The sequence below is a fragment of the Streptomyces sp. NPDC007808 genome (assembly GCF_042868655.1).
GTDB lineage: Bacteria > Actinomycetota > Actinomycetes > Streptomycetales > Streptomycetaceae > Streptomyces.
On record NZ_JBIAEQ010000005.1, the window covers coordinates 57,672 to 115,342 of the forward strand.

The following is a 57,671-nucleotide window of genomic DNA, read 5'->3' on the forward strand; positions in this document are numbered from 1 at the left end:
GGCAGCACACATGCCCGGCGGTCCCGGCCGCGGCGGGCGCCGTCCACGCGGCGTGGGGCGGTCATCGCACGGCCTCCGCGCGACGGGCGACGAAGGTGTGGGTGATACCGGTCTGCCAGCCCGGCAGCGGCAGGGCCCGGACACGCTCGAAGCCGGCCGCTCGCACCCGCCGGGCGAAGCGGTCAGCGGTGTCGAACCCGACCACGCTCCGCCACAGGTGGCGGTACAGCTCGCCGTCGCCGAGCACGGCCGCCGCCGGCTGGACGATCCCGCGGCAGACAGCCGTCCACACCACCCGGTCGACGCGGCGGCCACTGAGGGTGTACTCGTGCACGCCGAGCCGTCCGCCGGGCTTGAGCAGGTCGCGCGCGAGGGCGAGTACGGCGTCGGGGTCGGACACGTTGCGGAAGAGGTACGCGGCGAAGACCGCGTCGAACGGTCCGCCGACGCCTGCCGGGGTGAGGCGTTCGACCGGGCTGTGGACGAAGGTCACCCCGCCCGCCCAGGGCTTGAGCGCGGCCCGTCGCAGCATGCCCGCGGAGGCGTCCACGGCCGTGATGGCCGCGCCCGGCAGGACCGAGCGGAGCGCGGCGGTGGACGCGCCCGTGCCGCACCCGAGGTCCAGCAGGCGCAGCCCTTCGCCCCGGCCGGGCAGGCCGAGCCGGCGCGCCGAGCGCCGCAGGTGCGCGTGGTAGCCGGGGTTGGCGGCCACCAGGGTGTCGTAGCCGCGGGCGGCGTGGTCGAACGCGGCGGCGAGGTCCTCGTCGCGCAGCAGGGTCATGCGGTCTCCAGGTGTCAGAGCCGGGCGGCTCACTCGAAGGGGCGGCGGGGCAGGCGGGGCAGTTCCACGGCGGAGCGGAGCATCGGCGCGATGGGGGTGCGCAGGCCGATCCGGAGGTCCTCGGGCAGGCTGGTGCGTCCGTCGAGGAAGCGCAGGATCCGTTCCATGGGGACCTGGCCGAACAGCCCGCAGAACAGCGCGGGTCCGTCGGCCCGGCCACTGTCGAGGGCGCGCAGCAGGACGGCGTCCATGGCACGGGAGCGCGCCGAGTGGGCGGGCGGCGGCACCGGGCGCCGTCCCTGGCGCAGCGCCGCGGCGACGGCCCGGGTCTGCCGCTGGATGCCGGCGAAGGTGTAGCCGGTGGCGGGCCTGGTGGCGCCGCCCGCGGCTCCGATACGGAAGACCGATGACCCGACTCGTCGCGGGATCGGGGCGTCCGTCATCGGGATGACTCCGGTCTCGGTCGCGGTGATGTGCCGCTCGCCGACCCGCAGGACGTCGTCGGCGTAGTGCCGTACGGCCTCCTCGTAGCCGTCGGCCGTGCGCAGCCTCGTGGAGAACTCGGTGTACTCCACGAGGGCCTCGTGCGTCCCGACGGGCAGGACGTACCCGAAGGACAGGCCGTCGGCGGGCTGCGCGGTACGGAAGTCCATGAGGTCCGCGGTGCCGGGTTCGAAGGCCGGCCGGGCCGTGCGGACGAACCAGCCGTGGAAGTGCTGGAGCAGGGTCGTGCGGGCGGCCGGCAGGCTGCCGAGGGGCCGGGAGTCGAAGACCCAGCGCGCGGCCAGGATCCGGTGTCCGCCGCCGGGGTCGTGCAGATGGACGTGCGCTCCCTGGCGGACCTCCTCCACGGCCTCGACGGTGGCCTGCACGCGCCGCACGTTCGGACTGCTGCGCAGCTGCCGCGCCACGAGCTGCTCGAAGTCGTCCGAGCGGATCATCTTGTACCGCAGGGGCGCGATGTCCCCTTCGATGGGGGCGCCCGTTCGAGGGCGCACCCGCAGCCGGCCCCAGTCGGCCGTCACCGCCGCGTCGAAGCGGCCACGGCCCGGCTCCCAGAAGCACCATGTGCGGCGCGGCGGCCGGAGCGGCCCCGGTGGCGCCTCGACCAGCACCACCGACGGCGTGCGCATCCCGGACACGTGTCCGGACAGGCGGTGGGCGAGGGACAGCCCGGCGGCGCCCGCCCCCACGACGGCCACGTCCGCCTCCAGCACGGCTGCTCCCTTCGTTCTGCGTCCGGGTGTTCGTCTCCGGTCTTCCCGTGTGCGGGCCCCGGCGGATGCAGTCACCCGTACGCGCCGAGACGGTGCCGCCGTCCGGCGGATCCCGCGCAGGCACCAGCCGTTTTCCGGGAAATCGGATCGGGCCGCATCCGTCTGCCGCACACGGGCCGAAGGACGTCGGTGAGGGAGCGATCCGCTGCACGACGACAGGTACGAGAGGAACGGGATGGGCCCCACACCGGCGAAGGATCACCACGCGGCCGTACCGCCGCCCGCCCCGCGTCTGGTCTCCGTGGCGGGAGGCGGCCGGGCGGGTGCCGCCGGGGCGTCGCACGACACGCCGGACGCGACGGCCCTCCTCGTGCCGGTCGGCGCGGGCGACGCACGGGCGGTCGACGCGGACGTGCCGGCCGCCGTCGCCGCGGTCCTCCAGCAGGTCCTGGCCGATCGCGTCGCCCGCGCCGCTGCCCTGGATCCGCTGTTCGCCGAGGATCTGGCCGGCCGGGTCGCACGCTTCACCCAGGCGGGCGGCAAACGCGTCCGTCCGCAACTGCTGTGGTGGTCCCTGCGAGCCTGCGGCGGCGGCAACGGGTCGGCCGCCGCCGCGCTGCGGATCGGCGCGGCCCTGGAACTGCTGCAGACCTGCGCCCTGGCGCACGACGACGTCATGGACGGATCGGCCGTACGCCGGGGCAGGCCCGCCCTGCACACCCAGGTGCGATCGCGGTACGAGGGCCGCGCCCCCGCCGAGCGCGCCGCGCGCTTCGGGGAGGCGGCCGGGATCCTGGCCGGTGACCTGGCGCTCGCGTGGGCGGACGACCTGGTGGCCGAGACGCCGCTCGGGCTCCGGATGGCGACGGTGGTGCGGCGGCTGTGGAGCGACATGCGCACGGAGATGGTGGCCGGTCAGTACCTCGACGTGCAGGCCCAGCTCACCGGGTCGCCCTCGCTGCCGCGGGCGCTGCGCACCGCCTGCCTGAAGAGCGCCCTGTACTCGGTCGCCCGGCCCCTGGCGTTCGGCGCCGCCCTGGCCGGGACGGACGACGCCACGACGCGAGCCCTGTGCTCGGCGGGCCGCTGCGTCGGCATGGCGTTCCAGTTGCGCGACGACCTCAACGACGTCTACGGCGACCCGGGGCAGACCGGCAAGGTGTGCGGCGGGGACGTCCGCGAGGGCAAGCCGACGTATCTGATCGCGTTGGCCCGGGCGCGGGCCGAGGCCGCCGGCGACCGCGGTGCGCTCGCGGTGCTCGAACGGTCGCTCGGGAACCCGGAGTTGACCGAGGCGGATCTCGGTGACGTGCGTGCCGTGCTGGAGCGCACGGGTGCCAGGGCGACGGTCGAGACCAGGATCGACCGTCTGGTGGCGCAAGGGCTGCGGCATCTCGACGGTGCTCTCCTCGACCGGGAGGGCGGAGCGCGTCTGCGCCTGCTGCTGGGCGCGGCGGCCGGCGGGACCGCTGCCGAGGGCAGGGGGGCCGGGAGCCTGTCCACCACCATCGGCGCTGCCAGCGCCGGTGCATCTTCCGAGGGCGCGGAGGCCGGGAGCCGGGCCACCACCGTCGGCGCTGCCGCCGCCACAGCCGAGGAGCGTGTGCGATGAGCGCCGCGGTGCCCGGACGGACCGACCATGTGGTGGTCGTGGGGGCCGGACTCGCCGGTCTTTCGGCCGCTCTGCATCTGCTGGGGGCGGGTCGCCGCGTCACCGTCGTCGAGCGTGATCCGCTCCCCGGCGGCCGCGCCGGACGTCTGGACCTCGGCGGCTACCGGATCGACACCGGCCCGACGGTGCTGACCATGCCCGAACTCGCCGACGAGGCCTTCGCCGCGGTGGGCGACAGTCTCGCCGGACGGGTGGAGCTGATCGCCCTGCATCCGGCCTACCGGGCCTGCTTCGCGGACGGCAGCACACTCGACGTGCACACCGACGCGGAGGCCATGGCCGCGGAGGTCGAGCGCTTCGCCGGACCCGACGAGGCGGCGGGCTACCTGCGGCTGCGCCACTGGCTGCGCCGGCTCTACCAGGTGCAGATGCGCAGCTTCATCGACGCCGACTTCGACTCCCCGCTGAGCCTGCTCCACGGGGACCTCGCCCGTCTGGCCGCACTCGGTGGCTTCGGCCGGCTGGACGCCCGTATCGGCCGCTTCCTGCGCGACGAGCGGCTGCGTCGGGTCTTCTCCTTCCAGGCCCTGTACGCCGGGGTGCCGCCGGCCCGGGCCCTGGCCGCGTACGCCGTCATCGCCTACATGGACACCGTCGCCGGCGTGTACTTCCCGAAGGGCGGCATGCACGCGCTGCCGCGGGCCATGGCGGACGCCGCCGCGGACGCGGGTGCCGAACTGCGGTTCGCGGAGCGTGTGACCCGCCTGGAACGTTCCGGGCAGCGGGTCACCGCCGTGGTCACCGAGCAGGGCCGCATCCCCTGCGACGCGGTGGTCCTCACGCCCGACCTGCCCGTCGCCTACCGGCTCCTGGGCCGGCGCCCGCGCCGACCGCTGCGGCTGCGGCACTCGCCGTCCGCCGTGGTGCTGCACGCGGGGACGGACCGGACCTGGCCTCAACTGGCCCACCACACCCTCTCGTTCGGCGCGGCCTGGGAAGGCACCTTCGACGAGCTCACCCGGCAGGGGCGGCTGATGAGCGATCCCTCGCTGCTCATCACCCGGCCCACCGCCACCGACCCCGCCCTCGCTCCCCCGGGCCACCATCTGCACTACGTCCTGGCGCCCTGCCCCAACACCGACATCGGACCTGCCGCCGCCACCTGGGGTGACCTCGGCCCGCGCTACCGGGCCACGCTCCTGCGGGAGTTGGAGCGGCGCGGTCTCGACGGCTTCGAGGCCGCCATCAACGAGGAGTCCCTCGTCACGCCCGCTTCCTGGCAGGCCGAGGGGCACGCCGCGGGCACCCCGTTCTCCGCGGCCCACACGCTCTCGCAGACCGGGCCGTTCCGCCCCCGCAACGTCGTGCGGGGCACCGACAACGCCGTGCTCGCCGGCTGCGGCACGACACCGGGCGTGGGCGTGCCGACCGTCCTGCTGTCGGGGAAGCTGGCCGCCGCCCGGGTCACCGGCCGCCCCCGACGCCGCTCGGGCCGCGCGGGGCACGCCTCGCCGTACCGGGCGCCCGTGTCCACCTCCCCCTTCCCCGTCAAGGAGACCTCGGCATGACCGACCGCGAACTCGACGCGGCGGGCATCGGTGACCCGGCGCTGCGCCAGGCGTACCACCACTGCCGCACGCTCAACGCACGGCACGGCAAGACGTACTTCCTCGCCACCCGGCTGCTGCCGATCGAGCGCAGGCCGGCCGTGCACGCCCTGTACGGCTTCGCTCGCTGGGCCGACGACATCGTCGACACACTCGACCCCACCTCCTCGGCCGCCCACCGTGTCGCGGCTCTCGCGAAGCTCGAACGCGGCCTGGAGCAGGGGCTGCGGGACGGACACAGCGACGAGCCGGTGGTACGGGCCCTCGCCGACACCGCGCGCCGCTACGCCATCGCCCCCGCGCACTTCCGCGACTTCATGGCGGCGATGCGTTCCGACCTGGTGGTGAGCGACTATCCCACCTATGCCGACCTGCGCCGCTACATGCACGGTTCGGCCGCGGTCATCGGTCTGCAGATGCTGCCGGTGCTCGGCACGGTGGTCCCCCGTGAGGAGGCCGCACCGCACGCCGCCGCGCTGGGCGTGGCCTTCCAGTTGAGCAACTTCCTGCGGGACGTCGGCGAGGACCTCGACCGCGGGCGCGTCTACCTGCCCGGCGATCTGCTCGCCGGCCACGGCGTCGACCGGGGTCTGCTGCGCTGGAGCCGGGACACGGGCCGCGGCGACCGCCGGATCACCGCCGCGCTGCGGGAGTTCGAGACGCTGACGCGCGGTGTGTACCGCGAGGCGGCGCCGGGCATCGGGATGCTCGACCCGGTGGCTCGGCCGTGCATCCGCACCGCCTTCGTGCTCTACGGCGGGATCCTGGACGCGGTCGCCCGCGATGGATACGCGGTCCTGCACCGTCGGGCCGTGGTGCCGCGCCGACGGCGCGCCGTGGTGGCCGCCGACGGGCTCGCCCGGGTGGTCTTCGCGCGGCTGCGCGCGGGCGCGCGGAGCCGCCGCCTTGCGGAAACGGGGCCGGGCCACCCGCGGTTCGCCCCGCCCGGTGTTCCGCACAGGCCCGTCCCCGAGGAGGCCGCGTGACCGCCGCCCCGGGCCGACGCCGTCGGCTCCCGCTCTCCGTACGCCGCCGTCCCGTGCCGTGGGACCGGCAGCGGCCCACGTGGCGTGCCGCCAAGCCGGCCGTGATCGCCGGGGCGCTCAAACGCGCCCAGGCCCGTCCGTCCGGGAACTGGTACGTGGTCGGCGCCTCCCGCGATCTGCGCGCCGACCGTCCGCTGGCCCGCACCGTGGCAGGGCGCGAGGTGGTCGTCTGGCGCGGCGCCGACGGCCGGGCGGTGGGCGGTCCGGGTGTCTGCCCGCATCTGGGAGCCCCTCTGCGGGACAGCCCCGTGCGCTGCGGCACGCTGGTGTGCCACTGGCACGGGCTCGCCCTCGAAGGCACTCCGTACGCGGGCTGGGCCCCCTTCCCGGTGCACGACGACGGCGTCCTCACCTGGGTGCGGCTGGACGAGGCCGGTGGGGAACCGCCGCTGCGGGCGCCGGTGGTGCCGCCGCGACCCGAGGGCACCCGTGCGCTGACGGCCGTCCACGTGGGTACGGGGACGTGCGAGCCCGAGGACGTCGTGGCCAACCGTCTCGATCCCTGGCACGGGTCGTGGTACCACCCGTACTCGTTCGTCGACCTCGACGTGACCGGTGTGCCGGACGGATCCGCGAGCGGGGCCGACGACTGCTTCACCGTCGACGTCTCCTTCAAGCTGGCAGGGCGGCTGGTCGTACCGGTCCGGGCCGTCTTCACCGCTCCCGAGCCGCGTACGGTCGTCATGCGCATCACCGAGGGAGAGGGCGAGGGCTCGGTCGTCGAGACCCATGCGACTCCGCTCGGACCGGACCGGTACGGCCGTCCGCGCACCGCGGTGATCGAAGCCGTGGTGGCGACCTCCGACCGGCGCGGGTTCGCCGTGGCCCGCTCGGCGGCACCGCTCCTGCGCCCGCTGGTGGCGCGGGCGGCGGGCCGCCTGTGGCGCGACGACCTCGCCTACGCCGAACGCCGCTGGCAGCTGCGCTCGACGGGCCGCTTTCCCGGCTGAGGCAGGTGCTCACACGCCGGGCCCGGCCGCCGGGTGGCGTCACTCGGCGGCACGGCCTGCCCGATCTTTGGCTCTTGGGCCGCAGGCGCCCGCGACACGCAGGGCAGTGGGATCACTGCATCGTGCGGATCTGGGAAGGATGACGTCCCGACGCTACTCGGAGGAGCCCAGGGATGCCGTACGTCGTGGCACAGGACGGGACGAAGATCGCGTATCGCTCGCTCGGGCAGGGGCCGCCGCTGGTGTGCCTCGCCGGTGGGCCGGGGACGGACGTGCGGAGCCTGGGGAACCTGGGCGGGCTCGACCGGCACAGGACGCTCGTTCTGGTGGACTCACGCGCGGCGGGTGCCTCGGATGTGCCGGCCGACCGGTCCGGCTGCGCCTACACCGAACAGGTCCACGATCTTCAGGCGCTGCGTCGTCACCTGGGAGCCGGGCCCGTGGACGTACTGGCGCACTCGGCGGGTGCCCTGACCGCCCAGCACTACGCTGCCTCCTTCCCGGACGGGGTGCGCCGTCTGGTGCTGGTCGCGCCCGCCGGCCGCATCGGGCGGGAGGTCGACTCGACCGAGGTCGCCGCCCTTCGGGCACGGCGCGCCGACGAGCCGTGGTATCGCGCCGCCGCCGAGGCCGCGGAGCTGTTGGCCACCGGTGTCTCGGACGTCTCGGCCGAAGAGGCGCAACGGCGATCGGCTCCCTTTCTGTACGGCAGGTGGACGACGAAGACCCGTGCTCACCATGAAGCCGACCGTGTCCAACCGCCCTCCTGGCTCTACGAAGCCTTCTACCGAGGGAACCCCGCCGAGCACGCGGCCGAGGAGCGGTTGAGGTTCCTGCGGTCGGTGGCGGTCCCGGTGCTGGTGCTGGCGGGAGCCGAGGACTGCGTCGCCGGTACCCGGCCGGCCGCGCTGACAGCGGAGCTGTACCGGTACGGCAGGCTCGAGACCGTTTCCGGCGCCGGCCACCATCCGTGGCTCGATGAACCGGACTGCTTCCGCGACTTGATCGAAGGCTTTCTCAGCGACTGACCGCGGGCCCGGGGAGGTCGGCCCGCTCCGCCTGCGGGGCACCGCCCGTGGACCGGGCCGCGTGCTGCACCACCTTCAACGCCCCGTAGGACAGCAGCCCTTGCACGCCGCCTTCATAGCCGTACCCGCTCGCGCCGCGTCCGCCCAGGGGCGCGTCGGGCGCGGCCCCAGGAGAGCAGTTGACTCCCACGCTCCCGGCGTCGAGTCGCCGGGCCAGCTCACGCGCGTGGGCGGTCTCGCCGTAGACGTACGCGGACAGCGCGTACGCGGTGCCGTCGGCCAGCGCGACGGCTTCTGCGTCGTCGCGGTAGGGCAGCACCGGCGCGACCGGCCCGAACGGCTCCTCGTGCAGGATCCTCGCCTGCGGCGGCACGTCACCGAGCACCGTGGCCGGGTAGTGGAAGCCGGCTGTCCCGGGGACGCGCCCTCCGAGCACCAGGCGCGCGCCGCAGCGTACGGCGTCCTCGACCAGGGCGTGCACGGCGGCGCGGCGGCGCGCGCTGTTCAACGGCCCCATCGTGCCGCCCGGCTCGCTGTCCGGTGCGGGTGCGCTGAGCACCAGGCGGCGTACGAAGGCGTCGACGACCCGTTCGTGCACGATGAAGCGGCTCGGGGCGCCGCAACTCTGTCCGGCCGAGCCGAACTTGGCGACCGTGAGGGCGTCCACCGCGGAGTCGACGTCCGCGTCCTCGGTCACGATCACCGGTGCGTGCCCGCCCAGTTCGAGAACACAGGGGGTGAGCTGCTCCGCCGCGGCGGCGGCCACCAGGCGGCCGACGCCGGTGGAGCCGGTGAAGGAGACGCGCCGGAACTCCGGGCGGCGCACCAGCGCCTCGGCCTCGGCCGGAGCCGCGTGCACCACCTGGACCAGACCGTCGGGCAGCCCGGCCTCGGCGGCCGCCCGGGCCACCGCGGCGGGGACGCAAGGGGTCTCCTCGGGACCCTTGACGACGACGGAGCAGCCCATGGCGAGGGCCGGACCGAGCTTGCGGGCGAGTACCACGGCAGGGAAGTTCCACGGCACGATCGCCAGTACCGGGCCGGCCGGGTCCACCATGACCTCACGTACGATCCCGGCGCGTTCGGGCAGCGCGGTGGGCCTGGTGACCTCGACAGCCGCGTCGGCGCTCCACCGCAGGGTCTCCACGGCACGCCGGAGCTCCGTCAGGGCCTCGGCCGGCGTCTTGCCGTGCTCCTGGCTGAACCGGGGCGCGAGTTCGGGCAGTCGGCGGTCCAGGGCGTCGGCGAGGTCCCGGATCTTTTGGGCCCGGTGCTCCACCGCTCGGCCCGCCCAGTCCGGCGACGCCTCCGCGGCCGTGCGCGCGATCCTGGGCACGTCCGCCGCGGACAGCAGCGGGACCTCACCGATGTGGCGTCCCGTGCGGGGGTCGACCACGGCAGCGACCGCGCGGCGTCCCGTCTCGGTGGCCATCAGATCGCCGGCCGGTAGAAGTAGGTACGACGGCCGACGATCAGGCCGTCGCGGACGGTGTAGGTGTCCGCGAACTGCTCGTCCAGGGCCGCACCGGACCGGCTCGTACCGGTGAACCTGCCCCAGCAGGCGGCGGCTTCCAGATCACTGACGATGTGCAGCACATGATGGCGCCCGGAGGCGATGACGCGTTCGAGGCGATAGAAGCGCTCGATCCGCGCCAGGCCCCGCAGCGGCTCGTAGCCGGGGCGGTCGTACACGCAGTCCTCGGCGAAGACACGGCCGAGGTCGTCCCAGCGTGCCGCGTCGATGATGGAGAAGAGCTCGGTCACCAGGCTCTCTGCCGACCGGGTGACCGTCGTCGGTGCAGCCATGTCGTCCTTCCTGCGCAGGGGTTCGTGAACCGGGTCAGGTCAGCAGGGACGCGGCGGGTACCCGGCGGATGCCGTCCGCGTCCTCGAATTCGTAGGTGAGAACCGCCAGGGCCTTCGCGATCACGGCGGTCATCGCGTCGTGGTCGTCGCAGGCGCCCCACAGGATGTCCATCTCGTGGGTCATCACCCCGCCGGGCAGTTCGTCGCCGGGCCGCACGAAGGTGCGGTACCCGCGGATCCCGTCCAACTGCCGCACCTCCCGCCGGCCGTGGACGGCGACGAACCGGCAGGGGTCGATCGGCGCGAGCCCGTGATGCTGGAAGTGCACGCGCTCCGGCCGCAGTTCGCCGGCCTCGACGTCCTCGCCGAGCGCCTGCCGGCCCGCGAGCCGCACCAGGTCGACTCCGCAGGCGCGCCGGGACAGCTCGTTGATGTGCCCGCCGACGCGCCCGTTGACCTCGATGATCCTCGGGCCCGCCGGGGTCAGCTTGATCTCGGTGTGGGTCAGGCCGGTGCGCACGCCCAGGGCGATGAGCGCGCGCGTGGTCAGATCGAGGATCTCCCGCCGTTCCGCGTCGGACACCTGCGCCGGCCAGTACTGGCCCGGTTCCCGGAAGGGGTGTACCAGCGGGAACTTACCCGTCAGCGCCAAGTGGACGACCCCGTCGGGGCCGCACATGCTCTCGACGGACACGTAGTCGCCGGACGGCAGACCGGGCCTGCCCACGAGCAGTTCCTCGACGACCAGCGGCGCTTCGCGGCCGTCGGACGTGCGCATCACGTCGAACAGTTCGGCGAGCAGGGCCGGGGCCGCGGCCGCGTCGTGCACCGCGTGGGTGTTGCGGCTGCCTTCGCCTCTGACGGGCTTCACGATCGCGGGGAGACCGACCGCCGCGACCGCCGAGGCCCAGTCCGCCGGAGTGCGCAGCGGATGGCTGCGCACCTCGTCGACCCCAGCCTCCCTGAGCCGTCGCCGCTGGCGCACCTTGTCGGTGAGCAGGCGGGCGGTGTCCTCGTCGTGGAAGGGCAGCCCGAGATCGGCGGCGAGTCGGGCAGCAGTCCGCAGCATCGGTTCGCTGAAGGTGACCAGCGCCGACGGCCCGTACCCGCGCAGCGCCGCGGCGTCGGCCGCCGGGTCGCCCGTGAGCGGGAGTACGGCGCCCAGGGTGCCCAGTACCTCGGCGAGCCGCGCCACATGATCGGTGGGGGCCACCACGAACACGATGTCCGCGAGGTCACGCAGACCCACGGCGATGTCCCCAGCGGCCACGGCCCCCTTGTCGTAGACGACGGCGATGACCGGCCGACCGCCCGTCATACCCGCACCGCCCGCGAGACGGACGGCCGTCCGGCCGGCGCCGAGGGATCCTCGGCCGCGACGGCCAGCGCCTGCCGGTACAACTCGGTGTAACGCCCCGCGTGCTCCGGATCCACCAGGCCGGGATCGAAGTCCACGACGACGCGGCTGCCGCCCTCCAGTCCCTCGACCTCGAAGTCGACGCGGAACGGGAAACTGGGCTTGCCCGCCACCCACCAGCCGTCGGCCCGCAGGGCGGTCAGGCTCTCCAGGCCGTCGTAGACGTGGAAGTCGGTGTAGTTGAACGTGACGTCGAAGGCCGGACGACCGAGCCGGTTCTCGATCTCGGCGAGGGGAAACGCCCGGTGGGGAAGGGACCGCCGCTCGGCCGTCATGGCGTCCCCGGCGAGGTCCGCCCACGATCGGGCGGTCCGCGTGAACCGCATGGGCAGCGTGTTCAGGTGCAGGCCGACCACCAGGTCGCAGTCCGCGGTCTCCGGGCGGGTGCTGACCACCACGCCGGTGACGATGTCCTGGTCGCGGCCGAGCCAGGCGCTGAGCGTCCATGCGTGCACACCGAGCACGAAGGCCTTCAACGACGCCCCCGACCGCCGTGCCGCGGACCGCAACGCCGCGAGCAGCTCCGGCTCCACGTCGAAGGCGTGCTGGCCGACCGGGTTCGCCGCGGCCGGGCGGGCGCCCGGGTCGATCAGCAGCACCGGCGCGTCCGCCTCGGCCCGCCAGAACTCCGCTGCATCGGGGGAGGCGAGCGCCGCGGCCTCGGCGGCGGCGAAGTCCCGGTGGGCGGTGGCGGGCAGCTCCGGCAGGTCGGGGGTGACGCCGCGCAGCAACGCGTCGTACACCGTGAGCATGTCCATGATCAGCCGTCCCAGGCCCCAGCCGTCGGCGATGGCGTGATGGCAGGAGAGCGCCACCTGGAAGGAGTCCCGATCGGTGACGACATGGCAGCGCAGCAGCGGCGCCGCGCTCCAGTCGAAGGGCCGGTTCACCTGCTCCGCACTCCACTTCCGGGCGAGCTCGGCCGCCGTGTGCGGACCGTCCTCGCCGGCCGGCTCGACGGTGAACCGTGGCTCGGCCTCGGCCCACACCAGTTGGACGGGCACCGAGAACGTGCCGAGTTCGAAGGAGGTGCGCAGCGCCGGGTGGCGGCGGCTCACCTCGGTCAGCGCCGCACCGAACAGCTTCTCGTCGAAGGCCGCCCGGGTCCGCCAGCCCGTCCTGGAGTGGTACAGCTCGCGATCCCCGCTCGCCTCGCACAGGTAGATCATCCCGACCTGCAGTGCCGAGGCCGGGATCGCCTCGGTCACTCCGTCGGGCACCAGGGCCCGGTCGGCAGGGTCGAGCAGACCGGCGGGAGCCGGTCCGGCAGCACCGGACACGGACGCCTCCGCGTCCTTCTGCGCGGTGGCCTGTTCGAGGTGGGCCGCCAGTTCGCGGGCCGTCGGGTAGTACAGAAGGTCCCGCAGGGAGACGGCAAGACCCCGGCTCTGCGCGTCGGTGACGACGCGCAGCGCGGTGAGCGAGTCCCCGCCCATCGCGTAGAAGTCGTCGTCGGGGCCGATGTCCGCATCGCCCAGGTGCGTGCGCACGAGATCCAGCAGCAGGTCGGTGACAGAGGCAGTCATGGGCTCCCCTCAGAGCGGACGGGCCTGGCTCGGGACGCGACGGCGTGCGTCCGCGCTCAGCCGGGTGCGGACGGGCAGTCGGGTGAATCCCGCCACGAAGTTGGACGCGAGCCGACGCGGCGGTCCGGCCGGCTCGAACTCCTCGACCAGGGCGACGATCCGCTCGAAGAGGACGCGCAGGGTCAGTCGGCCCACGGCCGCGCCCAGGCAGTAGTGGGGGCCGTAGCCGAACGCGATGTGCCGGTTGTCGGGCCGGGGCACGAGGAACCGCTCGGGGTCGGCGAAGACCGTCTCGTCGCGGTTGGCCGAGCCCACCCACACCGCCACCGCGTCCCCCGCCGGCACCACGCCGCCGCTGAGTTCGACGTCCTTGACCGCGTACCGCAGGAAGGAGCGGGCGGCGGACGTCCAGCGCAGTCCCTCTTCCACGAGCGCCGGGACGAGTTCCGGGTTCTCCCGCACCGCCCGGTACACCTGCGGGTTCCGGGCGAGGGCGAGCACGGTGCCCGCCGCGGTGTGCGGGGTGGTGGCGTTCGCGCCGAGCAGCACGCTGTAGCAGTTGACGACGACCTCGTCCCGGGTGAGCGCGGTCCCCTCCACGGAGGCGGCCGTCAGGTGGCGGATGAGGTCCTTGCCCTCGGTGCCCGCCCTCGCCCGGGCTTCTCGCGCGAAGTACTCGAACAGCTCGTGGTGCGCGATGGCGAGCGTCGCGGCGCTGCTGCCGGTGCGGTGGACCGGATCCTCGGGCGCCGCCGCCATGCCGGTCCATCGCACGAGGTCCGGCCAGTCCTCCTCGGGCAGGTCCATCAGCGCCGCGGCCGCCGCCATCGGCAGCAGCGCGGCATGCTCGCTCACGTCCCACACCTGGTCGTCGGCGACCGATCGCAGGGCCGCGTCCACGGCCGTGCGGATCCGCTGCTCCGCCGCCGCCAGCGAGGCACCGCTGAACAGGGCCCGCAGCGGTCGGCGCAGTTCGCCGTGGCGGGGCGGGTCCGTGGCGACGAGCATCTTGCCCGCCGCGGCGTCACCGCGCCCGAGCTGCTGGAGGAGGCTGCCCCGCTCGGACGTGAACTCACGGTGCTGACCGAGCACCCGGCAGGCGTCCTGGTAGCGGGTGACCGACCAGAAGGCGCGTCCGTCCGGCAGCTCCTGGCGGTGCAGCGGCGCCCGGCGCCGCATCGCCGCCCACACCAGGTGGGGGTCGCCCTCTGCGTGGAAGCCCGCGTCGAACAGGTCGACGCCGTCCAGGTCGACCGCGTCGAGGTCGGTCACGGACCAGCCGCCCGCCAGGTCCTGCGTCACGACTGCGACCTCGCTTCCGCCACGGCTCGGGCAAGTCCGGCAGGGCTCGGGTCCCGATACAGAGAGCGCGGCGAGATGTCGACGCCGTACGACCGCCGCAGTTCGCCCAGGATCGTGACGGCCAGCAGCGAGTGCCCGCCGATCTCGAAGAAGTCGTCATCCGCGCCGATACCGACGACGCCGATGTGGTCCGTCCACATCTGGACGATCGCCTGTTCCAGCGGCGACTCGGGTGCCCGGTGGGGCGCGCTCAGCTCGGGCCTGTCCTGCACCGACGTGGCGGCCAGGGCCGCGCGGTCCACCTTGCCGTTCGGGGTGAGCGGCAGTGTGTCGACGTTCCGCACGAGGGCGGGCACGCAGTAGTCCGGCAGCACCCGAACGAGGCGCTCCCGCACCTCCAGTGCCGAGAGGGGTCCTGCGTCGTCGGCGACCACGTGGCCGATCAGCCGGCGTTCCCCGGACGGTGCCCGTTGGACGACGACCGCGGCCCGGGCCACGCCGGGCAGCGCGGCCAGCGCCGACTCCACCTCGCCGGTCTCGACCCGGAAGCCCCGGATCTTCACCTGGTCGTCGTCGCGCCCGAGGAACTCCAGCGTGCCGTCGGACAGCCGCCGCACCCGGTCTCCGGTGCGGTACATGCGGGCGCCGGGCACGGGTGCGTACGGGTCGGCCACGAACCGCTCGGCGGTCCGTCCCGGGTCTCCGAGATAGCCGTGGGCCAGGCCGTCACCGGTGACGTACAGTTCGCCTTCCTCGCCGTCCGGCACGGGGCGCAGCCGCTCGTCCAGGACCCGCGCCCCGGTGCCCCTGATGGGCCGGCCGATCGGGACCGTCGCGGTGGCGGGCGCCTCCCGCATGGGGTGGCAGCAGCTGAACGTGGTGTTCTCCGTGGGGCCGTAGCCGTTGACGACGGTGGTGTCGGGCAGGGCGGCGACGGCGCGGGCGACATGCGGCCCGGACAGCACGTCGCCTCCCGCCAGCAGGCAGCGCAGCCCGCGCAGGTCGTCCAGAGCGGTGTCGACGACCTGGTGGAACAGGCCGGCGGTCAGCCACATCACCGTAACGCCCGCGCGGCCCGCGTACGCGGTCAGTTCGGCGGCGGACGGCTGCCCGGGCGGGGCGACGGCGAGCCGTGCCCCGGACAGCAGCGCCCCCCAGACCTCCCAGGTCGACGCGTCGAAGGCGAGGGGCGCGAACTGGAGGAACACGTCGTCCGCGCGGATGTCGGTGATGTCCGTCCCGACCACCAGGCGCAGCACCGCCCGGTGCGGGACGCACACCCCCTTGGGACGGCCGGTGGACCCCGAGGTGTAGGCGACGTAGGCGATGTCCTCCGGTCCGGTCCCGGCGGCCGGCCCCGCGGCGGGCAGACCGTCGTCCGCCTGCTCGCCGTCGTCCGGGGTGAGCACCGTACGGCCGTGGGTCGACATCTCGGCCGCCAGATGGGGTGACGACAGCACCACCTTCACCGAGGCGTCGTCGAGGATCGTCTGCCGCCGTTCGAAGGGCTGTCGGGCGTCCAGCGCCAGGTAGGCGGAACCGGCCTTGAGCACGGCGAGGAGCATCACCACCGCGGCGGCGGAGCGCTCGGCGTGGACGGCGACGACGTCTCCGGGCCGCACTCCGTGCCGCCGCAGCCGCCCTGCCGTCCGGTCGGCTCTGGCGTCGAGCGCGGCGTAGGTCAGCTCGCCGTCGTGGGCGCTGACCGCGACCGCGTCGGGCGTCTGGCGGACCCGCTCGGCGAACACCCCGTGAATGGTCTGCATGATCAGCCGTGACCTCCTGAGTGACCGGTCCCCGCACCACTCGGCTCGGGGCTTTTCGGGTCGGCGAGCAGCGAGGCGAGGAGGTCCGTCAGCTGCTCGGGTGCGGAGAGGAAGGCGTAGTGCCCGCCGTCGAGCACGGAGAACCGGACGTCCGCCGAGTACTCCCGCCACGGCCGGATCTGCTCCGCGGTGATCTCCTCGTCGTCGGCCCAGTGCAGCGCGGTGATGCCGACGGGCAGGGTCAGTGGGCGCTGGCGACGGTAGACACGGTTGGCGTCGAGGTCCTGGTGCAGCACCTCCAGGGTCAGCTCGATCAGGGCGGGATGCGGTTCACCGCCCCGCTCGACGATGATCCGGCCCAGCTCCCGGCCGAGTTGCTCGTCGTCCATGTCCAGGAAGCGGTCCTGCGGGCAGTGGTGCGGGGGCACCTGGGCCGAGACGACCAGCCGGTGCGGCAGGGGCAGGCCCCGCTCGGCCAGCAGGGCCGCCGTCTCGAACGCGGGCAGCGCGCCCGCGCAGTGTCCGAACAGCACGAACGGCCGGTCCAGATAGGGAAGCAGCTGCTCGACCAGGTCGGCGGCCAGTTCCTCGTAGGTGCCGTAGTGCGGCTCCCGCACCCGGTTCTCCCTGGCCGGGAGCTGGATCGGGCACACCTCGGCGGTGCCGATCACACGGGGCCACTGGCTGAACATCGAGCCGCCCACACCGGAGTACGGGAAGCAGAAGACCCGGGCTTCGGCGTCGTCGGACGGCCTGCGCAGCAGCCGGGTGGGGAAAGGGTGCCTGTCGCTCATGTCCACGACACCACGGTGCTGTCGTCGACGAAGCCGAGGATGCCCGCGAGCGTGGTGCGGCGCAGCTGCGGATCGGTGTTGGGCTCGACCGCGTGGACATGGGCGCCGTTGAAGACGTAGACGTCACCGGCGTGCACGTCGACCCACTTCAGCTCGATTCCGTCCAGGGTGTCCAGCGGGTAGGGCGAACCCGTGTAGTGCAGGCCCAGTGCCCGCTTGGACGTCTCGTCGGGCCGGATGTTCCAGTACGCGAGTCGGCCGCCGTCGCCGTTCTCCAGGCAGATGTTCAGTGCCGCGGGCTGGTGGCCGGCCACCTTCTGTATCTCGAAGTCGGCCTGCTGCGGTTCCGTGCACTGGGACAGGTCGTCGTGCGGAGCCAGCGCGTACTCGCCCTGGCCGTGCCAGGAGCGCAGCAGTCCGCGGCAGGCCTCCCGGCCCTCGTGCCGGGCCGGCCGCACCGTGGCGCCGTCCTCGGCCAGCACCCTGTCCAGCCCTTCGTAGAAGATCTTCAGGGGGTCTTCCGGGACGGCCAGCACGTCATCGAGGGCGGCGGCCACCTCCGCGGTCTCGTCCAGGTACGCCGCGGTGGTCTTGTGGTAGTGGAAGGCGCCCAGGAAGTAGCCGGGGGCCTCCGCGCCGCGGGTCCTCCTGGCGGGGCTGGCCCAGAACCGCTCGGCCAGTTCGGCGCAGGTGTCCGGCTTCACCATGCCGCGGAACATGACTCCGGCGATCCGGCCGTGCAGGACGTCGAGGAGCGACCTCGGCTCGAAGGTGTCGTACTCGCGGAAGACGAAGTAGTCGGCGTCGCCGCTCCAGCCGGTCAGCCGGCGGTGGGACGCGGTGCTGTCGGTCGTGGCGAACGTGGTCATGATTCCTCCAAACGGTGATCGCCGCGGGCCGGTTCGCCGCCCGCTTCCGGGCGGTTGCCGGGCGGGCCGGAAGCCGGGACGGAGACCTCGGACGTCGCGCTCGCCGGGGGCTGCCCGTCGTCGACCGCGCGCACCGAGGGCAGCAGCAGGACGAGGGGTCCCGCCAGCACGATCAGCACACCGGCCCCCACCAGTGCGGGACCGACGCCGAGCGCTGCCGACGCGGGACCGGCGAGGGCGAGGCCGAGGGGGACGAACGCGAAGGAGCCCACGGCCTCGTACGACATGACCCGGGCGAGTTTCTCCTCGGGCACGTTCTTCTGCAGGGCGGTGTCCAGCAGCACTTCGTAGACGTCGATGCAGACGCCCGCCGCGAAGGCGAGCACGGCGACGGCGGCGACCGGCGCCTCGGCGGCGAGCAGGAACAGAGGCAGCGGGAAGCCCATGGTGAGCAGGGCGGCCAGCCGGATCGGGTGGCGGGTGCGCAGCCGTACGGCCGTGGTACTGCCGACCACATAGCCGATGGCCTGCGCGGTGAGGATCAGACTCCAGGCGGGCGCCCCGCCCAGGTGGTCCTTGGCGACCACCGGGCCGAGCACGTAGAAGCCGCCGGCCAGCAGCACGTTCACGAAGCACAGCTGGGCCACCATCAGCCACACCCACTGGCGTGCCGTGAACTCCTTCCAGCCGTCCCGCAGTTCCCGGAAAAGGGAAGCGGACCTCTCGGCGGGCGGGGTCGACTTCAGCCGGATCCCCAGCAGGAGCGCGGCGGAGATGAGGAAGGAGGCCGCGTCGATGGCCAGCGTCGGGCCGGCGCCGACCAGGGCGACCAGGATCCCGGCGACGGCCGCACCGATGATGTTGCCGCCGCGCATGGCCAGTTGCAGCAGGCCGTTGGCGGACTGCAGGACGTCCCCGGAGACGAGCTGCGGCATCACGGACCGGGAGGCCGGTTCGAAGAGTGCGGCGGCGGCGCCGTTGACGCAGGCCAGGAGGGCGAGGGAGAGCGTCGATGCGTGCTCGGTGATCACCAGCGCGGCCGCGGCGCCCTGCGCGAGGCCGGCCACCACATCCGCTCCGACCATCACCCGGTACTTGGGCCACCGGTCGGCGACGACGCCGCCCAGCAGGACGAACACCACCTGGCTCGCCAGCCGGGCGGTGAGCACCAGGCCGAGCCCGGTGGCCGACCCGTCGGGCAGTTCGAGAACGGTGAAGGCCAGGGCGACCGGAGCGATCGCGTTGCCGAGCAGGGAGACGGACCGGGCCGACAGCAGGCACAGCACCGAACGGTCCCGCAGGACCCACAGGTTGGACGACAACGGTCACCCACCCGTGCCCGGGTCGGGGCGTCCGGAGACCACGAGGCCGGCCGGGCGCAGGTCGGTCCAGTGCTCCTCCACGTACGCCACGCATTCCGGGCGGGGCCGGTCCGCGAGGACCATGTCCCAGCCCGGCGGGACATCGGCGAAGGACGGCCACAGGGAGTACTGGCCTTCCGCGTTGCGCAGGACCCGGTACAGCGCGTCCGGATCGTCGAAGGGGTTCGTCATCAGTCGTCTCCGTTCGCGGGGGCCGTACCGGCTCCCTGGGGGGACACCGGCCGCTCGAGGGCGGCGCAGAGATGACGGCCGATCTCCGCGAGCGGGGCGGGGTGGTTCATGTTCGTGTGGGTGGTCTCGATCGGGTGCCACATCACCTCGCCGTCCACGAACTCCTTCCAGACGTCGGGCATGGGGGCTCCCTCGGTGCGGCCCTGTGTCGCCATGAAGAACAGCACGTCGCCGGTGATCCGCTTCGGCTCGTACCGGCCCACGATGTGCCGGTTGTGCGCCATCGCCGTCAGCAGGGCGACCAACTGCGCTTCCTGGAGGCTGGCGAGGGCTCCGGTGTCGTTCCGCAGGATCTCCACCGCCTTGGCGATCTCGGGCGAGCCCTCCTGCGGGACGGCCTGCGGCCGGGACGGGTCCAGCAGCGCCGCCAGCATCTCCCGGTCGTCCAGGCGGTAGTGATCGGGCACACCCGGATAGCAGTCGAGCATGGTCAGCAGCGCCACCTCATGCCCCTGCCGCTGGAGTTGTGCGGTCATCTCGAAGGCGACGATGCCGCCGAACGACCAGCCCAGCAGGTGATAGGGGCCGGTGGGCTGGATGGCCCGGATCCGCTCGACATAGTCGGCGGCCATCTCCTCCACGGTGGCGGGCATGGCGTCCGGGTGGAGCAGGCCCCGTGCCTGGATGCCGTAAACCGGGACGTCGCCGGGGATGTGCTTCAGGAAGCCCGCGTAGCTCCAGCTGAGACCGCCGCCGGGGTGGATGCAGAACAGTGGGGGCCGCGTGCCGACCGTACGCAGCGGCAGTTCGACCTCCAGAGCGCTGTCCCCGTTGCCGATGCCGGCGTGTTCGGCCAGCCCGGCCACGGTGGGCGCCTCGAACAGGGTGCGCATGCCGATCCGCAGACCGAGGGTGTCACGCACCCGGCTGATCAGCCGGGCCGCCAGCAGTGAGTGCCCGCCGAGCTGGAAGAAGTCGTCGTCGATGCCGACCGAGGGCAGTCCGAGCACCTCGGCGAACAGTTCGCACAGCACTTCCTCACGCGGTGATCTGGGGCGCCGGGTGCTGACGTGGTCGGTGAGATCGGGCGCCGGCAGCAGGTCCCGGTTGAGCTTGCCGTTGCCCCGCAGCGGAAGGGTCTCCAGGCTCACGAACGCGGCCGGCACCATGTGTTCGGGTACCCGCGCGCCGAGGTGGTCGCGCAGCTCGGCGGGACCGGGGCCGTCCGGCGATCCGGGTACCACGTAGGCGACGAGCCGCTTGTCGCCGGGCCGGTCCTCGCGTACGACGACCGCCGCGCGCGCGATCCCGGGATGTTCGGTCAGGACCGTCTCGATCTCGCCGGGTTCGATGCGGAAACCGCGCACCTTGACCTGGTCGTCGGCCCGGCCCGCGAACTCCAGGGTGCCGTCCCGCCGCCAGCGCGCCAGGTCCCCGCTTCGGTACATCCGCTCGCCGGGCGCCCCGAACGGGTCGGCGACGAACCGCGCGGCGGTCAGCCCGGGCCGGCCCAGATATCCGCGCCCGACGCCGGCGCCGGCCAGGTACAGCTCGCCCGTGACGCCCACGGGTACCGGGTTGAGCCACTGGTCGAGGACGTGGACGCGGGTGTTGGCCAGCGGTCGTCCCACGGGGATGACGCCGTCCAGGTCCTGAGGGCGCACCCGGTGGACGACGCTCATCATCGTGGTCTCGGTGGGGCCGAGCTGGTTGACCACCTCGCAGCCCCAGCGGTCCAGCAGCTCACGCGCCTCGCCCGGGCGCAGCGTCTCCCCCGCGGTGCCGACCAGCCGCAGCGAGGAGAAGTCGGCCGGGTCGGCCCCGTACACGATGACCGACTCCAGCAGCGAGGGCACGACGCAGAGGATGACGGTGGGACGGTTGTCGCGGATCGCGCCGATGACGACGCCGGGGTCCCGGCTGCCCTCCTCCGGCAGCAGGGCGACGGACGCGCCCACCGCCAGCGGCCCGAAGATCTCGCGCACCGGAGGTTCGAAGGCCAGGGAGGTGATCTGCAGACTGATGTCCTGGGCGGTCAGACGGAACCGCCGTGCCATGTCGAGCAGCCGGTTGACCACACCGCCGTGCTCGATCAACACGCATTTGGGCTTGCCGGTGGAACCGGAGGTGTAGATGGCGTACGCCAGATCCCTTCCGCCGGTGTCGCGCTCGGGCCGCAGGACCGGGGCGGCGTCGAGCCGTGCGTCGGAGTCGACCAGGACCACCTCGGTGCCGTCCGGGGCGATGCCGTCGGCGAGGTCGCCCCGGCCGATCAGGAGAGCGGCCCCGCTGTCCGCGGCCATGTACCGCAGCCGTTCCGCGGGCAGCTCCGGGTCCAGGGGCACGTACGCGCCGCCCGCCTTCCACACGCCGAGCATGGCGGCCACGGCCTCCGGGCCGCGCGGCAGGCAGATCCCGGCGATCGTGCCCGGGCCCACGCCCAGGGCCCGCAGCAGGTGGGCGTACTGGTTGGCGCGTTCGTCGAGCCGCCGGTACGTCCACCGGACGTCCTGCTGGATCAGGGCCGTCGCGTCGGGGGTGCGGTCCGTCTGCTCCTCGACGAGGTCCGCGACGGTCTTCCGGTGTGGGTAGGGCGCGTCCGTGTCGTTGCGGTCCACCACCAGCAGCCGGTGTTCGGCCGGATCCAGGACGGCGAGGCGGCCGAGCCGTACGTCGGGCCGGGCCACCGCGTCCCGCAGCAGCCGGACCAGGCAGGCGGCGATGTGCTCGGCGGTCTCCCGGTCGAAGAGGTCGCGGCTGTACTCCAGGTCGCCCAGGATGCGCTGCGGCGCGTGGGGCGCCCCGCCTTCGGCGTCGAACTTGAAGGACAGGTCGAACTTGGCGGTGCCGGTGGTCACCGGCTGGGAGGAGACCTCGAGTCCGGGCAGGGCGAAGTCGTCCGGGATGCCGCTCTGGGCTGCGAACATGACCTGGAAGAGAGGGTGACGAGCGGCTGAGCGGGGCGGGTTCAGCACCTCGACCAGCCGCTCGAAGGGCAGGTCCTGGTGGTCGTAGGCGGCGAGACTGCCCGTCCGTACCCGGCGCAGCAGCTCCGCGAAGCTCGGGTTGCCGGAGGTGTCGGTGCGTGTCACCACCGTGTTGACGAAGAACCCCACGAGAGGGTGCAGCGCCTGATCGCCGCGGCCCGCGACGGCGTTGCCGATCGGGAGGTCGGTGCCCGCTCCCAGTCGGGTCAGCAGTGCGGCCACCGCCGCTTGGAGGACCATGTGGACCGTGCAACCGCTGCGCCGGGCCAGGGCGAACAGGTCGGCGCTCAGCGTCGCGTCGAGGTCGACGGGAACCATGTCGCCGAGGAAGCCGGGATCGGCCGGGCGGGGACGGTCGGCGGGCAGCGCCAGCTCCTCCGGTGCGTCCTCCAGCGCCGCCCGCCAGTAAGCGAGTTGGTCGGCCGCCAGGGTCCCGGGCCGGTCGTCGCCCTCCAGCAGACGCCGCTGCCACAGGGCGTAGTCGGCGTACTGGACGGGCAGGGGCGGCCACGCGGGCGCCGTGCCGGACAGCCGGGCCGTGTACGCCTCGGTCAGGTCCCGCATGAGCGGTTCGAGCGACCAGCCGTCACCGGCGATGTGGTGCAGCACCAGGAGCAGCACGCTGCGTTCGGCGCCGGTCTCGAAGAGCGTGGCACGCAGGGGCAGGTCGGCCGCCAGGTCGAAGCTCCGTCGCGCTTCCTCGGTGAGGAGGGGGTCCACCTGGCCGGGGGTGGCACGGCGGACGACCAGTCGCACAGCGGCGTCCGCCGGGGCGAGGATCCTCTGGTACGGGGTGCCCTCCCGGTCGACGTACAGCGTCCGCAGGATCTCGTGCCGCCGCACCACGTCCCGCAGGGCCGCTTCGAGAGCCGCCACGTCGACGCGGCCGTTCAGGCGCAGGGCGTAGGGGATGTGGTAGGCCGGGTTCTCGCCGTGCACCTGCTGCAGGATCCACAGCCGCTGCTGGGCGAAGGACAGCGGGACGTCACCGGACCGGTCGGTCGGGGTGAGGGCGGGCCGTGCGCGGTCCGGTCCCGTCTGCAGTTGGCGGGCGAGGGCCGCCGGGGTACGGGTGTCGAACAGGTCCTTGAGGGCGACCTCCACGCCCAGCAGTGCCCGGATCCGGTTGACCACGCGGATGGCTGTCAGCGAGTGACCGCCGAGCGCGAAGAAGTCGTCGTCGGGGTCGAGCCTGTCGCGGTCCAGCACCTGGGCGAACAGCTCGCGGATCAGCTCCTCGCGCAGGGAACCGGAGAACGCGCCGCCCGGTGCGGGGGGAGCGTCGGCGGGGCCGCCGGACAGGGGCAGCCCTTGTGCGCCGAGCGCGTCCCGGTCCAGCTTCCCGTTGGCGGTGAGGGGCAGGGCCTCCAGGGTCCGCAGGGCGGCGGGCACCATGTAGTCCGGTAACCGCTGCAGCAGGTGGGCTCGCAGGCCGGGTTCGTCCAGGGGGACCGACGGATCGGGTACGACGTAGGCGACGAGGGTGGGCGTGCCGTCGGCGTCCTCCCGGGCGGCAGCGGCCTGCCGGACGGCGGGATGGGCGGTCAACGCCGCCTCGACCTCGCCCAGTTCGACTCGGAAGCCCCGGATCTTGACCTGTTCGTCGGCCCGGCCCAGATACTCGATGTCGCCGTCGGGCAGGCGGCGTCCCAGGTCTCCGGAGCGGTAGCCGCGCACCGGGCGGCCGTCGGCGCCGGTGACCGTGACGAAGCGCTGGGCCGTCAGTTCCGGACGGCCGAGATAGCCCCTGGCGACGCCTGGTCCGGTCACCACGATCTCGCCCGGCTGCCCATCGGGGACGGGTGTCAGGTCGTCGTCGGTGATGAGCACCCCGAGATCGGGCAACGGGCGGCCGATCAGGCTGCCGCCGCGGTCGAGGTCCTCGCGCAGCACGCGCCGGTATGTGGCGTGCACGGTGATCTCGGTGATGCCGTACATGTTGACGAGCGCAGGAGTGCGGTCCCCGTACTTGTCCGTCCACGGCGCGAGGTCGGTGAAACGCAGCGCCTCTCCGCCGAACACCACCCACTTCAGGGGCAGCCGCTCGTCGTGGCGGGCCTCCTCGGCGACCAACTGGGCGAACGCGGTGGGGGTCTGGCTCAGGACGGTCACCCTCTGCTCGGCCAGCAGCCGGCGGAACGCGGCCGGGTCCCGGGCGGTGTCGCCGGGAACGACCACGATCCGGCCGCCGTGCAGGAGGGCTCCCCACATCTCCCATACGGAGAAGTCGAAGGCGAACGAGTGGAAGAGGGACCACACGTCCTCGTGGTCGAATCCGAACAGGGCCTGGCTGCTGCGGAAGAGCCGCAGAACGTTGTGGTGGGTGACCTCGACGCCCTTGGGACGGCCTGTGGTTCCGGACGTGAAGATGACGTAGGCACGGCTGGAGGGCGCGATGCCCGGCGCGGTGTACGTCCGGTCATCGGGATCGTCGGGCACGTCGTCCACGTAGGCCACGGGCACGCCTGCGGGAACCCGGCCGGACAGCGAGCGTGAGGCCAGGACGAGGGGCGGAGCCGCCTCTTCGAGGATCGCCTGTGTTCTGGCGCGGGGGGAGGCGGGATCGAGGGGGACGTAGAAATTGCCGGTCTTCAGGACGGCGAGTGCGGCGGCCACCATATCGGTGGAACGATTCACCATGAGGGCAATACCCTGATCGCCCGCCGACACGGTCAGCAGAATTCTCTGGGCCAGCGAGTTCGCCCGCGCGTCCAATCGACGATAGCTGAGGCTTTCTTCGCCGCAGCGTACTGCTTCCCTTTCGGGATACTTCTCCACCGTTGCCGAAAATGCCTCAAGGAGGTTTTCCGAGAAGGATGAAGACCGTCCGGAAAGGGCGTCTGGTATCGGCATCTATCCCCCGTACCCTCGCTCCACGCTTGAAAGGGCGGCGCGATTCCGCATATGCGGACCGTGCACACACGAGGACGCTAGCCACCGTCGAGGGAATGATCAACCACCCCTGTCTGTATGACTGAAACAGAACGTCGCCAGAGATACGAGGTGGCGCGTTCCCGCAGATGGAAGAGGTTCCGAGCCACCCTTCGGCGCCCCTGGAAACGTGGCTTGAACCGAGGCGTTTCTCCTCTGAAACGCCGGGTACGCGTAAAAGTATTTTCGACCCCGACCGGACCGCGGTGACGGGGCATTCCGGCGAGGAGTGCGAAGTCCATGGCCGTACGAGGCGGCTTTCACCGGGACGGTGAGCTGGTTGAGGCCGCGTTCGGCGGGTGAGCCATGAGAAGACGTGGTCTCGTTCGCCGAGTCCCCGGTGACAGAGGAGACCGCGGTCGTGCGGATTCGCACCGGAGATCCCGATCGCAAGGGGTGAATCCGTCCGCCCGGTGATCGAGCCCTCGTCGCCGCGCGTCCACCCGTCCCGTGCCCGTACCGGCCGGCCCACGGCGGGTCCGGTGGGCCTTGCACACCTCTGGCCAAGCCGCCCCGGGTGCGGGCAGGGTGCGTCGTGGCGCATTCTTGCTGTGTCGCACGCGTGACGGCGTACGGACGAAGGTAGACCGATGACTGGGAGCGCCGAGGGCGCAGAGCGGACGCCCGGCAGGCTGGCGGCGCTGCTGATCGATGCCTCGGCGGAGGCGATCAGCGCGGCCGGGGGCCACGCCGGAGGGGTCTATCTGCGCTCGCGCACGCCCGGGCTGCTGCGTCTGGCGGTGCTGGAAGGCTTGCCCGGGCCACTGTTCCGGCCGTGGTGGCGGCTGCACGTGGACCGGCCGTTCCCCGTCGCGGACGCCTATCGGCTCGGCGTGGAGGTCGCGCTGCCGAACGCGACGGAGACGATGCGCCGCTATCCGCAGTTCGCGGCCGGTCTGCCGTTCCAGTTCGGGTCGCTGCACATTCCCGTCACGGCCGGTTCGTCCGTCTTCGGTGTCCTGACCGTGCTGCTGCCCCCGGCGGGGGACGCCACGGAGCTGCTGCCGGTGCGCGAGCGCCTCACTCGGCTGGCGGAGGACCTGGGAGGGGCGCTGGAGAAGCTGCGGGACGGGGAGGGTGCGTCCGCGGTCACGTGGGAGGGCGGGCCCCTGTGTGTCCGGCCCCCGGCCAGCCGCCGGCCTTCGGGTCGTCTCGGCCAGTTCGTCTGGGACCCGGTGACGGGCACGGTGACGACGGACGAACGGCTCAACCTCGTCCTGGGACCGGGCGCGGTGCAGGCCGACGGGACCGTCGAGGGGTTCGCTCGGGCGGTCGCTCCGGATGACGCGGAGGGGATCCTGGCGGCGCTGCGGGAGGCGGCGGGAGGCCGTCCTCCCTCCCTGCCGCTGTGCGTGCACGCCCCGGACGGTGCGCTGCGGCTGGTCGAGGTCTGGGGGCCGTACGAGGACGCGGCGCGCCCCGGTGAGCCGGCGCCGGCCGGCACGACGACCGTTCGGGGTGCCGTACTGGAGCCGGGGCCGGGCACGGTGGCGGACTCGGCGGCCGACCTGCTGCCGGAAGGGGTGTTCTGCCTGGACCGGCTGGGTGCGGTCGTCTACGCCAACCCGCGTGCGGCGGCACTGCTGCGCCGCCCCCGCAGCGAGCTGCTGGGCCGCACGCTGTGGGAGGGCGTGCCGTGGCTGAACCAGCCGGCCTTCGAGGATCATCTGCGCGGGGCGCTGCTGTCACCGGAACCGGTGCACTTCCATGTCCGCAGACCGTCCGCGCACAGCGGTGACTCCGCCGCCGACCCGCTCGGCGGGGACCTGCTCTCCATGTCGGTGTATCCCGGCCCGGACCTGCTGACCTGCACGCTCCGCCCCGGGCACCACATGGCGGACAGCCCGTCCGGGCCTGCGGAGGCGCAGGGTACGCCGGAGCCGGTCGGCACGCCCTCGCTGTCTCCCCTGTACCGCCCCATCGTCCTGGCCATCGCGTTGACGGAGGCGGTGACCGCCCGTCAGGTCTCCGCGGTGGTGATGCGGGAGCTGCTGCCCGCGTTCGGCGGCCGCCGGCTGGCCATCTACCTGCTCCAGGAACGGCATCTGTTCCTGGCCTGGGAGACGGGCTTCCCGCAGGGGTTCCTCGCCCCGTTCGAGGGGGTGGGCCTGGACGAGCGGCTGCCCGGTGTGGAGACGCTCACCACCGGTCGACCGCTGTTCTTCGACTCGATGCAGCAGCTCGCCGACGCGTATCCGGGCATCGCCCTGGACGCGACGGAGGGGGCCCGTGCCTTCCTGCCGCTGATCGCCTCCGGGCGGCCCGTCGGCTCCTGCATCCTCGGTTTCGACCGGCCGCGCAGCTTCAGCACCGAGGAACGCACCGTGCTGACGGCCATGGCCGGGCTGATCGCGCATGCCATGGAGAAGGCGCGGCGCTACGAGAGCGAGGCCGCGCTGGCCCGGGGGCTGCAACAGGTGCTGCTCCCCCGGCGGCTGCCGCAGCACCCGCTGATGGAGACCGCGGGCCGGTATCTGCCGGGCACGCAGGGCATGGAGGTGGGCGGGGACTGGTACGACGTCGTCGCCGCCGGGGACGGTCTGGCGCTGGTCATCGGCGACGTGCAGGGGCACGGGGTGCAGGCGGCGGCCACCATGGGGCAGCTGCGCAGCGCCGTCAGGGCGTTCGCCCTCGGGGACCGGCCGCCGGACGAGGTCATGAGCGGTACCAACCGCCTGCTCATCGACCTCGACAGCGGCCTGTTCGCGAGCTGCTGCTACATCCGGCTGGACCCGGCGACCGGGGTGGGCCAGGCCGCCGTGGCCGGGCATCCGCGCCCGCTGCTGCGCCGCCCGGACGGCCGTACGCAGGTGCTCGACCTGCCCGGCGGTGTCGTGCTCGGTGTGGACCCGCAGGCCCAGTACCCCGTGACCGAGCTGCGGATGGAGACCGGGGCCGTGCTCGCGCTGTACACGGACGGGCTGGTGGAGCGGCCCGGTGTCGACATCGACGTCGGCATCAGCGCGCTGCGGGTGGCGCTCGCCCGAGCCGGTGCGCCCGCCGCCGGGGCGGGGGGCCGCTCGCTGGCGGGCGTGGCCGACCGGCTCACCGCGAAGGCCCGGCACACCGTGGACCGGCCCGACGACATCGCGCTGTTGCTCGCGACCCGGCGCTCCTCACCACTGCGCCGGAAGTGAGACCGCACTGCGCCGGAAGTGAGACCGCAGACGAGACCCGGAGTGCGAGACCGGACGCGAACACCCGCAGTGCGACCGGACGCGAACACCCGGAGTGTGACGGGACGCGAACACCCTGAACGCGAGCGGACGCGAAGACCCGAGATGTGACGGGAAGGCGGAACCACGCCGACCGGCCGTGGCAGGTCGCCCGGCACGCGTGCGCCCGGACGTGCGGCGGCTGTCGTAACCCTGGTGCGAGGACGGGAGTTGCTCGGGCGGGGTGTCCCGGACATGTGATCGTGCTGTGGGAGAAGGAGCAGGTCCTGTCACGGTCTGTGGCGTCTCTCGCCTCCTGCGGCCCGGCAGTGTAGACATGGGCACATGGTCCGACTGTGGGGTCGATCCGGGGCCCGGTCGGCCCGTCGTCCCGGCGGTTCGCGCGCCCGGAGTGCGCCCGGCCGCGCGCCAGGTGTGCCCGAGCGGGCGATCCCGTCCGGAGTGCTCGCCGCGGAGCGTCGTACCGGCCGGCTCTCCGGGGTGCGCGCGACGCTGGGCGGGCGCAGCGTCGCGGGGCAGGTGTTCCTGCTCCAGGTGGTGATCGTGCTGCTGCTGGTCGTGGCCGCGGTGGTGGCGCTGGTGCTCCAGGTGCGGTACGACACCACGCGGGAGGCCCGTAACCGCTCGGTGGCGGTCGCCGAGGCGTTCGCGAACGCGCCCGGCACCAGGGAGGCACTGGACAGCCCGGACCCGAGCGCCGTGCTGCAGCCACGGGCCGAGGCGGCGCGCGAGGCGACCGGCGTGGACTTCATCGTGGTCATGAACACCGAGGGCGTCCGGTACTCCCATCCCAAGCCGGACCGCATCGGGAAGAAGTTCGTCGGGACCATCGCACCGGCGCTGAACGGGAAGGTCGTCACCGAGGAGATCACCGGCACGATCGGACCGCTGGTGCAGGCGGTGGTGCCCATCGAGGATCCCGACGGGAAGGTCGTCGGACTGGTGTCCGCCGGGGTCACCAAGGCCACCGTGGGCGGCACCGCGAACCGGCAGATGCCGCTCCTGCTGTCCGCCGCGGCGGCGGCGCTGGCCCTGGCCCTGGGCGGCACGGCCCTGGTCAGCAGGCGTCTGCTGCGGCAGACGCACGGTCTCGGCCCGGACGAGATGACCCGGATGTACGAGCACCACGACGCCGTTCTGCACTCCGTCCGGGAGGGCGTGATCATCGTCGGCGACGAGCGGCGGCTGCTGCTCGCCAACGACGAGGCGCACCGCCTGCTCGACCTGCCCCCGGACGCGGAGGGGCGCCGGGTGCTCGACCTCGGTCTCGCTCCCGACACCGCCGAGCTGCTGGACTCCGGCCGCACGGCCACCGACGAGGTGCACCTGGTCAAGGACCGGCTGCTGGCGGTGAACCAGCGTCCGACCCATCTGCGGGGCCGGCCGTCCGGCAGCGTCGCCACCCTGCGTGACTCCACGGAGCTGCGGGCCCTGTCCGGCCGCGCCGAGGAGGCGCGCGAGCGGCTGAACATGCTGTACGACGCGGGTGTGGGCATCGGCACCAGCCTGGACGTGACCCGTACCGCGGAGGAACTGGCGGAGCTGGCGGTGCCCCGGTTCGCGGACTACGCCACCGTCGACCTCTTCGACGCGGTGCTGGCGGGCGGGCATCCGGAGTCGGTGACCCGGCTGCGGCGCACCGCGTGCAGCGGGATCCGCAAGGACGCGCCGCTGTACCCGGTGGGTGAGCAGATCCGGCTGGTCGACTCCTCCCCGCAGGCCCGCGCGCTGCACGGCGGGCAGGCGGTCATCGAGCCGCGGCTCGCGCAGGCGCCGGGCTGGCAGGCCCAGGATCTGGAGCGTTCCGCGCAGGTCGTGCAGTTCGGCATCCACTCGCTGATCGCCGTGCCGTTGCGGGCGGGGTCCCTGGTGCTGGGCGTGGTCAGTTTCTGGCGGTCGCAGAAGGCCGAGCCGTTCGAGTCCGACGAGGTCGCGCTCGCCGAGGAGCTGGTGGCTCGGGCCGCGGTGTCCATCGACAACGCCCGCAGGTACACCCGCGAGCACAGCATGGCGGTGACCCTGCAGCGCAGCCTGCTGCCCCGCAGCCTGCCCGAGCAGAACGCGCTGGACATCGCGTACCGGTATCTGCCGGCGCAGGCCGGGGTGGGCGGCGACTGGTTCGACGTGCTGCCGCTGTCCGGGGCCCGGGTCGCGCTGGTGGTGGGGGACGTGGTGGGGCACGGGCTGCACGCGGCGGCCACGATGGGCCGGCTGCGCACGGCCGTGCACAACTTCTCCGCCCTGGACCTGCCGCCCGACGAGTTGCTGGGGCTGCTGGACGAGTTGGTGGCCCGGATCGACCAGGACGAGGCCGAGGCGGACGACAGCGCTCCGGTGACCGGCGCGACCTGTCTGTACGCGGTCTACGACCCGGTCGCCCAGCGGTGCACGATCGCCCGCGCCGGCCATCCGCCGCCTGCCCTGATCGAGCCGGACGGGTCGGTGACCTTCCCGGACGTGCCCGCCGGCCCCCCGCTGGGCCTGGGCGGACTGCCGTTCGAGACGGCCGAGTTGGAGCTGACGGAGGACAGCCGGCTCGTGCTCTACACGGACGGGCTCGTGGAGGACCGGGGCCGGGACATCGACGAGGGACTCGAACTGCTGCGCACGGCACTGACCGGGGCCGACCGGTCGCCCGAGGAGACGTGCCAGGCCGTGCTGGACGCCCGGCCGCCGACCCGGTCGAGCGACGACATCGCGCTGATCGTGGCGCGTACCCGGGCGCTCGGGCCCGACCTCGTCGCCGAGTGGGAGGTGCCGTCCGACCCGGCGGCCGTCGCCCGGGTGCGCTCCTGCGTGACGCAGACGCTTCAGAGGTGGGATCTGGAGGACCTGTCGTTCACGACGGAGCTGATCCTGAGCGAGCTGGTCACCAACGCGATCCGCTACGGCGGTGACGCCATCCGCGTGCGCATGCTGCGCGACCGCAGCCTGATCTGCGAGGTCTTCGACAGCAGCAGCACCTCCCCGCATCTGCGCTACGCGACCATGACGGACGAGGGCGGACGCGGCTTGTTCCTGGTCGCGCAGCTGGCCGAGCGCTGGGGCACGCGGTATCTGCCCGCCGGCAAGGTGATCTGGGCGGAGCAGCCCCTGCCGTAACAGGCACCTGTTGTGCATTGGTACGAACCTTCCACGCGACCGGTGTCCTGCACGCCCCGCGTCTGATAGGAAACCTTCCTATCAGTGTCACGTACGGCCAACTCTCCTCCCCCCGCCTCCCTTTGGAGCCGCCGTGAAGCACCCCACGCACGCCTCGCGCCGCACTCTGCTCGCCCTGTTCGGCGCGTCCCTGGCATCGGTCCCCCTCCTCGACGCCCCGCCCGCCGCCGCCCGCTCCGCGGTGGGGCTCGACGACCCGGCGAAGAAGGAGATCGCCATGAAGCTGGTGTCGAGCGCGGAGAACTCCTCGCTCGACTGGAAGGCGCAGTACAAGTACATCGAGGACATCGGGGACGGCCGGGGCTACACCGCCGGGATCATCGGCTTCTGCTCGGGCACGGGCGACATGCTCGACCTCGTCCAGCTGTACGCCGACCGTCGCCCCGGCAACGTCCTCGCCCGGTACCTGCCGGCACTGCGCCGGGTGAACGGCACGGACTCGCACGACGGTCTCGACCCGCACTACCCACGCGACTGGGTCCGGGCGGCACAGGACCAGGCGTTCAGGCGCGCGCAGGACGACGAGCGCGACCGCGTGTACTTCGACCCGGCCGTACGGCAGGGCAAGGCCGACGGCCTGCGCGTACTCGGCCAGTTCGCCTACTACGACGCCATCGTCATGCACGGTGACGGCACCGACCCCACCAGCTTCCGCAACATCCGACGGCGCGCCCTGAACCGGGCCCGGCCGCCGGCGCAGGGCGGCGACGAAGTCACCTACCTGCACGCCTTCCTGGACGCGCGGGTGTGGGCCATGAAGCAGGAGGCGGCCCACGAGGACACCAGCCGGGTCGACACGGCACAGCGGGTCTTCCTGCGCAACGGCAACCTCGACCTCGCCACACCGCTCGACTGGTGGGTGTACGGCGACAGTTACCACCTCGACTGAGCGGCACCCGGCGCCCCGCACGAACCGGGGCGCCGGACCCGCCCGCCCCCCTCCCGGCCCCTCGTGAGACAGTGACCGCACGAGCCGTCGCCTCATAAAGTCGCTTTATGAGCCCATAGACCGGACCCGTGTACCGACTTAGGCTTGCCTTAGTTTAGGATTCCCGTCGAGTCGATCCATCGCCGCTCGAAGGGAACCTGATCATGCCCCGCCCCCTGCGGGTAGCCATCGTCGGAGCCGGCCCGGCCGGAATCTACGCCGCCGACGCCCTGCTCAAGTCCGACGTGGCCGCCGAACCCGGCGTGTCCATCGACCTCTTCGAGCGCATGCCGGCGCCGTTCGGCCTGATCCGCTACGGCGTCGCGCCCGACCACCCCCGCATCAAGGGCATCATCACGGCCCTCCACCAGGTGCTCGACAAGCCGCAGATCCGCCTCTTCGGCAACGTCGACTACCCGAACGACATCAGCCTCGACGACCTGCGCGCCTTCTACGACGCCGTGATCTTCTCCACCGGCGCGACGGCCGACCGGGCGCTGCCGATACCGGGCATCGAGCTCGACGGCTCCTACGGCGCCGCGGACTTCGTCTCCTGGTACGACGGCCACCCGGACGTACCGCGCACCTGGCCGCTTCAGGCGGAGAAGGTCGCGGTGCTCGGCGTCGGCAACGTCGCGCTGGACGTGGCCCGCATCCTCGCCAAGACGGCGGACGAGCTGCTCCCGACGGAGATCCCGCCGAACGTCTACGACGGTCTCAAGGCCAACAAGGCCCTGGAGATCCACGTGTTCGGCCGCCGCGGCCCGGCGCAGGCGAAGTTCAGCCCCATGGAACTGCGCGAGCTGGACCACTCCCCCAACATCGAGGTCATCGTCGACCCCGAGGACATCGACTACGACGAGGGCTCGATCGCCACCCGGCGGGGCAACAAGCAGGCCGACATGGTCGCCAAGACCCTGGAGAACTGGGCGATACGCGACGTCGGCGACCGCCCGCACAAGCTGTTCCTGCACTTCTTCGAGTCGCCGGTCGAGATCCTCGGCGAGGACGGCAAGGTCGTCGGCCTGCGCACCGAGCGCACCGCCCTGGACGGCACCGGCAACGTCAAGGGCACCGGCGAGTTCAAGGACTGGGACGTCACCGCGATCTACCGCGCGGTGGGTTACCTCTCCGACAAACTCCCCAAGCTGCCCTGGGACATCGAGTCGGGCACCGTCCCGGACGAGGGCGGCCGGGTGATCCAGGAGTCCGGAGAGCACCTGCAGTCGACGTACGTCACAGGCTGGATCCGGCGCGGCCCGGTGGGCCTGATCGGCCACACCAAGGGTGACGCCAACGAGACGGTCGCCAACCTGCTGGCCGACTTCGCGGCCGGCCGTCTGCAGACGCCGGGCTCGCCCGAGCCGGAGGCCGTGGACGCGTTCCTCGCCGAGCGCGAGGTCCGGTTCACCACCTGGGAGGGCTGGTACAAGCTGGACGCCGCCGAGAAGGCGCTGGGCGAGCCGCAGGGCCGTGAGCGCGTGAAGATCGTCGAGCGCGAGGACATGCTCCGCGAGAGCGGCGCCTGATTCCCCGACGCAGCGGGGCGGGCCGGGGTCGACCCCGGCCCGCCCCGTTCTCGCACCCCGGCAGGCGCCCGTAGCGAAGAAGCGCCCCTGCCGGCTCCTGTTAACGTCCCCCGGTGTTCACACTTCTGGAGCCCCCCTTCTTCACCCGGCTGCGCCATGCGCGGCGGGTGCTCGTCGCCGGTGCGGGCGGCGGTTTCGACGTGTACGCCGGGTTGCCGACGGCCCTCGCGCTGCGCGCGGCCGGCAAGGAGGTCCACCTGGCCAACCTGTCCTTCTCGGATCTGTACGGGCTGGACTCCGGCGTGTGGGTGGACCGCGACATCGCGGCGATACGTCCGGACACCGCGGCGCGCGGCGGCTACTTCCCCGAGCGGACCCTCGCCCGGTGGCTCGCCCTGCAGGATCTGCCCGACACCGTGTACGCCTTTCCCCTCACGGGCGTACAGCCGCTGAGGACCGCCTACCGCACGCTCCTGGAGCGTCTGGGCGGCGTGGACGCCGTCGTCCTGGTGGACGGCGGCACCGACATCCTGATGCGCGGCGACGAACACGGGCTGGGCACACCGGAGGAGGACATGGCCAGCCTGGCCGCCGTCGCCGGGCTCGACGAGGTTCCCGAACGACTGGTGACGTGCCTCGGCTTCGGAGTGGACGCCCACCACGGGGTCAACCACTCGCTCGTGCTGGAGAACCTGGCCGCCCTGGACCGCGAGGGCGGCTACCTCGGCGCCTTTCCGCTGCCGCGCGAGAGCCGTGAGGGGCGGCTCTACCTCGACGCGGTGGAGCACGCCCAGCGGTGCACGCCGGACCACCCCAGCATCGTCCAGGGCTGCGTCGCCGCCGCCGTGCGCGGCGACTTCGGCGACGTCCGGTTCACCGAGCGGACGGCGAACTCCGAGCTCTTCGTCAATCCGCTCATGGCGCTGCACTTCTGCGTCGACGCGCCCGCCCTCGCCCGGCGCAACCTCTACCTCGACCGCCTGGAGCACACCGTACTCATGCGCCAGATCAGCTCGGCCATCTCGGAGTTCAGGGACGAACTCACCCGTCAGCGTCCGCCCCGCACATACCCGCACTGACGCCCGCCCGTCTCACGATTCGGTGAAGTCGCCCCCCTGACCATGCGATCCGCCTACACTCCTGATCTTCACACAAGCTCCACACTGGGGGGTATTTCTCCATGCGTATACGCATCGTCGCCACAACCGCCGTCGCGGCCGGCACGCTGGCCGCACTGTCCGCCGTGCCGGCCCAGGCCACCGAGTACTCGTCCGCGCTGAAGATCCGCGGCATCCAGTACGACGCTCCGGGCCGCGACTCCAACAGCTGCTCGACCGGCAACACCGACGAGGAATACCTGACGATCAAGAACTACTCGTCCGGCACCACGGTCAACCTCAAGGGCTATGTCGTGAAGGACAAGGCCGGCAATCGCTTCGCCTTCACCGCCAACCACTACCTGCAGCCCGGCGACTACGTGAAGCTCCGGGGCGGCAACGGCTCCGACTCCGACTCCGGGAACGTCGTCTACCGCGACAACTGCAACTTCATGTGGAACAACGACAAGGACTCGATCTACCTCTACAAGCCCTCGGGCGCCGGGGCCGACTCGCACTCCTACACCCAGAGCGGATCCGACCCCGACCGCAACGGCTACATCAGCTACCACGGCTGAACCGGACATCGCCGCATGAGCGGGACCCGCCCCAATGCGGATGGCGGGCGGGTCCCGCTCACCGAGTCATTGTCATGACGGGAGGCGGAGCCGACCACGAGTGAGCGGCAGTCGGACTGTGCGAACCGCGCACACCCCGTGTGCGGATCTGTGCGGACCCCGCTTGATCGGGACCCACCTGGGGCATCGATACTGGTACGCACGTGCCCCCCGCCCACAGATGGACTCATGCCCAGCTCCTCCAGCGCCCGCCCCCCAGCCCCTCCCTCGGTGTGGTCGGCCCGTGGCCGCCACCTCGGACCCGCCGCGCAGGACACCCTCCGGTCCAGCCTGCGGCAGCTCAAGGACGGCGGGACCATAGACGACTTCCTGGAAGTACCCGAGACCGAGGACGCCCAGGAGTGGATCTTCGAGGCCCGCTGGCGGGTCGCCGGGAGCGTGACCGTGCGCGCCCGGATGACGGTCGAGCGCGGCCCCGTCAACGGGCAGATGTGGCAGCTGACCGCGGAGGCGGAGGCGCCGTGGGACCCGCGGTGGCCGTCACCGGCGACCATGTTCTGGCCCCGGGAGCCGGACACGGGCTGGGACAACGACGCCGTCACCGGCCTGCGTCTGACGAACATCAACCCCCTGCCCGAGGACGACAAGGACGTACGGCGCATCCTGCGGGACGCGGCGCGGGACGGCTGGAGCATCCATGTGGTCGTCCATGAGGCCATGACCACGGACGAGCGCGGCCAGGTGCCGCTGGCCGGGATGCTCCCGCCGAGTCTGCGGCACCGGGTGGTCGAGCACCGGGCCGCGCCCAGCCAGCTGCGCGTCGTGAACTGGGCCCTGCGCGACGTCGGCGTCGAAGTCCCGCGCGGCGGCGCCGTCGTCCTGCCGGGGACCGCGTCGGCGTCCTCGTACGACGCCGAGGAGTTCGCCGTACGCAGCGTCTTCCTCGACGGCTCGGAGCCGGCCGAGCTCATGCACGCAGTGACGCGGTTCGCCGCACTGCCCCGCCCGTTGCCGGACGGCGGCGAGGAGGCCGTCGCCGCACTGCGCGAGGACTGGCGGCTGCTGACGCTTGAGGAGGAACTCGCCCGCGAACGCGCCCTGGTGGCGATGTACGCCGAGGCGCTGGAGGCCATGACGAAATCCCGCGACCTGTACCGGGAGGCCGCCGAGCAGGCGCACGCCGCGCTGGCCGCCTACCGCGAGTCCGCGGACGCGGCACCGGTGGCACGGCCCGAGCAGGCCGCCTCCGCACCGTCCCCGCTCCAGCACCTGACCCGGACCTTCGAGCGCCTGAAGGGCTCGGCATGGACCCGCAGGAGCACCTCGGACGGGAACGGGACGCACGAGGAGCCCGCACGGCTCGACGAGGCCGTCGCACAACGGCCGGAGGCGGTCGAGGAGCAGCCGCAGACCTCGGACCGTTAGCGACCGGCGGCCGAAGCGGGAAAGTCACCGCAACCACCCGTCGCCGCGTTCAGCCGGGATGCGTAGGACGGCTGCGCCGGACCCGTCGGCGGGGTGTACCGCGTCGGGCGGGTTCCCTCCGGCGCGCGGCTGGACGGTTCACGCGCCCGCCCAGGCAGGTGGCCGGGCCTCCCGTGCGTCTGTCCTCCTGACGGGTGATGGGGTGCGCCAGGTGACCGCCGTCATGCAATGCGCACGCCCAAGGAGGGAATCCGACCAGCAGTGCGCGCGGTGCGCACCCCGGCAGGAGGAGGCTCCGTGGAGTCGACCACCACTGTGATCTTCGTCGCCGTCGCCCTCGCGGCCGGTGTGCTCGCCGTGGCCCTGTACGTGCTGGTGCGGCTCGTGCGCACGCGGCGTCAGCTGCGCCGGGCGGGGCTGCCCACCGGGCCGCGCTGGGTGTTCTGGGGCGCTCTGCTGTACTTCGTCCTGCCGACCGATCTGGTCCCCGATCCGGTGTATCTGGACGACATCGGAGTGCTCCTGTTGGCACTGCGTACCCTGCACCGCTCCCCCCGAGCCGAACGACCGGCCCCGTTGGTTACAGAAAGTAAGGAAACCAACCACTCGTTCGATTCGTATAAGTAAGTGGAAACCACAAGGCGTCGGCGAACCGTGGGCGCCGCTGGGTGACCAGGCTCGATCGGAGCACCACCTGTGAGGGAGAGACGATGCAACCGTTCGCGCTCAACTATGCACGGCCGGCAGCGGAGTTGGAGGTCACCGCTCCGTACGCGTACGACTCCGGTCTGCAGTTGAACGTGCTCCGGGACGGGCGGATAGCCGCCAGTGACCTCGCCCTGATGCGCGAGTTGGGGACCACGACGTCCACGGCGGGCTCGAAGACACACTTCGACGACTGAACACAGGCCGACGACGATGACGGTCTTGATTCTGACCAACGAAGAGGACGTGACGGCCGACATGGTGGTCGTGCACCTGAACGCCTCCGGCGTCCCGGTGGTTCGGCTCGACCCGGCCGACCTGACCGGTGGGGTCGCCCTGTCGGGCGAGTACGTGCACGGCGCCTTCCGCGGCCATCTGTCGGCCGCGGGACGCCTGGTGGGCATCGGCGGGCTGCGCTCGGTCTGGATGCGCAGGCCCGGCACGGCGGCGACCCGGGGGGCCACACCCTCCGCATGGCTGACGGAGGAGGCGGGCCAGGCGCTCTACGGCATGCTCCGGGGCTGTGACGCCCGCTGGATGAACCACCCCGACGCGGCCCGCCGGGCCCGGTACAAGCCCTGGCAGTTGCGACTGGCCCAGCGCTGCGGCCTGCCCGTGCCGGCCACGCTGATCACGACGTTCCCGCAGGCCGCCCGGGAGTTCGCCGCGCGGTATCCGGATCTGGTGGTCAAGCCGGTGTCCGGGGCGCACCCGCAGGATCCGCCGCGGGCGGTGCCCACCAGCAGGGTGGACCCGGACACCGACTTCTCCGCCGTCGCGTTCGGCCCCACCCTGCTGCAGCGGCGCGTCGCCAAGCGGGCCGACATCCGGCTGACCGTGGTGGGCGAGCGACTGCTGGCGGCGCGCAAACCGGCCGGCGCGGACGGCGAGGTGGACGTCCGCTTCGCCGAGTCCGAGGCGCCCTGGGTCCCCGTCGAGGTGGCACCGCGTGTCGCCGAGGCCGTGCTGGCGTATCTCAGGGACGCCGAACTCGCCTACGGCGCCTTCGACTTCGTGGAGGACGCCGACGGGACGTGGTGGTTTCTGGAGTGCAACCAGTCGGGGCAGTTCGGGTTCGTCGAGGTGGACACGGGCCAGCCCATCGCCCGGACCATAGCCGAGTGGCTCGCCCGCCCCGTCCTCGGGGAGCATCCGCAGATCGACGGGGCGAGCGCGCGGGTGTGCTGACGGGCCGCTCAGATCCCCTGCGGGCCGGGCGGCAGGGCGCTGCGCTGCCAGGTCGGGGCGGGGGGCGCCGGGCGGCCGGGAGGAACCGGCGCCGGGCCGACGGAGGACTGCAGCAGGGGCTGCATGGCGAACTCCACCTCCCTGTTGACGCGTTCGGCCTCCCTGCGCACCTGGGTGGGGATGTCGCCGCGCTCCGCGATGAGCCGGTCGTAAATGGGGGAATCCTGGAACACCCGTCAACGCGCCTTTCAGTCGTGGCCCCGTGTGCATATGGGCACGGCAGTCGAGTCTAGGCGCCGACGCACACTGAAGTACGAATTCTGCCAGAGCGCTTGACGGCCGGGGAACGCGGCACTAATGCTCCGCCGCCCCAGCGCCCTCGCCTCGGGTCGACCTGGTCAGGCGCCCGTCGTCGAGCCGGGCCGGACGATCATCAGGATGGTCACGGTGGCCCACAGCAGGTTGAAGATGCCCGTGAACATGGCGAGCCGCACCGTGGCGGAGCGTTCGACGGACCGCTCGGCGTCCAGGTGCTCCAGGAGTTCCTCCTGCCGGGGCAGGACGAAGGCGATCAGGATGCCGGCGGCGGCTCCGGTCAGGGCGATCGACACGATCAGCCAGGCGCTGCCGAGCACGCCCATGGCCAGGGCGGTGGCCAGGCCGAGGACCGGGACCGAGACCCCGATGCCGGCGTAGACACGGCAGATGCGGTGCAGGAGCCGGACGGTGGCCACCGCCGCCGCCCCGTCCGCGGCCACCGCCCCGTCCACGGTCGGGACGCCGCGCGCCGCCGGCGGGAACATGCTGGCCGCCACGGTGACGGGACCGACGGCCACGATGGCGGCCAGGACGTGAAGGATGAGAAGGATCTTGGTCATCGGGTGGTGTCGGTCTCCGTGTCGGCGCGGGCATGAACGCCCCGGGCCTGCTGGGCCTTCGGGGCGCGACCCACGTTAGGGATCTTCGCGGCGAGCGCACAGAGGCTGGAACGACAGCTGTCAACGGATTCCCGCCAACAGGCTTTTCCTGAGGCGCAGCCGTGTGTGCCCACTCCACCTGGCCTTCTGTCGATGGCGGGAATCCGCCTAAGGTGGCACTCATGCACACCGTGGCGATCCTGGTCCTCGACAACGTGGTGCCGTTCGACATGGCCGCGCCCTTCCAGATGTTCAGCTGGACGCGCCTGCCGGACGGGCGCCGCCCCTACCGGGTCCGGCTGTGCGCCGAGTCGCCCGAGGTGCCCACCGACGGCTTCGCCCTGCGGATCGAGCGCGGGCTCGACGGACTGGCGGACGCGGACACCATCGTCGTGCCCGGTTGCGACGGGACCGGGCCGCCCTCTCCTCGCGTGGTGGCGGCCCTGCGGGACGCGGCGCGGTCCGGCACGCGGATCGCGTCGGTGTGCGTGGGCGCCTTCGTGCTGGCCGAGGCGGGACTGCTGGACGGACTGCGCGCCACCACCCACTGGATGGCCACCGACGAACTGGCCCGCCGCTTCCCGCGGGTCGACGTCCAGCCGGACGTGCTGTACGTCGACAACGGGCGGATCCTCACCTCCGCCGGGGCCGCCGCGGGGCTGGACATGTGCCTGCACATGATCCGGCGGGACCTCGGGTCGGCCGTCGCCGCGCACACCGCGCGCATGTCCGTCGTACCTCTGGAACGGGAGGGCGGGCAGGCACAGTTCATCGTGCACGAGCACCCGCCCGTACCGCGTGGCTCGGCGCTCGAACCGCTGCTGGCGTGGATCGAGGACAATCTGGCCCGGGAGATCACGCTCGGGGAGATGGCGGAGCGCGCGGGTATGAGCGAGCGCACCCTCAGCCGCCGGTTCCGTGCGCAGACCGGCACCACTCCCCTGCAGTGGCTGCTGCGCACGCGGGTGCGGCGGGCCCAGTACCTGCTGGAGAACAGCGACCACCCGATCGAACGGGTCGCGCGGCAGGCGGGGTTCGGCTCTCCGACGGCGTTCCGCGACCGCTTCCGCAGGGTGGTCGGCACCACGCCGCACGCCTACCGGTCCGCGTTCCAGGAGAAGACGACGGTGGGCGCGCGGTCAGGGCCAAAGGGCGATGCCCGTCAGGTCACGGTGGGATAAATCACCCGAGTCCCCGCGGGCCGTTAGCAGTTGGACAAGGTGTGTCGATCCGCCCCAAGGACGGTGTACGCCCATGAACTGCTCCAGCCGCCTTCTGTGTGCCCTTTACATCGCGACGAGCGCGGGGCTCGCCTGGACCACGGTCCTCGAAGTCCGGTACGGCCCCGTGTGGGCCGCCTGTCTGTTCGCCGCCGCCAGTCTCGTGCCGGTCATCGCGGTCGTACGGGAGACCGTGATCGGCGAACAGAGGCGGTGGCTGCTGGAGTTGGTCGCGCGGGCCGGGCGGGGCGACGACGCCGCGGACGCGATCGTCCGGGCCGAGCTGGACTCCGCGTGCTGTGAGCGCTGGTGGACGAGCCTCGGCAGCGAGCACGATGTGACGTGCCGGTACAGGATGCCGCGGAGCAGCAGCGCCGCGTGAGCTCCGCCCCGCCGCCCCGCGGGGTGCGGGGCGGCGGGGCGGAGCACCTGGGGGTCAGCGCCCGAGGGCCCGTTCGACCTCCTCGCGCAGGAGGGCGACGTAGTCGCGGGTCCAGCCCTCGATCGTCGCGCGGTCCCACAGGTCGGCCGAGTACTCCACGAAGCCCTTCAGTTCGTCGCCGGCCGGGACGAGCCCGAACGTGAGCTCCGTGCGGGCCGCGGCGGGGGCGAGGTCCTCGACAGCCGTGGTCAGCCCGGGCAGTTCGACCTCCGCGTCCAGGGAGCTCTGATAGGCGAAGCCGACGTCCAGCCGGTCCGGCACCTCGACGCCCTTGTGCCGCAGGAACGCGGGGGCGATCCGGCGCACCGGCATGGCCAGGTCCATGCACTCCACCGCCGTACGGGCGACCCGGTCCGTCAGCGCCGCGAAGGAACCGTCCGCGCCGTCCCGGACGGGCAGCGCGAAGCCACCGACGGTGCAGGCCAGCAGGGACTCGAACGCACGCCGCTCACGGTTGGCGTAGGAGACGTTGAAGACCACGTCGCCCTGGCCGGACTTCTGCGCGAGCATCCGGCCCAGCGCCGCCGCCGTGACCACGAAGGGCGTCGTGCCCCGCTGCCGGGCCAGTCGTTCGACGTCCGCCCGCGTCTCGGCCGGCACCGTGAACATCACCGCTCCGCCCCGCCCGCTGGCGCTCTTCGGGCGGGGCCGGTCCAGGGGAAGATCGACGGTGAAGGGCACGCCGTCGAGTTCGCGCAGCCAGAACCTCAGCTTGCGTTCGTCGGCGGCCTCGTCGGCCTGCTCCAGCTGCCATCGGGCGTACGCCTCGGGCTGGCACCGCACGGGCGGCAGGGAGTGCGGTTCACCCGTCAGGGCGGAGCCGTAGAGCGCGGCCAGTTCCTTCAGCAGCAGGCTGACGGACCAGCCGTCGCAGGCCGAGTGGTGCAGGACGAGGAGCAGTGCCCAGGTGCGCTCGCCGGTGCGTACCAGGCTCACCGCCATCGGCGTCCGCTCGGTGGGGTCGAGCGGTGTCTCGGCGGCCTCGGCGCTGAGGCGTTCGAGCGCGGCCTGCCGCTCCGGCGCGGGCCGTGCGGTGAGGTCCTGGACCGGCAGTTCGACCGGGCCGGGCCGCAGGACCTGCTGCTCCCAGCCGTCGTCCCCGCTGCGGGCCAGGCGGGTCCGCAGTCCCTCGTGCCGCTCGACCAGGCGGGTCAGCGCGGTGCGCAGGGACGTCACGTCCAGGTCACCGGTGAGGGTGACGCGCAGGGCGACGTTGAAGACCTGCGGGAGGCGATGGTCGGCGTGTACGGAGGCGAAGCGGGCCTGCTGCAGGGTCGCGGGGGCCCGGCGCTCCACGGTGCCGGGCCGGTCGTCGGCCCCGGACGGCATGCTCGCCGCCATGCCGCCCGTCGCCCGCGCCAGTTGGGCGGTCATGGCGCCGAGCGTCGGCTCCTCGTAGAAGCTCAGCATCGGGTACTCGGCGCCGAACTCCTCCCGGACCCGGTTGACCAGCCGCATCGCGGTGATCGAGTGGCCGCCGAGGTCGAAGAACGACGCATCGGCCGCGATGCCGTCGGCGTCGAGGCCGAACTCGTCCGCCCACAGCTGCCGGACGCGCGTTTCGACGTCCGTGCGGTGACCGGTCGCCGGCTGTGCGCCGGTGCCGCTCGGACCGCGGCCCGGTGCCGTGGTGACGAGGTCGGGCGCGGGCAGCGCCGATCGGTCCAGCTTGCCGTTGCCGGTCACGGGCAGGCCGGGCAGGACCCGCCAGGCCCGCGGCACGAGGTACTCCGGGAGCCGGGCCGCGAGTTCCTCGGCCAAGAGGTCGGCGAGGGCCTGCCGGTCGTCGGCCGCGGGACCGACCGGGTCGGCGGGCACGGCGTAGGCCGCGAGGTACGCCTCCCCTCGGGCGTTGCGGCGGGCCAGCACGGCCGCCTCGCGCACGCCGTCCAGGGCGTTGAGGACGTGGGAGACCTCCTCCGGCTCGACCCGGAAGCCCCGGATCTTCACCTGGTCGTCGACACGCCCGCAGAACTCCAGCGTCCCGTCCTCGCGCAGGCGCACCAGATCACCCGTGCGGTACCTGCCGGCGTCGGGCCCGCCCTCCGGGTCCGGCAGGAAGCGCTCGGCGGTGAGTTCGGGGCGGTGCAGATAGCCGACGGCCACGCCCGGGCCGCCGACGTACAGCTCGCCCATGGCACCGACGGGCACCGGGTCGCCGGAGGCGTCGAGGACGTCCAGCCGTACGTTGTCGACCGGGCGTCCGATCGCGAGGGGACGGGCGGGGTCCTCCTCGTGCGGGGACACGGTGTGCGTGGTGCACAGCACGGTGACCTCGGTGGGTCCGTACACGTTCACGGTCTCGTACGGTGCCTCGGGCCGTGGCCGGGTGCGCAGTACGTCACCGCCCAGCAGCAGATGACGCAGCGGTGGCTGGTCGGCGGCGGGCAGCCGGAGCAGTTCCTCGCCCAGAGCCGTGGGGAGGATGGAGAAGGTCACGCCCTGCTCGGCGTACCACCGGGCCAGCGCGAGCGGATCCCTGCGCGGTTCCTCTCCGGCGATCGTCACCGACGCACCCGCGGTCAGCGCGGGCCAGATCTCCAGCAGGGAGGCGTCGAAGCTCTGGCTGCACACGGCGGCGCTGCGGTCTGCCGGGGTGAACGCGAAGCGCCGGTGCTGCCACTCGCACAGGTCGACGACGCCGCGGTGCGCCACCACGACACCCTTGGGCGTGCCGGTGCTGCCGGAGGTGTACAGGACGCAGCACGGGCTCTGGGGGCCGGTGGCGCGGGACGCGGCGGGCGCGGGGTGCGGTGCGGTCGCGTCGGGCCGTACGACGGTCACGGTCGGGGGCAGTCTCAGGGCGGCCGCCGCGTCGGGCGTCGTCACCACGATCCGGGCGCCGCACTCGGCGACGACCTGCTCGGCGCGGGCCCGGCCGAGGGAGGGATCGAGCGGGACGTAGGCGCGGCCCGCCTTGAGCACGGCGAGCATGGCGACGACGAGGTCGGTGGAGCGCGGCAGCCACAGGGCCACCACCCCGCCGTCGGTGTCACCGGTCGCCTGCCGTCGGTTCAGGGCGGCGGCCAACCGCTCGGCACGGGCGTCCAGTTCGCCGTACGTCAGTCGGTCCTGGCCGCTGATCACGGCCGTGCCGTCCGGGTGCGCCGCCGACTGCCGGGCGACGAGTTCGTGGACGGTGGTCGCCGTGAGCGGACGGGCGGGCCCGCGGCGCCACGACAGCGGTACGGGCTCGCCCTCGGCCGCGGTGTCGCCGGTGTCCGGGGCGAGCCGGGACAGGGGCGTCCCGGGGGCTTCGACCGCTGCCGCGAGCAGGTCCCGGAACGTGGCGAAGAACCGGTCGACGGTGTGCGGGTCGAACAGGTCGGTGTTGTACTCCAGGTGGCAGCGGATGCCGTGCGGCTGGTCGGTGAAGTACACGGTGAGGTCCGTCAGGGACTTGTCCGGCCCGGCGTCCAGCGGGGTGGCCTCGATACCGGGCAGGTCGAAGCGGAACGGTTCGGCGCGCTGGAACTCGGCGAACGTCTGGAACACCGGTGTCCGGTCGACCGCTCTGGGCGGGGCGAGGTCTCGCACCACCCTCTCGAAGGGCACCCGGGCGTGGTCGTAGGCGTCGAGGGCGACGGTGCGCACCCGGTCCAGGAGCGTTCCGAACGTGGGGTCGCCGGACAGGTCGACGCGCAGGGCGAGGGTGTTCACGAAGAAGCCGAGCAGGTGCTCGGCCCGCTCGGGGCGGTCCGAGATGGGGGTGCCGACGACGAGGTCGGTCTGCCCGGTGACCCGGTGCAGCATCGCCGCGTACCCGGTGAGCAGGGTCATGAACAGGGTGCTGCGCCGGGCACGGCTCAACTCCCTGAGGCGGCGGGACAGTTCCGCGTCCAGGGTGCGGAAGACCGCGCGGCCGCCGGATGTCATCGTCGCGGGGCGCGGCCGGTCGGTGGGCAGGTTCAGGACGGGCAGGTCCCCGGCGAGGGCGCGGCGCCAGTAGGACAGGTCCTCCTCGGCCTCGGGGCTGTTCGCGGACGCCGCCTGTTCCCTGGCGTGGTCGGCGTAGCTCCAGGTGAGAGCCGGGAGCGCGGGGGTGGTGCCGTCGAGTTCGGCCCGGTAGAGGGCGGACAGGTCACGGGCGAGGACGGTGGCGGAGGCCGCGTCGACCACGATGTGGTGCAGCGACAGCACGAGGACGTGCTCCGCCTCGGCGAGCCTGACCAGCCGGGTGACGAACAGGGGGCCGTCGGCCAGGTCGAAGCGGCGTGCGCTCTCGGCCGACAGGACGTCCCGCAGGGTGCCGTCGGGGCTGCCGGTGCCGTCCACGACCTCGAAGGCGGGCTCGGCCGGTGCCCGTACCACCTGCCGGGGCTCGCCTCCGATCTCCTGGAAGACGGTCCGCAGGCCCTCGTGCCGGGCGACGAGCGCGTGCAGCGCCGCGTGCAGCGCCGGGACGTCGAGAGGACCGGCGAGGCGGATCGCCTTGATCTCGTTGTAGGCGGTACGTCCCGGCAGGAGGCGCTCCAGGAACCAGATGCGTTCCTGCCCCGGCGACAGGGGCGCGTGGGTGGGCGCGGGTTCGGCGGGTGGCGGGGCCGGGACGGCGGGTGGGAGGGACACGGAAGCGGCCGACGGCGTCGCAGAACCGTCGGCGTGGGGCCGACGGTGGTGGCGGCGCAGGGCGTCCAGGCGCGGCAGGCCCGCACGCAGCTCGTCCGGTGCGACGCCGAAGTCGACCAGCGCCACGATCTCGTCGGCGCCCGCCGCGCTGACCGCGTCCACGACCGGGCGGACGCCGTCCACCGTGCCGATCAGGGCGCGCTGGTCGCAGTAGCGGCCGTAGGCGCGGCGGAACACGGTGTCCAGGTCGTCCTCGCTGAGCGCGGCCAGGTCGACGCTGTGCCCGAGGCTGTTGGTGACGCCGCTGAACAGGGACAGGGAGGCACGCATGTACCGGGACAGCGGTTCGTACGCTTCGGCGCGCGCGGTGTCGTGGTCGTCGGCGAGGTAGGTGTGCAGCAGGACGGCCACCCGTCCGGCGTCCGGGTCCAGGCCGTGCCGGGCCCTGGTGCTGCGGTAGCGGGCGATGTTCTCCCGCAGCTGTTCGACGGTCTGGGTCATCAGGTTGGTGACGATGCCCAGGTCGTGCCGGGCGGCGAGTTCGTACGAGGCGGGGTTGCCGACGACGGCCGTGTACAGGGGCGGGCTGCCTTGCACCGGCCGGGGGAAGAGCCGTACCTCGGTCTCACCGTCGCCGCCGGTGCGGCGCACGGCGTCTCCGCGCCAGAGCGTCCGCACCTCCTCCAGCTGTTCGTACATCAGCTCCTTGTGCCGTCCGAACCGGTCGGGGAAGAAGACGAAGTCCTTGGAACTCCAGCCGCTGGCGATGCCGATGCCGACTCGCCCGCCGGAGAGGTTGTCGACCATGGACCACTCCTCGGCGACCCGGATCGGGTCGTGGAGCGGCAGGACGACGGAGCCGGCGTTCAGGCGGATCCGCTCGGTCTCCCGGGACAGCGCGGCCGCCAGCACCGCCGGGTTGGGGAAGAGGCCGCCGAAGGAGTGGAAGTGCCGCTCGGGCATCCAGAGCGCGTGGAAACCGTGCCGGTCGGCGAACCGGGCGACGTCCATGAGGAGTTCGTACTGGCCGGCCCCAGGCGCGGAGGTGTCCTGGGGGTAGTCGCCGAAGAAGTAGACGCTGAAGTCGGTGGTGCGTGGCGCGGGTTCGGGTGCGGGAGCCGTACGCGAGCCGGTGACCGCCGCGGAGTTCCAGGCCATGGCCGCCACCGGGTCGGCCGCGGGTGCGGGCTGCGGGCCGGGAGCCGTCTGCCGCGGTTGCGGCGGTGTGACAGGGGCCGGCTTCCTGGGCGCGGCCTTCGGCGCAACGGGACGCCCGCCGGGGAAGAATCCCGCCGACCGCAGCTCCCGCAGCGAGTCCCGTACGGCGTCCGCGACGAACTCGATGTCACCGTCGGAGTGGGCCGTGGACAGGAAGAAGTTGCGCCATTCCCACACGTGTACGCCACGCAGCATCAGGTGGTGGTAGAGCAGCTCCATGTCGGCGCGGTGCTCGAAGCGGAACTGGGAGCCGAAGTGGCTCATCCGCAGCGGGTAGTCCTCGGCCTCGAAGAAGCCGTTGAGGTACGCGGCCAGTTCGGCGGTGCGCGCGTTCAGCCGTTCCTGCAGGCGCGGGCTGTGTTCCTTGAGGTGGGTGAGGACGGCGCGGGCGGCGACCATCGACACCGGGTGCTGGATGTACGTACCGCCGAAGAAGGTGGTGTCGGCGGGCGGGTAGCTGTCGTCGCCGTAGGACCAGTGGCCGCCGTCGACGCCGTCCATGATGTCGGCGCGGCCGGCGATGGCGCCGATGGGGAAGCCTCCGCCGAGGAGCTTGCCGTAGGTGGCGAGGTCGGGTGTGACGCCGTACAGCTCCTGCGCGCCGCGCGGGGCGGGGCGGAATCCGGTCAGCATCTCGTCGAAGAGCAGCACGATGCCGTGCCGGCGGGTCAGCTCGCGCAACCTGCGGACGAATGCGACGGGTTGGAGCGCGGGGTGCCTGCTCTGCACCGGTTCCACGACGACGGCGGCGATGTCGCCGGCGTGGTTCGCGATCGTCTCCAGGGCAGCGTCGCTGCCGTATTCGAGGACCAGCAGATCGGCGACGGCGGACTGCGGGATGCCCCGGGACACGGGCACGGTGGGCCGCTCGGCGCCGCTGCCTGAGGCGCGGCCGAGGACGTTGTCGGCGTGGCCGTGGTACGCGCCCCGGAAGGTGACGACGCGGTCCCGGCCCGTGGCGGCCCGGGCGAGGCGGATGGCCGCCGAGTTCGCCTCGGTTCCGGAGTTGGCGAAGGCCACCCGTTCCAGGCCGGTCAGTTCGGCGAGGAGTTCCGCCGCCTCGCCGGTCTCGATGTTGCGCGGGCCGAGCTGGATGCCACGGGAGAGGTGCTCGCGGACGGCCTCGGTGACGAAGTCCGGCTCGTGTCCGAAGAGGAGGACGCCGAAGCCCATGGTGATGTCGACGTACTCGTTGCCGTCGACGTCCTGGAGCCGTGCGCCGCTCGCTCTTCGGCCCGCGATCGGGTACAGCATCTCCTTCGTGCCGCTGCGGAAGCCGACCACGGCACGGCTGTCGGCCAGGACCCGGCGGTAGCGCTGGGCGATCCGCTTGGACGTCGGGGTTCTGGCGGTGTAGCGGCGCACGAGGTCGTCCAGGTGCTCCTGCTGGGAACGCGGCGAGGCCTCCCGCACCATGCCGGAGGTCCGTGCGACCGACACCCGGGGGCCGTGGACGCGCGGCGCCTCCTGGGCCGGAGCGGCGGCAGCGCCCATCTGCTCGGCGATGCGCTGCGAGAGCTCGGCCATGGCCGCGAGGTCCTGGTCGAGTGCGGCGGACCTGCCGCCCAGTGTCGTCACTTGGCCACCGTGCCGTTCAGTCGCTCCGTGACGGAGGCGGTCTGCAGGGCGAGCAGCTGGGAGAGCTGGGACATCATCTGGAGCTGTATCCGGGACATCTGCTGGATCTTGTCGGCCAGGTCCTCCAGCTCCTCCGGGTCGCGTACTCGGGGCCCGGTGCGGGATCGGGCGCGGGCGGGACGGGAGCGGGCTGGACGGCAGCGGGCCGAGGCTCGGCCGTGGGCTGCGGTGCGTGGGGCTGCGGTGCGTGGGGCTTCGCGGCGGGAGCGGGCGGCTCGGACCGCTCCCGCGGTGCCTGTTCCGGCGCCGCCGCGGCGTCCGGCATCCGGGCGGCGATGAACTCCGCGAGCCGCAGCGGCGTGCCCGTCTCCTCGAACAGCTCCCGCATCGTCACCTTGACCTCGTGCTGCTGCTCCAGTTCGCGCAACACACTGATCATCTGCAGTGAGTCGGCGCCGAGGTCGAAGAAGGACGCGTCGCCGTCGATCACGGACGGGTCCTCGCCGAGGTGTCGGGCGGTCGCCTCGACGATGCTGTGCAGTACCCGTGCGACCGCTGCCTCTTGCTGAACCACTTCGGCTCCCTTTCTCGCTGATGTTCCCGTGCTGCGGACCGTCGGCTGCGGCCCGGTCCAGTGGTCCTTGTGCTGGAACCGGTAGCCCGGCAGCGGAATGCGCCTGCCGTCGCAGCCGGCCAGGAGCACCTGCCAGCCGACGTCCGCTCCGGCGCAGTGCAGCCCCGCGGCCGCCCCCCAGAAGGTGCCGAGCCCGGTGCCGCGCCGCAGGGACGGCAGGACCCGTACCTCGGGCAGTGCCCGGCGGGCCGGCGCGCTGAGGGTGGTGTGCGGCCCGATTTCGAGCAGTACGTCGGGCCGCTGTGCGCCGATGCCGCGCAACGCCGCGTCGAAGCGGACGGGCTCCCGGGTGTGCCGTACGAGGTGCTCGGCGTCCGGTGTCCATCCGGGCGGGCGGGTCGCCCCGTCCAGCGCGCTGACGAACGGCACCCGCACGGGCCGGAAGTCGATGTCGTCGAGGGCTTTGCGGAACTCCTCCAGCATCGGTTCCATCAGGGCGGTGTGGAAGGCGCGGGTCACCGGCAGCCGCCGCCCCGGTGTGCCGCGCTCGTCCAGCAGGGCGCACGCCCGCTCCACGGCCGGGCCGGGCCCCGCGAGCACATGGGCGCGGTTCCCGTTGGTCACGGCGAGTTCCAGGCCTGGCACCTCGGCGGCCAGGGCGAGGGCGGCCTCCCGGTCGAGCGGTGCCGCGACCATCGCGCCGGGCGCGCAGCGCTGCCGCATCAGCGTGCCGCGCACGGTGGTGAGACGCAGACCGTCGTCGAGGGACAGGGCTCCGGCGGCGTACAGCGCGGCGTACTCGCCGACACTGTGCGCGGTGACGGCGTACGGCTCGACTCCGAGGTCGTGCCACAGGCGGACGAGGGCGCACTGCAGGGCGAACAGCGCGGGCTGCGCGATGTCCGTGTCCGCGAGACGTCCTTCCCCCGGCGCCCCCTCCCTCACCGTGTCCCGGGAGTCGGGGGCGTGGCCCCCGAGCAGCACGGCGAGCAGTGAGTCGCCGGTGAGTTCGCGGTGGTGCTCCTCGCACGCGCCGAGCACCTCGCGTACGGCGGGGAAACGCGCGTAGAGGTCGTCGGCCGCGCCCGGGTGGAGGCTGCCCTGCCCGGTGAACTGGAACGCCACGCGCGCGTGCCCCTCGCCGGGCGCGGTTCCGGTGGTCACCGCGGCGTCGGCGGTTCCCGCGAGCCAGGCGTCGAGCGCGTCGGCGAGGGCGGCGGGGGTGGAGCCGCGCGCGGCGAGCCGGTGGCGGCCGTGGGCGCGGCCGAGGGCGGCGGTGGTGACCAGGTCCGCGAGGTCCGGGGCGGGTCGTCGGTGCCGCACGTGGTCACGGAACGCCCGCGCGTTGTCGGTGAGGGCGGCCGCGCTGCTGCCGGAGACCAGCAGCACGTCGGGAGGCGGGACGGCGTCGGCCCGCGGCATCGGCTCGGGGGCCTGCTCCAGGATCAGATGGACGTTGGTGCCTCCGACGCCCAGGGAGGTGAGGCCGGCACGGCGTGGTACGTCGCTGTCGGGCCAGGGCCGGGCGGTGCGGGGGATGTAGAAGGGGCTGCGGTCCAGATCGAGGGCTGGGTTGGGCTCGCTGAAGTTCGCCATCGGCGGGATGACGCCGTGCCGCAGGACCAGCAGGGCCTTGACCAGCCCGGCGAGCCCGGACGCCACGTCGAGGTGGCCGATGTTGGCCTTGGTCGAGCCGAGGGCGCAGTAGCCGGTGCGGTCGGTGTCCTCGCGGTAGGCGCCGGCTGCGCCGTCGAACTCGATCGGGTCACCCTTGAGGGTGCCGGTGCCATGGGTCTCCAGGTAGCCGATGGTGTCCGCGCCGACGCCGGCGCGGCGCAGTGCCTGGCGAATGGCGGCTCGCTGGCCCTCGGCGCTCGGGGCGGTGAACGCCTTCTTGCCGGCGCCGTCGTTGCTGATGCCCCAGCCGCGGACGACCCCGTGGACGGTGTCGCCGTCGGCCACGGCCCGGGTCAGCCGCTTCAGTACGACGGCCAGGACGCCGGTGCCTCCGACGGTGCCGTCGGCCCCGGCGTCGAAGGCCCGCAGCCGGCCGGATCTGGAGAGGATGGAGCCCTTGACGTAGCGGTAGCCGAGGACCTGCGGCACATGGACGGCGGTGGCACCGACCAGGGCGATGTCACAGTCGCCCATGAGCAGCGACTGCGCGGCCGCCTGCACGCCGACCAAAGAACTGGAGCAGCCCGTCTGGATGTTGACGGCGGGGCCGGTCAGGCCCAGCCGGTAGGCGACCCGGGTGGCCGTGAAGTCGGCGTAGTTGCCGACGGTCATCTGCATGCCCGTCGTCCAGTCGGTCGCCGGTTCACTCGGCAGGACGTTGTTGAGGAGGTAGTTCTGCAGGGTGTACAGGTGGTACCCGGTGCTGGCGAAGACGCCGATGCGGCTGCCGTCCCGTTCGTCCGGATGACCGGCGTTCTCCAGGGCGTGCTGGGCGCATTCCAGGAGCATGCGGTGCTGGGGGTCGGTGAGCCGTGCCTCGCGGGAACTCATCGCGAAGTGCTGGGCGTCGAAGCCGGCGATGTCGTCGAGCAGGCCGGAGGCGCCGACGAAGTCCGGGGCCCGGTACTCCTCCTCGGGGACGCCCGCGGCGGCCAGCTCCTCCTCGGTGAACCGTGTGATGCAGTCGGTGCCCGCCCGGACGAGCCGCCACAGCTCCTCGGGCGTGTCGGCCCCCGGCAGCCGGAAGGCCATGCCGATGACGGCAATGCGGGGGTCGGGACCGCTCGTGCCCATCGGGTCGGGACCGCTCGTGCCCATCGGGTCGGGATCGTTCGCACCCATCAGCCGCTTGCCTCCGTCACGGTCGGTCGGTCCCGGTGGGCCGTGTCCTTGTCGCCGCGGGCAGGCCTCCCGCCCCGGGCGGCGAGCCACAGGAGCAGGCCCACGCACAGGCCGATCGCGAGGCCGTGGAAGGCGGCGACCACCTGCAGCGGTGAGTACGTCTCCAGGAGCGCTCCGCTGACCAGCATGCCGAGACCGAAACCGGTGTTCTCGGCCGAGGCGGACAGCCCGAAGAGACGGCCGCGCTGCTCGTCGGGGGCGGTCTGGAGCCGGGACACGTAGACGATCTCGGTGAATCCGTCGGCGGCTCCGGCGACGAGCGCGGCGATGACGGCGGGCACGGTCGGCAGCCCGCTGAAGACCACGATGAACCCGGCGGACATCACACAGGCGCCGAGCGCGAAGGCCCGCTCCCCGGGTGTCCGCCCGGTCTTCTTGGTGACGCGGCCGATCACCTGCTGGGCGACGATGTTGCCGATGGCCCAGGTGGCCCAGAACTGGCTGATGAAGGTGGCCGGGTGGTCGGGGTCCAGGCTGCTGGAGTAGAGGGGCAGGGCGACGTTGTGGGACGAGGAGCCCAGTCCGTCCACCGCCCGGACGGCGATCATCGCCATCAGCAGGGGAGCCGTGCCCAGCAGCGCCCGTGCCGTCCAGCGCGCGGCACGGGAGGTCTCGGCGCCGCCGTCGCCGGCGGTGTTCTCGGCCGCCCGGGTGCGCACGGGCAGCAGGAACAGCACGGTCGCCGAGACGAGGAAGGTCGCGGCGTCCAGCGCGAACGCCGCCGTGTAGCCGAACTTCGCCACCACGACACCCGACGAGGCGAACCCGGCGATCATGGCGAGTGAACGTCCGGTCACCAGCAGGCCGTTGGCCCGGACCCGGTGCTCGGCGCCGACGATCTCCGGGACGCTGCTGCGCAGGGCCACCTGCGAGAGGGTCGAGCAGCCGCCCGTGACCACGGCCAGGGCGTACAGCAGCCCTGGCCGCATGCCGTCGGGGGCGAGCAGCAGCGCCAGCAGGGCCGTCGCCTGGCACAGGTCGGCGCCGACCATGAGGCGCTTGCGGTCGAAGACCGAGACGAGCCGGCCGCTGGCCCAGCCCGACACGACGCTCGTCCCCAGGCGTACGGCCATGAAGAGGCCTGCCGCCAGCGCGCTGCCGGTGGCGTCGTAGACGAAGACGTTCAGCGCCACCATGTTCAGGTAGCTGCCGTAGGCCGAGATGCCGTTGCCCAGGACGAGCAGACGGAAGTACCTCATGCACCTTCCTCTGGTCTGCATGAAAGGTCCGAGTGGTGTGAGGCCGGATGCCTGGCCGCCCGCACATGGGCAGGACGCGCCGCAGACCTGGGTCCGGCACCGGTGCCGTGAGTGCGCGTCACCCGGTCAGCGGCCCCGTCCGCCCTCTGGACGTCGGTGCGCACCGCTGTCGCACGGCGTGTTGCTGCCCCCATGGCCGGCCCAGCACAAAAACCATTCCCCCTACAGGCCACCGGACGGCGGCCACCGGTCCGCAACACAAGCAGAATCGGACAGGCGCGTTCAAGGAAATGACGTGGTCCAGACGAATTCCGGCCCAGATTTGGCGACTTCGAAACTCTCTCGAAAAGGCGCACCGCCGCCGTCGGACGACCTGCGTCTCTCGTCCCGGGACCGGCGGTGAAGCCGCTTGCGCTGTCCGTGGGTCCCTGTGACAGGCTCACCTGCGACCGTCCCTGACCGGTCGATCCGTCGGTCGTCGGTCGTCGGCCGTCGGCCGTCGGCCGTCGGGCCGATCTCGGTCGAGGGTGTTCCGGACAGCGAGAGGCGGCTGCATGCGCACAGGACTCCTCGGTACCGGCCCGTGGGCGCGGATGGCCTACGCCCCGGCTCTGAGCCGCCACGACGAACTGGAGTTCACGGGGGTATGGGGCCGCCGTCCTGCCGCCGCGAAGGAGCTGGCCGACGGCTACGGCGTGCGTGCCTACGACGACGTCGACGAACTGCTCGCCGACGTGGACGCCGTGGCCGTCGCCCTGCCGCCCGCCGTTCAGGCGGACCTAGCCGTGAAGGCCGCCCGGGCCGGCTGCCATCTGCTGCTGGACAAGCCGCTGGCGACGACGGTCGAGGAGGGGAGGGCGGTCGTCGAGGCCGTCGACGAGGCGGGCGTGGCCTCGGTCGTCTTCTTCACGGTCCGCTTCCAGCCGGAGACGGACGCGTGGATCCACGAACAGGCCGCCCGAAAGGACTGGTTCACGGGGCGGGCGGAGTGGCTGGGCTCGGTCTTCAGTGCCGACGGCAGCCCGTTCGCCGCTTCGCCGTGGCGGCGTGAGAAGGGCGCGCTGTGGGATGTCGGCCCCCACGCGCTGTCCGTCCTGCTGCCGGTTCTGGGGGACGTGCGGCGCGTGGCAGCGGCCGCGCACGGGCCGGGCGACACCGTCCATCTGGTCCTTGAGCACGCCGGTGGAGCGTCGAGCACGCTTGCGCTGAGCCTCACGGCACCACCCGCGGCGGAGGGGGCCACCGTGGAGCTGCGGGGCGCGGCCGGGGTCGAGCTCCTTCCGCAGAGCACCGAGAGTGCGGTGTACGCCCTCCTCCGAGCGGGAGACGCGTTGCTGGACGCCTCCCGTACCGGGCACGCGCATGCGTGCGACGCGCGGTTCGGGCTCCGGGTGACCGAGATACTCGCCGCGGCGCAGGGGCGGTTGAAGGACGGTGCGTGAGGTGTGCCCGTCGTCGGCGCGAGCACGCGTCGACACCGTCCCGGGCGGCGGGACTCAGTCCTCGAAGGGCTGCTCGCTCCACCGGAACCAGGCCCTGTCCCCCTCGATGTGCAGAAGGAACTCCGCGACGGGGCCCTTCGGCGAGGACAGCGACACCCGTCTTCGGATCTCGTCGTACGCCGCTTCCCACGCCTCCCACACCTGGTCGTAGTCCCTTTCGAGCAGCGCGAGTTCACGCGCGAACAGGTCACGGACCCCGGCGTAGCCGGGGCCGGGGGTGAAGCGGCCCCACAGCCAGGGGAAATCGGCCTCGTCGATGACGATCTCCCCCACCGGGCCGTCACCGCTGCCTACACGCCACACTTCGCCGTCGAACCCCACACCGCCTCCTGCCCGCTGCCCATCGCGCCATCGACAGCATGCCACCCGGCACTGACAGACGGCACTGACAGACGGCACTGACAGGCGGTCCGGACCCGCACCGGATCCGGACCGCTGTCATGTACCGCTGCTCGCTTCAGCGCCCGCTACGCCCGGGCGGGCGGTGCGAAGTTGATGCGCTCACGGATTACCGGGAAGCCCGCCTTGGCGAAGTGGGCGGCCATCGGGAAGTTGCCCTGGTCCGTCGCTCCGCCGATGAACTCCGCGCCCTGCCGGACGAGGAAGTGCGTGCACTCCGCCAGGAGGTCGTAGGCGTAGCCGTGGCCGCGCTGTTCCGGCACGACTCCGATGAAGCCGATCGTCGGGCCGGAGGGGTTGTGGGCCGGGATGTGGACGCCCACGAGGTCGCCGTCCGGAGTGTGTGCGAGCTGCCACCACTCCCGCGGGGACGGGCACCAGTGGAAGAAGTCGAGTTCCTCCTGGGCGGCCTTGTCGAGGCCGCCCTCCTCGATGGCCCGCAGCGAGTGTGCGTCGAGCGTGACGGAGTGGATGCGGCGCAGCGCGTCGAAGAAGACCGCGTCGTCCGGCTCGGCCCTGAAACGCAGGCGTCCGGGGCGCTCGGGCAGGCCGAGGTCCGGGGTCCAGCGGTACAGGAAACGTTCCACCAGAAGTTCATGGCCGGCCGCCCGTGCGGCGCCGAAACGGGCCTCCGCGGCGGCCTTCAGGCCGGGCTCGTCCCGCCAGCCGCCTGGCAGGTTGATCTCCAGTTCGACCTGCCAGGGGGCGCTGCGCAGAAGTTCGGCGCCGGCCTCCTCCTCGCCCTCGGCCACGTCGAACCAGTTGATGTTGATGGGTTCCGAGTCGTCGGGGCCGCCCCACCAGGCGCCGCGGGCGACGACCACGCCGTCACGCAGGGCCACCCGCTTCCACTCGGGGCGGAACCGGGTCCGCCGGTGGCTTTCACGGGCGCCCAGGGGGTCGGGGTGTTCGTCGAAAAGGTGAGCGTCGCTCGCACTGAGCGCGCGGATGACCGGATCGGTCACGGATTCCTCCGGGATGCAGGCTGCTTGGAGCGCTCCCGGTCAGATCGTCTTGACCACGCCGGGGACACGGAGAAGGGAGCGCTGGACATCGGTGAACCGCACGGCACTCGCCTCCTTCCGTTGTCTCGGGGCGTGCGCTCACACCGTACGTGATCTACGACTCGACCGTCCACGGATTTTCGCGGAGGCCGAACCGCTCGACCGGGCTCAGCCGCGCCGCCGCCCCGCCGCCCCGCCGCGCCGACGGCCGACGCCCGCCACGGAGGACGGCGGGGCCTGCGGCTTCGCGGTCGACGGCGTGGCGGACGCCTCCTTCGTCCAGGACACGGAGGCGACGGGATCCGGCTGACGCTCAAGCCGTTCGGCGACGGAGCCGGGACGTCCGGAAAGAGGGCTCCGGCCAGGTCCGAGCGGTTTCGGTCCGCGGCAGGGAGGTACCCCACTGTGTCCAAGGGGCCGACAAGTGCGCAGCGGGCTCCCGGCGCCTCCGGATGCAGGGTCCGCTCCGGCGTTGAATGGTGTTAACAGACCCGATGACCGCACCGGGCCCGAAGAAGTCACCGGATCCGAGGAGCACAGATGATGCCGACGTCCCAGCCCGAAGCGTCCGGAGCGTCCGGGCCGTCCGAGGACCGCGCCACCCCGGACAAGCTGCTCCACGCCCGCACCGGCACCGAGGTGTCCCCCGAGGACATCGTGCTTGCCTCAGGCAAGGACCTCACCCCGACCACCCTTGAATGGGCCAAGCGCAAGCTGGCGGCGGAAGGCCCCTCCGCACTCGACAAGCTGCTGCCCTAGGCCGAGTCCGCACAGTCCCGTCGGCCACCCGAAGGGCGGGCCCGCGGCCTCCGGTGCGTGCTCCGGGGGTGCCCGCGGCCGCAGGCCGGGGCGTGCCGGGCGGAGGCCCTCGTACGGGATGCGCTCGGGGCCTCGCCCCGTGCGGCGAGAGCGCGTGCCGGGCGCCGCGCGGCGGACGGGACTGTGCGGACCCGTCACGGTCGTACGTGTTCGCCGGATCCGCACGGCCACTGCGGGGTACGGGCAGACACCCCGGACGGCCGTGCGTGCCGACTACGGCCTGCCCGCCGGCCCTGAGGCCTCGTCGGTGTGGTCGCCCTCGCCCGCCACGCACAGCACCGGCACGAGCTGTACGACGTTGTTGGCGAAGCCCCCGCGGTTCCAGGGCTGCTCCAGTGGCTGGGTGCGGCCCTCGGCGTCGGACGCCCGGGCACTCAGCACGTGCTCGCCC

42 protein-coding genes (2 of these 42 cut by a window edge) are annotated in these 57,671 nt (G+C 72.8%); 20 read left to right on the forward strand and 22 right to left on the reverse strand.

Annotated elements, in window-relative coordinates; translation table 11 throughout:
* The 3 genes in view from ACFYNL_RS19485 to ACFYNL_RS19495 are tightly spaced (at most 29 nt apart) and all read right to left on the reverse strand, a layout consistent with a single transcriptional unit that may run on beyond the window.
* Positions 1-65: the 5' end (the start) of an FAD-dependent oxidoreductase gene (locus tag ACFYNL_RS19485; protein WP_388804769.1), read on the reverse strand. Its footprint begins 1,492 nt before the window's first position; the window shows 65 of its 1,557 coding nt (coding positions 1-65); its start codon is at positions 63-65; its stop codon lies off the left edge, out of view.
* Entirely contained in the window at positions 62-781 is a 720-nt protein-coding gene (locus ACFYNL_RS19490; protein ID WP_388804772.1) for a class I SAM-dependent methyltransferase, read from the reverse strand. Before ACFYNL_RS19490 ends, ACFYNL_RS19485 begins: the two co-directional genes overlap by 4 nt.
* Before the next feature lie 29 nt (positions 782-810).
* Positions 811-1,998 carry a lycopene cyclase family protein gene (locus tag ACFYNL_RS19495; protein ID WP_388804775.1) on the reverse strand — a complete coding sequence of 396 codons (1,188 nt, stop codon included), beginning with the start codon at positions 1,996-1,998 and terminating at the stop codon, positions 811-813.
* A gap of 235 nt (positions 1,999-2,233) precedes the next feature.
* Between ACFYNL_RS19495 and ACFYNL_RS19500 the strand changes: the two genes are divergently transcribed.
* The 5 genes from ACFYNL_RS19500 (at position 2,234) to ACFYNL_RS19520 (ending at position 8,241) form a co-directional block, all read left to right on the forward strand.
* The gene (locus ACFYNL_RS19500) at positions 2,234-3,610 is read left to right on the forward strand and encodes a polyprenyl synthetase family protein (RefSeq protein ID WP_388804778.1); all 1,377 of its coding nucleotides are present in this window, start codon (positions 2,234-2,236) and stop codon (positions 3,608-3,610) included.
* Positions 3,607-5,178 (forward strand): phytoene desaturase family protein, encoded by a 1,572-nt coding sequence (gene crtI / locus ACFYNL_RS19505; RefSeq protein WP_388804781.1) that lies wholly within the window; start codon positions 3,607-3,609, stop codon positions 5,176-5,178. The genes ACFYNL_RS19500 and crtI overlap by 4 nt, the downstream gene beginning before the upstream one ends.
* Positions 5,175-6,203: a phytoene/squalene synthase family protein gene (locus tag ACFYNL_RS19510; RefSeq protein ID WP_388804783.1), complete on the forward strand. Its 1,029-nt coding sequence runs from the start codon at positions 5,175-5,177 to the stop codon at positions 6,201-6,203. Before crtI ends, ACFYNL_RS19510 begins: the two co-directional genes overlap by 4 nt.
* On the forward strand, positions 6,200-7,213 hold the full coding sequence (locus ACFYNL_RS19515; RefSeq protein WP_388804786.1) for a DUF5914 domain-containing protein: 1,014 nt from the start codon (positions 6,200-6,202) through the stop codon (positions 7,211-7,213). Before ACFYNL_RS19510 ends, ACFYNL_RS19515 begins: the two co-directional genes overlap by 4 nt.
* 173 nt (positions 7,214-7,386) lie before the next feature.
* Positions 7,387-8,241, forward strand: coding sequence for an alpha/beta fold hydrolase (locus ACFYNL_RS19520; protein ID WP_388804789.1), 855 nt, complete (start codon positions 7,387-7,389; stop codon positions 8,239-8,241).
* On the opposite strand, the gene ACFYNL_RS19525 is transcribed toward ACFYNL_RS19520, so the two are convergent.
* Genes ACFYNL_RS19525 through ACFYNL_RS19575 form a run of 11 tightly spaced genes read right to left on the reverse strand, consistent with a single transcriptional unit; the run spans position 8,231 to position 25,114 of the window.
* Entirely contained in the window at positions 8,231-9,673 is a 1,443-nt protein-coding gene (locus ACFYNL_RS19525) for an aldehyde dehydrogenase family protein (protein WP_388804792.1), read from the reverse strand. The genes ACFYNL_RS19520 and ACFYNL_RS19525 overlap by 11 nt on opposite strands.
* Complete coding sequence (locus tag ACFYNL_RS19530; protein ID WP_388804795.1) at positions 9,673-10,047, reverse strand: nuclear transport factor 2 family protein; 375 nt, start codon at positions 10,045-10,047, stop codon at positions 9,673-9,675. The genes ACFYNL_RS19525 and ACFYNL_RS19530 overlap by 1 nt, the downstream gene beginning before the upstream one ends.
* 34 nt (positions 10,048-10,081) lie before the next feature.
* The gene (locus tag ACFYNL_RS19535) at positions 10,082-11,365 is read right to left on the reverse strand and encodes an acetyl-CoA carboxylase biotin carboxylase subunit family protein (protein WP_388804798.1); all 1,284 of its coding nucleotides are present in this window, start codon (positions 11,363-11,365) and stop codon (positions 10,082-10,084) included.
* The gene (locus ACFYNL_RS19540) at positions 11,362-12,990 is read right to left on the reverse strand and encodes a condensation domain-containing protein (protein ID WP_388804801.1); all 1,629 of its coding nucleotides are present in this window, start codon (positions 12,988-12,990) and stop codon (positions 11,362-11,364) included. Before ACFYNL_RS19540 ends, ACFYNL_RS19535 begins: the two co-directional genes overlap by 4 nt.
* Positions 12,991-12,999: 9 nt before the next feature.
* Positions 13,000-14,292: a cytochrome P450 gene (locus ACFYNL_RS19545; RefSeq protein ID WP_388804803.1), complete on the reverse strand. Its 1,293-nt coding sequence runs from the start codon at positions 14,290-14,292 to the stop codon at positions 13,000-13,002.
* The gene (locus tag ACFYNL_RS19550; protein ID WP_388804806.1) at positions 14,289-16,058 is read right to left on the reverse strand and encodes an amino acid adenylation domain-containing protein; all 1,770 of its coding nucleotides are present in this window, start codon (positions 16,056-16,058) and stop codon (positions 14,289-14,291) included. Before ACFYNL_RS19550 ends, ACFYNL_RS19545 begins: the two co-directional genes overlap by 4 nt.
* A 2-nt stretch (positions 16,059-16,060) precedes the next feature.
* Entirely contained in the window at positions 16,061-16,852 is a 792-nt protein-coding gene (locus ACFYNL_RS19555) for a thioesterase II family protein (protein ID WP_388804808.1), read from the reverse strand.
* Complete coding sequence (locus ACFYNL_RS19560; protein ID WP_388804811.1) at positions 16,849-17,721, reverse strand: hypothetical protein; 873 nt, start codon at positions 17,719-17,721, stop codon at positions 16,849-16,851. Before ACFYNL_RS19560 ends, ACFYNL_RS19555 begins: the two co-directional genes overlap by 4 nt.
* Complete coding sequence (locus tag ACFYNL_RS19565) at positions 17,718-19,043, reverse strand: MFS transporter (RefSeq protein WP_388804813.1); 1,326 nt, start codon at positions 19,041-19,043, stop codon at positions 17,718-17,720. The genes ACFYNL_RS19560 and ACFYNL_RS19565 overlap by 4 nt, the downstream gene beginning before the upstream one ends.
* A 3-nt stretch (positions 19,044-19,046) precedes the next feature.
* Positions 19,047-19,274, reverse strand: a complete 228-nt coding sequence (locus ACFYNL_RS19570; protein WP_388804815.1) for an MbtH family protein — start codon at positions 19,272-19,274, stop codon at positions 19,047-19,049.
* Positions 19,274-25,114 carry an amino acid adenylation domain-containing protein gene (locus ACFYNL_RS19575; protein WP_388804818.1) on the reverse strand — a complete coding sequence of 1,947 codons (5,841 nt, stop codon included), beginning with the start codon at positions 25,112-25,114 and terminating at the stop codon, positions 19,274-19,276. The genes ACFYNL_RS19570 and ACFYNL_RS19575 overlap by 1 nt, the downstream gene beginning before the upstream one ends.
* A gap of 668 nt (positions 25,115-25,782) precedes the next feature.
* Between ACFYNL_RS19575 and ACFYNL_RS19580 the strand changes: the two genes are divergently transcribed.
* The 10 genes from ACFYNL_RS19580 to tgmB all read left to right on the forward strand — a co-directional run bounded on the left by ACFYNL_RS19580 (position 25,783) and on the right by tgmB (position 38,980).
* Positions 25,783-28,329, forward strand: coding sequence for a SpoIIE family protein phosphatase (locus ACFYNL_RS19580; protein WP_388804821.1), 2,547 nt, complete (start codon positions 25,783-25,785; stop codon positions 28,327-28,329).
* Between the two features lie 363 nt (positions 28,330-28,692).
* Positions 28,693-31,470: a SpoIIE family protein phosphatase gene (locus tag ACFYNL_RS19585; RefSeq protein WP_388804824.1), complete on the forward strand. Its 2,778-nt coding sequence runs from the start codon at positions 28,693-28,695 to the stop codon at positions 31,468-31,470.
* Positions 31,471-31,603: 133 nt separating this feature from the next.
* Entirely contained in the window at positions 31,604-32,419 is an 816-nt protein-coding gene (locus ACFYNL_RS19590) for a chitosanase (protein ID WP_388804826.1), read from the forward strand.
* Positions 32,420-32,622: 203 nt separating this feature from the next.
* Positions 32,623-33,987 (forward strand): FAD-dependent oxidoreductase, encoded by a 1,365-nt coding sequence (locus tag ACFYNL_RS19595; RefSeq protein ID WP_388804828.1) that lies wholly within the window; start codon positions 32,623-32,625, stop codon positions 33,985-33,987.
* Positions 33,988-34,100: 113 nt separating this feature from the next.
* Entirely contained in the window at positions 34,101-35,066 is a 966-nt protein-coding gene (locus tag ACFYNL_RS19600) for a DUF1152 domain-containing protein (protein WP_388804831.1), read from the forward strand.
* 101 nt (positions 35,067-35,167) lie between these two features.
* Positions 35,168-35,662 (forward strand): lamin tail domain-containing protein, encoded by a 495-nt coding sequence (locus ACFYNL_RS19605; protein WP_388804834.1) that lies wholly within the window; start codon positions 35,168-35,170, stop codon positions 35,660-35,662.
* Positions 35,663-35,890: 228 nt separating this feature from the next.
* A complete protein-coding gene (locus tag ACFYNL_RS19610) occupies positions 35,891-37,087 on the forward strand; it encodes a hypothetical protein (RefSeq protein ID WP_388804837.1) in 1,197 nt (398 codons plus the stop codon).
* 297 nt (positions 37,088-37,384) lie between these two features.
* Entirely contained in the window at positions 37,385-37,714 is a 330-nt protein-coding gene (locus ACFYNL_RS19615) for a YkvA family protein (RefSeq protein ID WP_388804840.1), read from the forward strand.
* 83 nt (positions 37,715-37,797) lie between these two features.
* The gene (gene tgmA / locus ACFYNL_RS19620) at positions 37,798-37,989 is read left to right on the forward strand and encodes a putative ATP-grasp-modified RiPP (RefSeq protein ID WP_388804843.1); all 192 of its coding nucleotides are present in this window, start codon (positions 37,798-37,800) and stop codon (positions 37,987-37,989) included.
* Between the two features lie 16 nt (positions 37,990-38,005).
* Positions 38,006-38,980, forward strand: coding sequence for an ATP-grasp ribosomal peptide maturase (gene tgmB / locus ACFYNL_RS19625; RefSeq protein ID WP_388804846.1), 975 nt, complete (start codon positions 38,006-38,008; stop codon positions 38,978-38,980).
* An 8-nt stretch (positions 38,981-38,988) separates the two neighbouring features.
* Here the strand turns inward: tgmB and ACFYNL_RS19630 are convergent, their stop codons facing one another.
* Positions 38,989-39,213 (reverse strand): hypothetical protein, encoded by a 225-nt coding sequence (locus tag ACFYNL_RS19630; RefSeq protein ID WP_388804849.1) that lies wholly within the window; start codon positions 39,211-39,213, stop codon positions 38,989-38,991.
* A 165-nt stretch (positions 39,214-39,378) separates the two neighbouring features.
* On the reverse strand, positions 39,379-39,858 hold the full coding sequence (locus ACFYNL_RS19635) for a hypothetical protein (protein WP_388804852.1): 480 nt from the start codon (positions 39,856-39,858) through the stop codon (positions 39,379-39,381).
* A gap of 221 nt (positions 39,859-40,079) precedes the next feature.
* Between ACFYNL_RS19635 and ACFYNL_RS19640 the strand changes: the two genes are divergently transcribed.
* Complete coding sequence (locus ACFYNL_RS19640; protein ID WP_388804855.1) at positions 40,080-41,078, forward strand: GlxA family transcriptional regulator; 999 nt, start codon at positions 40,080-40,082, stop codon at positions 41,076-41,078.
* A gap of 73 nt (positions 41,079-41,151) precedes the next feature.
* A complete protein-coding gene (locus tag ACFYNL_RS19645) occupies positions 41,152-41,499 on the forward strand; it encodes a hypothetical protein (RefSeq protein WP_388804858.1) in 348 nt (115 codons plus the stop codon).
* Positions 41,500-41,553: 54 nt separating this feature from the next.
* Here the strand turns inward: ACFYNL_RS19645 and ACFYNL_RS19650 are convergent, their stop codons facing one another.
* The 3 genes from ACFYNL_RS19650 to ACFYNL_RS19660 all read right to left on the reverse strand — a co-directional run bounded on the left by ACFYNL_RS19650 (position 41,554) and on the right by ACFYNL_RS19660 (position 53,556).
* Positions 41,554-48,924: a MupA/Atu3671 family FMN-dependent luciferase-like monooxygenase gene (locus ACFYNL_RS19650; protein ID WP_388804861.1), complete on the reverse strand. Its 7,371-nt coding sequence runs from the start codon at positions 48,922-48,924 to the stop codon at positions 41,554-41,556.
* Positions 48,925-48,997: 73 nt separating this feature from the next.
* Positions 48,998-52,297, reverse strand: a complete 3,300-nt coding sequence (locus ACFYNL_RS19655; RefSeq protein ID WP_388804864.1) for a type I polyketide synthase — start codon at positions 52,295-52,297, stop codon at positions 48,998-49,000.
* Complete coding sequence (locus tag ACFYNL_RS19660; protein ID WP_388804867.1) at positions 52,297-53,556, reverse strand: MFS transporter; 1,260 nt, start codon at positions 53,554-53,556, stop codon at positions 52,297-52,299. The genes ACFYNL_RS19655 and ACFYNL_RS19660 overlap by 1 nt, the downstream gene beginning before the upstream one ends.
* Before the next feature lie 554 nt (positions 53,557-54,110).
* On the opposite strand from ACFYNL_RS19660, the gene ACFYNL_RS19665 reads away from it, so the two are divergent.
* Entirely contained in the window at positions 54,111-54,998 is an 888-nt protein-coding gene (locus ACFYNL_RS19665) for a Gfo/Idh/MocA family protein (protein ID WP_388804870.1), read from the forward strand.
* A 54-nt stretch (positions 54,999-55,052) separates the two neighbouring features.
* Here ACFYNL_RS19665 and ACFYNL_RS19670 read toward each other — a convergent pair whose 3' ends face one another.
* On the reverse strand, positions 55,053-55,379 hold the full coding sequence (locus tag ACFYNL_RS19670) for a hypothetical protein (RefSeq protein ID WP_388804873.1): 327 nt from the start codon (positions 55,377-55,379) through the stop codon (positions 55,053-55,055).
* Between the two features lie 146 nt (positions 55,380-55,525).
* Positions 55,526-56,422 carry a GNAT family N-acetyltransferase gene (locus ACFYNL_RS19675; RefSeq protein ID WP_388804876.1) on the reverse strand — a complete coding sequence of 299 codons (897 nt, stop codon included), beginning with the start codon at positions 56,420-56,422 and terminating at the stop codon, positions 55,526-55,528.
* Positions 56,423-56,513: 91 nt separating this feature from the next.
* On the opposite strand from ACFYNL_RS19675, the gene ACFYNL_RS19680 reads away from it, so the two are divergent.
* A complete protein-coding gene (locus ACFYNL_RS19680; RefSeq protein WP_388804879.1) occupies positions 56,514-56,771 on the forward strand; it encodes a hypothetical protein in 258 nt (85 codons plus the stop codon).
* Between the two features lie 233 nt (positions 56,772-57,004).
* On the forward strand, positions 57,005-57,220 hold the full coding sequence (locus ACFYNL_RS19685) for a hypothetical protein (protein ID WP_388806222.1): 216 nt from the start codon (positions 57,005-57,007) through the stop codon (positions 57,218-57,220).
* A 273-nt stretch (positions 57,221-57,493) separates the two neighbouring features.
* Here ACFYNL_RS19685 and ACFYNL_RS19690 read toward each other — a convergent pair whose 3' ends face one another.
* Positions 57,494-57,671: the 3' portion of a sulfite oxidase gene (locus tag ACFYNL_RS19690; RefSeq protein WP_388804881.1), read on the reverse strand. Its footprint extends 1,004 nt past the window's final position; only the last 178 of its 1,182 coding nucleotides appear in the window; its start codon lies beyond the right edge, outside the window — the gene reads right to left on this strand; it ends in the stop codon at positions 57,494-57,496.

What these genes read in the sequence shown, in the direction of transcription:
- ACFYNL_RS19540 (WP_388804801.1), bottom strand. Translation starts at nt 12,990, where the DNA reads ATGACTGCCTCTGTCACCGACCTGCTGCTGGATCTCGTGCGCACGCAC.
- ACFYNL_RS19520 (WP_388804789.1), top strand. Translation starts at nt 7,387, where the DNA reads ATGCCGTACGTCGTGGCACAGGACGGGACGAAGATCGCGTATCGCTCG.
- ACFYNL_RS19645 (WP_388804858.1), top strand. Translation starts at nt 41,152, where the DNA reads ATGAACTGCTCCAGCCGCCTTCTGTGTGCCCTTTACATCGCGACGAGC.
- ACFYNL_RS19550 (WP_388804806.1), bottom strand. Translation starts at nt 16,058, where the DNA reads ATGCAGACCATTCACGGGGTGTTCGCCGAGCGGGTCCGCCAGACGCCC.
- ACFYNL_RS19530 (WP_388804795.1), bottom strand. Translation starts at nt 10,047, where the DNA reads ATGGCTGCACCGACGACGGTCACCCGGTCGGCAGAGAGCCTGGTGACC.
- ACFYNL_RS19570 (WP_388804815.1), bottom strand. Translation starts at nt 19,274, where the DNA reads ATGACGAACCCCTTCGACGATCCGGACGCGCTGTACCGGGTCCTGCGC.
- ACFYNL_RS19560 (WP_388804811.1), bottom strand. Translation starts at nt 17,721, where the DNA reads ATGACCACGTTCGCCACGACCGACAGCACCGCGTCCCACCGCCGGCTG.
- crtI (WP_388804781.1), top strand. Translation starts at nt 3,607, where the DNA reads ATGAGCGCCGCGGTGCCCGGACGGACCGACCATGTGGTGGTCGTGGGG.
- ACFYNL_RS19610 (WP_388804837.1), top strand. Translation starts at nt 35,891, where the DNA reads ATGCCCAGCTCCTCCAGCGCCCGCCCCCCAGCCCCTCCCTCGGTGTGG.
- tgmB (WP_388804846.1), top strand. Translation starts at nt 38,006, where the DNA reads ATGACGGTCTTGATTCTGACCAACGAAGAGGACGTGACGGCCGACATG.
- ACFYNL_RS19585 (WP_388804824.1), top strand. Translation starts at nt 28,693, where the DNA reads ATGGTCCGACTGTGGGGTCGATCCGGGGCCCGGTCGGCCCGTCGTCCC.
- ACFYNL_RS19510 (WP_388804783.1), top strand. Translation starts at nt 5,175, where the DNA reads ATGACCGACCGCGAACTCGACGCGGCGGGCATCGGTGACCCGGCGCTG.
- ACFYNL_RS19525 (WP_388804792.1), bottom strand. Translation starts at nt 9,673, where the DNA reads ATGGCCACCGAGACGGGACGCCGCGCGGTCGCTGCCGTGGTCGACCCC.
- ACFYNL_RS19685 (WP_388806222.1), top strand. Translation starts at nt 57,005, where the DNA reads ATGCCGACGTCCCAGCCCGAAGCGTCCGGAGCGTCCGGGCCGTCCGAG.
- ACFYNL_RS19640 (WP_388804855.1), top strand. Translation starts at nt 40,080, where the DNA reads ATGCACACCGTGGCGATCCTGGTCCTCGACAACGTGGTGCCGTTCGAC.
- ACFYNL_RS19595 (WP_388804828.1), top strand. Translation starts at nt 32,623, where the DNA reads ATGCCCCGCCCCCTGCGGGTAGCCATCGTCGGAGCCGGCCCGGCCGGA.
- ACFYNL_RS19500 (WP_388804778.1), top strand. Translation starts at nt 2,234, where the DNA reads ATGGGCCCCACACCGGCGAAGGATCACCACGCGGCCGTACCGCCGCCC.
- ACFYNL_RS19580 (WP_388804821.1), top strand. Translation starts at nt 25,783, where the DNA reads ATGACTGGGAGCGCCGAGGGCGCAGAGCGGACGCCCGGCAGGCTGGCG.
- ACFYNL_RS19635 (WP_388804852.1), bottom strand. Translation starts at nt 39,858, where the DNA reads ATGACCAAGATCCTTCTCATCCTTCACGTCCTGGCCGCCATCGTGGCC.
- ACFYNL_RS19660 (WP_388804867.1), bottom strand. Translation starts at nt 53,556, where the DNA reads ATGAGGTACTTCCGTCTGCTCGTCCTGGGCAACGGCATCTCGGCCTAC.
- ACFYNL_RS19490 (WP_388804772.1), bottom strand. Translation starts at nt 781, where the DNA reads ATGACCCTGCTGCGCGACGAGGACCTCGCCGCCGCGTTCGACCACGCC.
- tgmA (WP_388804843.1), top strand. Translation starts at nt 37,798, where the DNA reads ATGCAACCGTTCGCGCTCAACTATGCACGGCCGGCAGCGGAGTTGGAG.
- ACFYNL_RS19655 (WP_388804864.1), bottom strand. Translation starts at nt 52,297, where the DNA reads ATGGGTGCGAACGATCCCGACCCGATGGGCACGAGCGGTCCCGACCCG.
- ACFYNL_RS19665 (WP_388804870.1), top strand. Translation starts at nt 54,111, where the DNA reads ATGCGCACAGGACTCCTCGGTACCGGCCCGTGGGCGCGGATGGCCTAC.
- ACFYNL_RS19605 (WP_388804834.1), top strand. Translation starts at nt 35,168, where the DNA reads ATGCGTATACGCATCGTCGCCACAACCGCCGTCGCGGCCGGCACGCTG.
- ACFYNL_RS19555 (WP_388804808.1), bottom strand. Translation starts at nt 16,852, where the DNA reads ATGAGCGACAGGCACCCTTTCCCCACCCGGCTGCTGCGCAGGCCGTCC.
- ACFYNL_RS19575 (WP_388804818.1), bottom strand. Translation starts at nt 25,114, where the DNA reads ATGCCGATACCAGACGCCCTTTCCGGACGGTCTTCATCCTTCTCGGAA.
- ACFYNL_RS19535 (WP_388804798.1), bottom strand. Translation starts at nt 11,365, where the DNA reads ATGACGGGCGGTCGGCCGGTCATCGCCGTCGTCTACGACAAGGGGGCC.